This window comes from Pseudomonas sp. GL-B-26 (assembly GCF_019947405.1).
Classification (GTDB): domain Bacteria; phylum Pseudomonadota; class Gammaproteobacteria; order Pseudomonadales; family Pseudomonadaceae; genus Aquipseudomonas.
This window is the reverse complement of the sequence record NZ_JAGYGJ010000038.1, coordinates 1-57,553: the sequence shown is the minus strand read 5'-3', so window position 1 is coordinate 57,553 and position 57,553 is coordinate 1. Positions and strand designations below refer to the sequence as shown.

General features: G+C 59.5%; 49 protein-coding genes and 1 pseudogene (1 of these 50 cut by a window edge). 30 read left to right on the top strand and 20 right to left on the bottom strand.

Annotated features, from left to right (window positions below; translation table 11 throughout):
* The 22 genes from KGB23_RS22160 to KGB23_RS22055 all read left to right on the top strand — a co-directional run.
* Positions 1-192: the final stretch of an NUDIX hydrolase gene (locus tag KGB23_RS22160; RefSeq protein ID WP_223432593.1), read on the top strand. It extends 255 nt beyond the left edge of the window; the window shows 192 of its 447 coding nt (coding positions 256-447); its start codon lies off the left edge, out of view; its stop codon occupies positions 190-192.
* Positions 193-251: 59 nt separating this feature from the next.
* A complete protein-coding gene (mnmA, locus tag KGB23_RS22155) occupies positions 252-1,397 on the top strand; it encodes a tRNA 2-thiouridine(34) synthase MnmA (protein ID WP_223432592.1) in 1,146 nt (381 codons plus the stop codon).
* Complete coding sequence (gene hflD / locus KGB23_RS22150; protein ID WP_033057057.1) at positions 1,394-2,017, top strand: high frequency lysogenization protein HflD; 624 nt, start codon at positions 1,394-1,396, stop codon at positions 2,015-2,017. The genes mnmA and hflD overlap by 4 nt, the downstream gene beginning before the upstream one ends.
* A gap of 126 nt (positions 2,018-2,143) precedes the next feature.
* The gene (purB, locus tag KGB23_RS22145; protein ID WP_027925117.1) at positions 2,144-3,514 is read left to right on the top strand and encodes an adenylosuccinate lyase; all 1,371 of its coding nucleotides are present in this window, start codon (positions 2,144-2,146) and stop codon (positions 3,512-3,514) included.
* 86 nt (positions 3,515-3,600) lie between these two features.
* Complete coding sequence (locus KGB23_RS22140) at positions 3,601-4,770, top strand: cupin domain-containing protein (RefSeq protein WP_223432591.1); 1,170 nt, start codon at positions 3,601-3,603, stop codon at positions 4,768-4,770.
* Positions 4,763-5,188 carry a GNAT family N-acetyltransferase gene (locus tag KGB23_RS22135; protein ID WP_017339601.1) on the top strand — a complete coding sequence of 142 codons (426 nt, stop codon included), beginning with the start codon at positions 4,763-4,765 and terminating at the stop codon, positions 5,186-5,188. Before KGB23_RS22140 ends, KGB23_RS22135 begins: the two co-directional genes overlap by 8 nt.
* Positions 5,189-5,404: 216 nt before the next feature.
* A complete protein-coding gene (locus KGB23_RS22130; protein ID WP_223432590.1) occupies positions 5,405-6,166 on the top strand; it encodes a secretin N-terminal domain-containing protein in 762 nt (253 codons plus the stop codon).
* Between the two features lie 500 nt (positions 6,167-6,666).
* The gene (gene aceA / locus KGB23_RS22125; RefSeq protein ID WP_033057066.1) at positions 6,667-7,992 is read left to right on the top strand and encodes an isocitrate lyase; all 1,326 of its coding nucleotides are present in this window, start codon (positions 6,667-6,669) and stop codon (positions 7,990-7,992) included.
* A gap of 539 nt (positions 7,993-8,531) precedes the next feature.
* Positions 8,532-8,945, top strand: a complete 414-nt coding sequence (locus KGB23_RS22120; RefSeq protein ID WP_008146033.1) for an NADH-quinone oxidoreductase subunit A — start codon at positions 8,532-8,534, stop codon at positions 8,943-8,945.
* 10 nt (positions 8,946-8,955) lie between these two features.
* On the top strand, positions 8,956-9,630 hold the full coding sequence (locus tag KGB23_RS22115; RefSeq protein ID WP_008146035.1) for a NuoB/complex I 20 kDa subunit family protein: 675 nt from the start codon (positions 8,956-8,958) through the stop codon (positions 9,628-9,630).
* A 72-nt stretch (positions 9,631-9,702) separates the two neighbouring features.
* Complete coding sequence (gene nuoC, locus KGB23_RS22110) at positions 9,703-11,487, top strand: NADH-quinone oxidoreductase subunit C/D (protein WP_223432589.1); 1,785 nt, start codon at positions 9,703-9,705, stop codon at positions 11,485-11,487.
* A gap of 2 nt (positions 11,488-11,489) precedes the next feature.
* Positions 11,490-11,987, top strand: coding sequence for an NADH-quinone oxidoreductase subunit NuoE (gene nuoE, locus KGB23_RS22105; protein ID WP_008146039.1), 498 nt, complete (start codon positions 11,490-11,492; stop codon positions 11,985-11,987).
* Positions 11,984-13,339 (top strand): NADH-quinone oxidoreductase subunit NuoF, encoded by a 1,356-nt coding sequence (gene nuoF / locus KGB23_RS22100; protein WP_008146041.1) that lies wholly within the window; start codon positions 11,984-11,986, stop codon positions 13,337-13,339. Before nuoE ends, nuoF begins: the two co-directional genes overlap by 4 nt.
* 136 nt (positions 13,340-13,475) lie before the next feature.
* Positions 13,476-16,190, top strand: coding sequence for an NADH-quinone oxidoreductase subunit NuoG (nuoG, locus tag KGB23_RS22095; RefSeq protein WP_223432588.1), 2,715 nt, complete (start codon positions 13,476-13,478; stop codon positions 16,188-16,190).
* Positions 16,187-17,194, top strand: a complete 1,008-nt coding sequence (gene nuoH / locus KGB23_RS22090) for an NADH-quinone oxidoreductase subunit NuoH (protein ID WP_008146046.1) — start codon at positions 16,187-16,189, stop codon at positions 17,192-17,194. The genes nuoG and nuoH overlap by 4 nt, the downstream gene beginning before the upstream one ends.
* Positions 17,195-17,206: 12 nt before the next feature.
* On the top strand, positions 17,207-17,752 hold the full coding sequence (nuoI, locus tag KGB23_RS22085) for an NADH-quinone oxidoreductase subunit NuoI (RefSeq protein ID WP_197679435.1): 546 nt from the start codon (positions 17,207-17,209) through the stop codon (positions 17,750-17,752).
* 9 nt (positions 17,753-17,761) lie between these two features.
* Positions 17,762-18,265 carry an NADH-quinone oxidoreductase subunit J gene (gene nuoJ / locus KGB23_RS22080; protein WP_033057072.1) on the top strand — a complete coding sequence of 168 codons (504 nt, stop codon included), beginning with the start codon at positions 17,762-17,764 and terminating at the stop codon, positions 18,263-18,265.
* Between the two features lie 2 nt (positions 18,266-18,267).
* Positions 18,268-18,576: an NADH-quinone oxidoreductase subunit NuoK gene (nuoK, locus tag KGB23_RS22075; protein ID WP_007946416.1), complete on the top strand. Its 309-nt coding sequence runs from the start codon at positions 18,268-18,270 to the stop codon at positions 18,574-18,576.
* The gene (gene nuoL, locus KGB23_RS22070; RefSeq protein ID WP_223432587.1) at positions 18,573-20,426 is read left to right on the top strand and encodes an NADH-quinone oxidoreductase subunit L; all 1,854 of its coding nucleotides are present in this window, start codon (positions 18,573-18,575) and stop codon (positions 20,424-20,426) included. Before nuoK ends, nuoL begins: the two co-directional genes overlap by 4 nt.
* 40 nt (positions 20,427-20,466) lie before the next feature.
* Entirely contained in the window at positions 20,467-21,999 is a 1,533-nt protein-coding gene (nuoM, locus tag KGB23_RS22065) for an NADH-quinone oxidoreductase subunit M (protein WP_223432586.1), read from the top strand.
* Positions 22,000-22,006: 7 nt separating this feature from the next.
* Positions 22,007-23,470, top strand: coding sequence for an NADH-quinone oxidoreductase subunit NuoN (gene nuoN / locus KGB23_RS22060; protein WP_223432585.1), 1,464 nt, complete (start codon positions 22,007-22,009; stop codon positions 23,468-23,470).
* A gap of 347 nt (positions 23,471-23,817) precedes the next feature.
* Positions 23,818-25,143 carry an OprD family porin gene (locus tag KGB23_RS22055; protein ID WP_223432584.1) on the top strand — a complete coding sequence of 442 codons (1,326 nt, stop codon included), beginning with the start codon at positions 23,818-23,820 and terminating at the stop codon, positions 25,141-25,143.
* 138 nt (positions 25,144-25,281) lie between these two features.
* Here KGB23_RS22055 and KGB23_RS22050 read toward each other — a convergent pair whose 3' ends face one another.
* The 3 genes and pseudogenes from KGB23_RS22050 to KGB23_RS22040 form a co-directional block, all read right to left on the bottom strand.
* Positions 25,282-25,614: a DUF2790 domain-containing protein gene (locus tag KGB23_RS22050; RefSeq protein WP_223432583.1), complete on the bottom strand. Its 333-nt coding sequence runs from the start codon at positions 25,612-25,614 to the stop codon at positions 25,282-25,284.
* A gap of 67 nt (positions 25,615-25,681) precedes the next feature.
* Complete coding sequence (locus KGB23_RS22045) at positions 25,682-25,882, bottom strand: co-regulatory protein PtrA N-terminal domain-containing protein (protein WP_223432582.1); 201 nt, start codon at positions 25,880-25,882, stop codon at positions 25,682-25,684.
* Positions 25,883-26,102: 220 nt separating this feature from the next.
* Positions 26,103-26,279 (bottom strand): annotated as a pseudogene (locus KGB23_RS22040) (efflux RND transporter permease subunit); the annotation flags it as partial.
* Positions 26,280-26,486: 207 nt separating this feature from the next.
* Between KGB23_RS22040 and KGB23_RS22035 the strand changes: the two are divergent.
* A complete protein-coding gene (locus tag KGB23_RS22035; RefSeq protein ID WP_223432597.1) occupies positions 26,487-26,837 on the top strand; it encodes a type II toxin-antitoxin system RelE/ParE family toxin in 351 nt (116 codons plus the stop codon).
* The gene (locus KGB23_RS22030) at positions 26,827-27,141 is read left to right on the top strand and encodes a helix-turn-helix domain-containing protein (RefSeq protein ID WP_223432581.1); all 315 of its coding nucleotides are present in this window, start codon (positions 26,827-26,829) and stop codon (positions 27,139-27,141) included. Before KGB23_RS22035 ends, KGB23_RS22030 begins: the two co-directional genes overlap by 11 nt.
* Before the next feature lie 191 nt (positions 27,142-27,332).
* Here KGB23_RS22030 and KGB23_RS22025 read toward each other — a convergent pair whose 3' ends face one another.
* The 6 genes from KGB23_RS22025 to KGB23_RS22000 are packed head-to-tail and all read right to left on the bottom strand — an operon-like array spanning position 27,333 to position 33,269.
* Entirely contained in the window at positions 27,333-29,075 is a 1,743-nt protein-coding gene (locus KGB23_RS22025; RefSeq protein WP_150656284.1) for an extracellular solute-binding protein, read from the bottom strand.
* A 47-nt stretch (positions 29,076-29,122) separates the two neighbouring features.
* A complete protein-coding gene (locus tag KGB23_RS22020; RefSeq protein ID WP_008146061.1) occupies positions 29,123-29,395 on the bottom strand; it encodes a DUF2160 domain-containing protein in 273 nt (90 codons plus the stop codon).
* Between the two features lie 10 nt (positions 29,396-29,405).
* Complete coding sequence (locus KGB23_RS22015) at positions 29,406-30,206, bottom strand: carbohydrate ABC transporter permease (protein WP_017339615.1); 801 nt, start codon at positions 30,204-30,206, stop codon at positions 29,406-29,408.
* Between the two features lie 8 nt (positions 30,207-30,214).
* The gene (locus tag KGB23_RS22010; RefSeq protein ID WP_030130907.1) at positions 30,215-31,081 is read right to left on the bottom strand and encodes a carbohydrate ABC transporter permease; all 867 of its coding nucleotides are present in this window, start codon (positions 31,079-31,081) and stop codon (positions 30,215-30,217) included.
* Positions 31,078-32,175: an ABC transporter ATP-binding protein gene (locus tag KGB23_RS22005; protein WP_223432580.1), complete on the bottom strand. Its 1,098-nt coding sequence runs from the start codon at positions 32,173-32,175 to the stop codon at positions 31,078-31,080. Before KGB23_RS22005 ends, KGB23_RS22010 begins: the two co-directional genes overlap by 4 nt.
* Positions 32,175-33,269: an ABC transporter ATP-binding protein gene (locus KGB23_RS22000; RefSeq protein ID WP_008146067.1), complete on the bottom strand. Its 1,095-nt coding sequence runs from the start codon at positions 33,267-33,269 to the stop codon at positions 32,175-32,177. Before KGB23_RS22000 ends, KGB23_RS22005 begins: the two co-directional genes overlap by 1 nt.
* Positions 33,270-33,695: 426 nt before the next feature.
* Here KGB23_RS22000 and KGB23_RS21995 point away from each other — a divergent pair, with 426 nt between their 5' ends.
* Complete coding sequence (locus KGB23_RS21995; RefSeq protein ID WP_223432579.1) at positions 33,696-35,531, top strand: sigma-54-dependent Fis family transcriptional regulator; 1,836 nt, start codon at positions 33,696-33,698, stop codon at positions 35,529-35,531.
* Positions 35,532-35,807: 276 nt separating this feature from the next.
* Here KGB23_RS21995 and cysS read toward each other — a convergent pair whose 3' ends face one another.
* Complete coding sequence (gene cysS / locus KGB23_RS21990) at positions 35,808-37,190, bottom strand: cysteine--tRNA ligase (protein ID WP_223432578.1); 1,383 nt, start codon at positions 37,188-37,190, stop codon at positions 35,808-35,810.
* 15 nt (positions 37,191-37,205) lie between these two features.
* On the bottom strand, positions 37,206-38,903 hold the full coding sequence (locus tag KGB23_RS21985) for a glutamine--tRNA ligase/YqeY domain fusion protein (RefSeq protein ID WP_095129097.1): 1,698 nt from the start codon (positions 38,901-38,903) through the stop codon (positions 37,206-37,208).
* 260 nt (positions 38,904-39,163) lie between these two features.
* Between KGB23_RS21985 and KGB23_RS21980 the strand changes: the two genes are divergently transcribed.
* Positions 39,164-39,667 (top strand): peptidylprolyl isomerase, encoded by a 504-nt coding sequence (locus tag KGB23_RS21980; RefSeq protein WP_033057103.1) that lies wholly within the window; start codon positions 39,164-39,166, stop codon positions 39,665-39,667.
* Entirely contained in the window at positions 39,664-40,416 is a 753-nt protein-coding gene (gene lpxH, locus KGB23_RS21975) for a UDP-2,3-diacylglucosamine diphosphatase (RefSeq protein ID WP_223432577.1), read from the top strand. The genes KGB23_RS21980 and lpxH overlap by 4 nt, the downstream gene beginning before the upstream one ends.
* 123 nt (positions 40,417-40,539) lie before the next feature.
* On the opposite strand, the gene KGB23_RS21970 is transcribed toward lpxH, so the two are convergent.
* The 7 genes from KGB23_RS21970 to KGB23_RS21940 all read right to left on the bottom strand — a co-directional run bounded on the left by KGB23_RS21970 (position 40,540) and on the right by KGB23_RS21940 (position 51,697).
* On the bottom strand, positions 40,540-42,069 hold the full coding sequence (locus tag KGB23_RS21970) for a DHA2 family efflux MFS transporter permease subunit (RefSeq protein ID WP_223432576.1): 1,530 nt from the start codon (positions 42,067-42,069) through the stop codon (positions 40,540-40,542).
* Between the two features lie 65 nt (positions 42,070-42,134).
* Positions 42,135-43,337, bottom strand: a complete 1,203-nt coding sequence (locus KGB23_RS21965) for an efflux RND transporter periplasmic adaptor subunit (RefSeq protein ID WP_223432575.1) — start codon at positions 43,335-43,337, stop codon at positions 42,135-42,137.
* Positions 43,338-43,352: 15 nt separating this feature from the next.
* Positions 43,353-44,822 (bottom strand): efflux transporter outer membrane subunit, encoded by a 1,470-nt coding sequence (locus KGB23_RS21960; protein ID WP_223432574.1) that lies wholly within the window; start codon positions 44,820-44,822, stop codon positions 43,353-43,355.
* Positions 44,819-45,292, bottom strand: coding sequence for a MarR family winged helix-turn-helix transcriptional regulator (locus tag KGB23_RS21955; protein ID WP_046047482.1), 474 nt, complete (start codon positions 45,290-45,292; stop codon positions 44,819-44,821). The genes KGB23_RS21960 and KGB23_RS21955 overlap by 4 nt, the downstream gene beginning before the upstream one ends.
* A 290-nt stretch (positions 45,293-45,582) precedes the next feature.
* Positions 45,583-49,257 carry a translocation/assembly module TamB domain-containing protein gene (locus KGB23_RS21950; RefSeq protein WP_223432573.1) on the bottom strand — a complete coding sequence of 1,225 codons (3,675 nt, stop codon included), beginning with the start codon at positions 49,255-49,257 and terminating at the stop codon, positions 45,583-45,585.
* Positions 49,254-50,981, bottom strand: coding sequence for an autotransporter assembly complex protein TamA (locus KGB23_RS21945; RefSeq protein ID WP_223432572.1), 1,728 nt, complete (start codon positions 50,979-50,981; stop codon positions 49,254-49,256). Before KGB23_RS21945 ends, KGB23_RS21950 begins: the two co-directional genes overlap by 4 nt.
* A gap of 65 nt (positions 50,982-51,046) precedes the next feature.
* Positions 51,047-51,697 carry a GNAT family N-acetyltransferase gene (locus tag KGB23_RS21940; RefSeq protein ID WP_223432571.1) on the bottom strand — a complete coding sequence of 217 codons (651 nt, stop codon included), beginning with the start codon at positions 51,695-51,697 and terminating at the stop codon, positions 51,047-51,049.
* Between the two features lie 176 nt (positions 51,698-51,873).
* On the opposite strand from KGB23_RS21940, the gene xthA reads away from it, so the two are divergent.
* Together xthA and KGB23_RS21930 are read left to right on the top strand one after the other, a co-directional pair.
* Positions 51,874-52,686, top strand: coding sequence for an exodeoxyribonuclease III (gene xthA, locus KGB23_RS21935; protein WP_095128964.1), 813 nt, complete (start codon positions 51,874-51,876; stop codon positions 52,684-52,686).
* Positions 52,687-52,816: 130 nt separating this feature from the next.
* Complete coding sequence (locus tag KGB23_RS21930; protein ID WP_223432570.1) at positions 52,817-54,157, top strand: substrate-binding domain-containing protein; 1,341 nt, start codon at positions 52,817-52,819, stop codon at positions 54,155-54,157.
* A gap of 163 nt (positions 54,158-54,320) precedes the next feature.
* Here the strand turns inward: KGB23_RS21930 and KGB23_RS21925 are convergent, their stop codons facing one another.
* Positions 54,321-54,839 (bottom strand): ankyrin repeat domain-containing protein, encoded by a 519-nt coding sequence (locus tag KGB23_RS21925; RefSeq protein ID WP_223432569.1) that lies wholly within the window; start codon positions 54,837-54,839, stop codon positions 54,321-54,323.
* A 111-nt stretch (positions 54,840-54,950) separates the two neighbouring features.
* Positions 54,951-56,789, bottom strand: a complete 1,839-nt coding sequence (locus KGB23_RS21920) for a long-chain-acyl-CoA synthetase (RefSeq protein ID WP_223432568.1) — start codon at positions 56,787-56,789, stop codon at positions 54,951-54,953.
* Positions 56,790-57,133: 344 nt separating this feature from the next.
* Here KGB23_RS21920 and KGB23_RS21915 point away from each other — a divergent pair, with 344 nt between their 5' ends.
* Positions 57,134-57,412, top strand: coding sequence for a DUF3509 domain-containing protein (locus KGB23_RS21915; protein WP_223432567.1), 279 nt, complete (start codon positions 57,134-57,136; stop codon positions 57,410-57,412).
* Positions 57,413-57,553 lie beyond the last annotated feature (141 nt).

Sequence of the window (57,553 nt, the reverse complement as noted above, 5' to 3'; positions counted from 1 at the left end):
TTCACCGCAAAACCGCTCAAGCATCACCCCGACTATCAACTGGACGACGGCATCGTTGGCGCAAAATGGCTGACGCGTGACGAACTGCTGGCACAGCGCGCAAACTGGCGCAGTGAGCTGATCATCCGCTGTATCGATGATTATCTGGACGGCAAACTCTTCGGCCTCGAACTGATCCGCCCTTCTCTTTAGCCTTGCGGGCTTCGGCCTGTTAGAATCGCGTCCTTTTTCAAGACACTCATTGAATCCCTATGCGTGATCCAGCCCCTTCTGACACACAAAAGAAGCGCGTCATTGTCGGCATGTCCGGCGGCGTGGACTCTTCCGTTTCCGCTCTCCTGCTGATCGAGCAGGGTTATGAGGTGGAAGGCCTGTTCATGAAGAACTGGGAAGAAGACGATGGAACGGAATACTGCACCGCCATGGATGACCTGGCGGACGCTCAGGCCGTGTGCGACAAGATTGGTATCAAACTGCACACCGCCAACTTCGCCGCCGAGTACTGGGACAACGTGTTCGAGCACTTCCTGGCCGAATACAAGGCCGGCCGCACGCCGAACCCGGACATCCTGTGCAACCGCGAGATCAAGTTCAAGGCGTTCCTCGACTACGCCATGATGCTCGGCGCCGACCTGATCGCCACCGGTCACTACGTGCGTCGCCGCGACATCGATGGTCGAACCGAGCTGCTCAAGGGCCTGGACCCGAACAAGGACCAGAGCTACTTCCTGCACGCCGTCGGCGGCGAACAGATCGCCAAGACCCTGTTCCCGGTCGGCGAGCTGGAAAAACCCGAAGTCCGCGCGATTGCCGAGAAACACGAACTCGCCACCGCGAAGAAAAAGGATTCCACCGGGATCTGCTTTATCGGCGAACGCCGCTTCAGCGACTTCCTCAAGCAATACCTGCCGGCTCAACCCGGCGAGATCAAGACCACCGAAGGTGAAGTCATCGGCCGTCACCACGGTTTGATGTATCACACCATCGGCCAGCGTCAGGGCCTGGGCATCGGCGGCTTGAAAGACGCTAGTGACGAGCCGTGGTACGTGCTGATCAAAGACCTGAAACACAACGAATTGATCGTTGGCCAGGGCAATGACCACCCGTATCTGTTCTCCCGCGCCCTGCTCGCTTCAGACATCTATTGGGTCAACCCGGTCGACCTGAGCGAACCACGCCGGCTGACCGCTAAAGTCCGCTATCGCCAAGGCGACCAGCCATGCACGCTGGAAAAAACCACCACTGGCTACCGCGCGACCTTCGATGACCCGCAACGCGCGGTCACCCCGGGCCAGTCCGTGGTGTTCTACGACGGTGAAATCTGCCTCGGCGGCGGCGTGATCGAAGTCGCGGAGCCGTGGACCAGCAAAGGCACGGCTCAAGGCGAGCAGCAATGAGCCCGACTCAGGAGCAACTGACGGCACTGGGCGGCGTGTTCCTCGCCGCCGTGCTGGTCGACAAGATCGCCAAGACCGGCCAGACCGCCGAAGCCGGCCTGACGTGCATGCTCGGCAGCCTGCTGATTCGCGACCCAAAGGACACCCTGGAAGTCTACGGCGGCGACGACATCAATCTGCGCGAAGGTTACCGCGCATTGATCGGCGCCCTGGAACGCGACCCAAGCACCCTTCAGCGCGAACCGCTGCGCTATGCGCTGGCGATGCTTGGTCTGGAGCGCCAGCTGGCCAAGCGCAACGACATGCTGGACGTAATCGGCAAGCGTCTGCCGCAGATTCAGTCCCAGGTCGAGCACTTCGGTCCGGCGCACGAAAACGTGATTGCCGCCTGCGGTGCGCTGTACCAGGACACCCTGAGCACCCTGCGCCAGCGAATTCAGGTGCATGGCGACATGCGTAACCTGCAACAACCGAGCAACGCTTCGAAGATCCGCGCCCTGTTGCTGGCCGGAATTCGTTCGGCACGCCTGTGGCGGCAGTTGGGCGGTCATCGCTGGCAGCTGGTGATCAGCCGTCGCAAGCTGCTAAAAGAGCTTTACCCGCTGATGCGCAGCAGCTGAACCGCACCCGCAAGACCTTGTGTAATTTGTAACGCGTAAGACGCTGGTCAGTTGGCAACGGACCGGCGGATTTTTTCATGTATGATACGCGCCCCATTTCGTTGCCCGACTGTCCGAGAACACCCCATGCAGCTTTCTTCGCTCACTGCGGTTTCCCCTGTTGACGGCCGCTACGCCGGCAAAACCCAGGCCCTGCGCCCGATTTTCAGCGAATACGGCCTGATCCGTGCTCGCGTTCTGGTTGAAGTGCGCTGGCTCCAGCGCCTGGCCGCTCACCCAGGCATCAGCGAAGTGCCGGCGTTCTCCGCCGAAGCCAACGCGGTGCTGAACACCCTGGCGGAAAACTTCGCTCTGGAGCACGCCGAGCGTGTCAAAGAGATCGAGCGCACCACCAACCACGACGTCAAAGCCATCGAATACCTGCTCAAAGAGCAAGCGGCCAAGCTGCCGGAACTGGCTGCTGTCAGCGAATTCATCCACTTTGCCTGCACCAGCGAGGACATCAACAACCTGTCCCACGCCCTGATGCTGCGCGAAGGCCGTGATGACGTGATGCTGCCGCTGATGCGCCAAACCGCTGAAGCCATCCGCGAACTGGCCATCCGTTTCGCTGACGTGCCAATGCTGTCGCGCACCCACGGTCAACCGGCCTCGCCGACCACCCTGGGCAAAGAACTGGCGAACGTGGTTTACCGTCTGGAGCGTCAAATCGCTCAAGTCGCGGCCGTTCCGTTGCTGGGCAAGATCAACGGCGCTGTCGGCAACTACAACGCTCACCTGTCGGCCTACCCTGAGATCGATTGGGAAGAGAACGCCCGCGCCTTCATCGAAGACGAGCTGGGCCTGGGTTTCAACCCGTACACCACGCAGATCGAACCGCACGACTACATCGCCGAACTGTTCGACGCGATCGCGCGCTTCAACACCATCCTGATCGACTTCGACCGCGACATCTGGGGCTACATCTCCCTGGGTTATTTCAAACAGCGCACCATCGCTGGCGAAATCGGTTCGTCGACCATGCCGCACAAGGTCAACCCGATCGACTTCGAAAACTCCGAAGGCAACTTGGGCATCGCCAACGCATTGTTCCAGCACCTGGCGAGCAAGTTGCCGATCTCCCGCTGGCAGCGCGACCTGACCGACTCCACCGTATTGCGCAACCTCGGTGTCGGCTTCGCCCACAGCGTGATCGCGTACGAAGCCAGCCTCAAAGGCATCAGCAAACTGGAGCTCAACGCCCAGAAGATTGCTGCCGACCTGGACGCATGCTGGGAAGTATTGGCCGAGCCAATCCAGACCGTGATGCGTCGCTACAACATTGAAAACCCGTACGAAAAACTGAAAGAGTTGACCCGTGGCAAGGGCATCAGCCCGGAAGCACTGCAAACTTTCATCGACGGTCTGGACATGCCAGCCGCCGCCAAGGCCGAGCTGAAACTGCTCACCCCGGCGAACTACATCGGTAACGCTGTAGAGCAAGCCAAACGCATCTGATCGACCGCTTGACCCTTTTGAGACGCCCGGCAGCGCCGGGCGTTTTTATTCCCGTCTGAAAAGTGCATTTTTTCAATAGGTTACACATGAATCCTGATATTCCTCTTCAACTTCTGGGCGGCATCACGGCGCGCGAATTCCTGCGCGACTACTGGCAGAAAAAACCCCTGCTGATCCGTCAGGCGATTCCTGAATTCGAAAGCCCGATCGACGCCGACGAACTGGCCGGCCTGGCGCTGGAAGAAGAAGTTGAATCGCGCCTGGTGATCGAACACGGCGAGCGTCCTTGGGAAATGCGTCGCGGCCCGTTTGCCGAAGACGAATTCAGCAAGCTGCCGGAAACCGAATGGACCCTGCTGGTGCAAGCGGTCGACCAATTCGTGCCAGAAGTCAGCGAGTTGCTGGAAAACTTTCGCTTCCTGCCGAGCTGGCGCGTCGACGACGTGATGATCAGCTTCGCCGCCCCGGGTGGCAGCGTCGGTCCGCATTTCGATAACTACGATGTGTTCCTGCTGCAAGGTCACGGCAAGCGCAACTGGAAGATCGGCCAGATGTGCGACTCCGAGAGCAAGCTGCTGCCACATGCGGACCTGCGCATCCTCGCCGACTTCGAAGCCACCGATGAGTGGGTTCTGGAGCCGGGCGACATGCTCTACCTGCCGCCGCGCCTGGCCCATTGCGGCGTTGCGGTGGATGACTGCATGACCTACTCGGTCGGCTTCCGCGCCCCGAGCGCCTCTGAAGTGCTGACTCACTTCACCGACTTCCTCAGCCAGTTCCTGACCGATGAAGAGCGCTACACCGATGCTGACGCCCTGCCGGCGGTCGATCCACACCAGATTCAGCACGACGCCCTTGATCGCCTGAAAGCTTTGCTGGCTGAGCACATGAGCGACGAACGCCTGCTGCTGACCTGGTTCGGCCAGTACATGACTGAGCCGCGCTACCCGGAACTGGTCGTCGGCCCGGAAGAAGTCGAAGAAGAAGACTTTCTCGCCAGCCTGGAACAAGGCGCTGTGCTGATCCGCAACCCGAGCGCGCGCATGGCCTGGTCCGAAGTCGATGACGACCTGCTGCTGTTCGCCAGCGGCCAGAGCCGTTACCTGCCGGGCAAACTGCGCGAGCTGCTGAAATTGATCTGCGCTGCCGACGCCCTGCACACCGATAACCTCGGTGACTGGCTGAACGACGAAGACGGCCGCGGCTTGCTGTGCGAGCTGGTCAAACAGGGAAGCCTGGGGTTTGCTGATGAATAAAATTCACGTACGTGTCGCAGACTGGCAAAAGGACAACGCCGAGATCCGGCGCATTCGTGAGACGGTGTTCATCGCCGAGCAATCCGTTCCGCCTGAGCTGGAATGGGATGCTGATGACGCGACGGCGGTGCATTTTCTGGCCTTCGAAGGCGACTTTCCGATTGGCACCGCCCGCCTGCTGCCCGATGGCCACGTCGGCCGGGTATCGGTGTTGAAAGACTGGCGCGGATTGAAAGTCGGCGATGCGCTGATGCAAGCGGTGATCGGTGAAGCCGAGAAGCGCGGGCTCAAGCAGCAGATGTTGAGCGCACAGGTACAGGCCACGGCGTTCTATGAGCGCCTGGGCTTCAGCCTGGTCAGCGAGGAATTCCTGGAAGCAGGCATTCCGCATGTGGACATGGTGCGGCATTCGGCTTAATACCGAGTCGCACCCTTCGCGAGCAAGCCCGCTCCCACAATTGGAATGCATTTCCCTGTGGGAGCGGGCTTGCTCGCGAAGAGGCCCGAAAGAACACCACAAAACGCCCCGCCATCTTCGGATGCCGGGGCGTTTTGCTGTCTACGATTCAACTTGCCCCACGCCGGGCCGACAAACTGGCAATATCAACACTTCAAGATGTCGGAGATAACGGATATGTCCCTACGCACCCTGCTCACCACGCTGCTGCTGACCTGCAGTTTTTCGGTCATGGCCGCCACCGAGATCGTGCCACTGAACTACCGCACCAGTGCCGACATGCTGCCGATGGCCCAGGATTTCATCGGCAAGGACGGCCAGGTCAGCGCCTACGGCAACCAACTGATCGTCAATGCCGATCAGCGCAAGATCGACGAACTTAAAGCCTTGATTACGCAACTCGATGTGGCCGCCAAACGCCTGCTGATCACTGTCGACACCAACGAAAACAACTTCCAGGGCGATCAGGGCTACTCGGTAAACGGCGCGAAACCGAGTCAGACCCGCATCATCAATCGCAGCACCGACAGCCGTGACGGCGGGATTCAGCAGATCCAGGCCAGCGAAGGGGCGCCGGCACTGATCCAGGTCGGCCAGAGCGTCCCGCTCACCAGCTCTCAGACCGATTCTTACGGCGACCTGCGCAGCCAGACCGAATACCGCAACGTCACCCAGGGTTTCTATGTCACCGCCAGCGTCACCGGCGACATCGTTCACCTGGCGATCAGCACCAATCGTGACCGCATGAGCCAGGAACGTCCCGATGTAGTGAATGTGCAAAGTACCGACACAACTGTCACGGGACGACTGGGTGAATGGATCACCCTGGCCGGCGTGAACCGCCAGACTCAGGCCGACAAACAGGGCCAGACCCGCAGCTACTCGACTCAGGGCCGCGATGACATGACGCTGCGGGTGAAAGTCGATACTTTGGACTAAACCACCGAAAACTGACTGATTAGTCGTATTAGACCAAAGATGTAGTGCTTGAAAAAAAGCACTACAAAACGTTTGACGATCGAAAAAAGCAAAGGCATGATGGCCTCGCTCCCGCTAATCAGGGGCCCTGGCAAGGGCCTTCGAGGCGCCGTTCGCACCTACCCCGCGAGCCGCTTCGTGTCTGTACCGCCCACAAGGTGTGTTTGACGAGGTTGCCGACTGGAACGAAGTTGTCCCGAGGGACGGAAGCGTAATTAGGTAACCCGGCTCCACACTGAAGTTCGCACCAAGGCCCACGACGCCCGAATGCGCTCGCCAGTTCGCCCTTACCTGCTCACTTCCCCTCGAGCCCATCGTTCATCCCGTCGCCATCCCCGCCGAATCCGACTTGACCACCTAAGCTTCTGGTCAGCGAGCAGCCTCGTACGCCTCTTGGAAATGCGTATTTGGCAGGAGCAAGGAATTTTCCACCCCAGACCTATGCGACGAGGTTTATCTCCATGGCACTGACACGCGAACAGCAAATTGCAGCCCTCGAAAAAGATTGGGCTGAAAACCCACGCTGGAAAGGCGTGACACGCGCTTACTCCGCTGCTGACGTCGTCCGCCTGCGTGGCTCGGTTCAACCTGAGCACACCTTTGCAAAATTGGGCGCCGAGAAGCTTTGGAACCTGGTAACCCAGGGCGCCAAGCCGTCCTTCCGTCCTGATAAAGATTTCGTCAACTGCATGGGCGCCCTGACCGGCGGCCAGGCTGTACAACAAGTTAAAGCCGGTATCCAGGCGATCTACCTGTCGGGCTGGCAAGTCGCTGCGGACAACAACTCCGCCGAATCGATGTACCCGGACCAGTCGCTGTACCCGGTGGATTCGGTTCCAACCGTGGTCAAGCGCATCAACAACTCGTTCCGTCGTGCTGACCAGATCCAGTGGAAAGCCGGCAAAGGCCCGGGCGACGAAGGCTACATCGACTACTTCGCGCCAATCGTGGCTGACGCTGAAGCCGGTTTCGGCGGCGTACTGAACGCTTACGAGCTGATGAAAAGCATGATCGAAGCAGGCGCCGCCGGCGTTCACTTCGAAGACCAACTGGCTTCCGTGAAAAAATGCGGCCACATGGGCGGCAAGGTACTGGTTCCTACCCAGGAAGCTGTACAGAAGCTGACCGCTGCTCGTCTGGCAGCTGACGTTGCCGGTACGCCGACCATCATCCTGGCGCGCACCGACGCTAACGCGGCTGACCTGCTGACTTCCGATTGCGACCCGTACGACCAGCCGTTCGTGACTGGCGAACGCACCCAGGAAGGCTTCTACAAAGTGCGCGCCGGCCTGGACCAGGCGATCGCTCGCGGCCTGGCTTACGCTCCGTACGCCGACCTGATCTGGTGCGAAACCGCCAAGCCGGATCTGGACGAAGCTCGTCGCTTCGCTGAAGCGATCAAAAAGGAATACCCGGACCAACTGCTGTCGTACAACTGCTCGCCTTCCTTCAACTGGAAGAAAAACCTGGACGACGCGACCATCGCCAAGTTCCAGCGCGAACTGTCCGCCATGGGTTACAAGCACCAGTTCATCACCCTGGCCGGCATTCACAATATGTGGCACAGCATGTTCAACCTGGCGCACGACTACGCCCGCAACGACATGACTGCCTACGTGAAGCTGCAAGAGCAAGAGTTCGCTGACGCTTCGAAGGGCTACACCTTCGTGGCTCACCAGCAGGAAGTGGGCACCGGCTACTTCGACGACATGACCACTGTGATTCAAGGTGGCTCGTCTTCGGTAACCGCACTGACCGGTTCGACTGAAGAAGAACAGTTCCACTGATCTGCTTCACCTGAGCAAACGGCCGTTGCGGACCGAATAGAAAGCTAACCGCAACGCCGCACATCTGACGCCCCGACTGGTTCGGGGCGTTTTTTTTGCCTGCGATTTCACACGATCGCTCTCACACAACGCGCTCAAAATCATTGATCCAGAGCAGTTTCTCGATCAGGAAAAGAAGGTAAAACGACCCCGCCAATTTCTTGCAGTAACGCGCATATAAGACAACTTTCCGGTTCTTATCCCATTAAACAGTTTAAAAACCGCCACAAACAATATTGATTATCATTTAGCCATAACTATGTTCGTTACATTCCCAACAAAACAATATTGATGAAATCCCGGCTAATGCCCGAGCCGCATGGGCTGCGGGGTTTTGGAGGTGCGCTATGTCCTTAATCCTATAAATAATTTCGCTATAGGAATTTTACTTGCACGGTGTTGTGCCATAAAATCAGCGGGATTGATTGCTGCGACATATCGTCACTGCTTTGTTTCTTTTCAAGCTCAGAGACCTTTGCTCTCTGTTAAGGATTACCAGCATGCCCGAAGCGACAGGACTCATGGCCCACAACTGGGGCTTTGCCATTTTCCTTCTGGGCGTCGTCGGCCTTTGTGCCTTCATGCTCGGCGTCTCCAGCCTCCTCGGGTCAAAAGCCTGGGGCCGCAGCAAAAACGAACCGTTCGAGTCCGGCATGCTACCTACAGGTGGCGCCCGTCTGCGGCTCTCTGCAAAATTCTATCTGGTCGCGATGCTCTTCGTGATCTTCGATATCGAAGCCCTTTTTCTCTTTGCCTGGTCTGTGTCCGTCCGCGAAAGCGGCTGGACCGGATTCGTCGAAGCTCTCGTTTTCATAGCAATTCTGTTGGCAGGCCTTGTCTACCTATTTCGAGTGGGCGCCCTTGACTGGGCTCCGGCAGCTCGTCTTAAGCGGCAAGCGAAGCTGAAACAATGAGGCTTTGGCAATGCAATACAATCTCACCAGGATCGACCCCGATGCTCCTAACGAGCAGTATCCGATTGGCGAACGGGAAACCGTTTCCGATCCGTTAGAAGATCAAGTCCACAAAAACATTTTCATGGGCAAGCTCGAAGACGTGCTTAACGGCACGATCAACTGGGGGCGCAAGAACTCCCTGTGGCCGTATAACTTCGGTCTTTCGTGCTGCTACGTGGAAATGACCACCGCCTTCACGGCGCCCCACGACATCGCGCGCTTTGGCGCCGAGGTTATCCGGGCATCGCCGCGTCAGGCGGATTTCATGGTTATCGCCGGTACCTGCTTCATCAAGATGGCGCCGATCATTCAGCGTCTCTACGAGCAAATGCTCGAACCTAAATGGGTTATCTCCATGGGTTCGTGCGCCAACTCCGGTGGCATGTACGACATCTACTCAGTCGTTCAAGGGGTGGACAAGTTCCTGCCCGTGGACGTCTACGTGCCTGGCTGCCCGCCCCGCCCTGAAGCTTTTCTGCAAGGCTTGATGCTTTTGCAAGAGTCGATTGGACAGGAGCGTCGCCCACTTTCCTGGGTCGTCGGCGATCAAGGCGTGTACCGCGCCGAGATGCCTTCGCAAAAGGAACAGCGCCGCGAACAGCGAATCGCAGTCACCAACCTGCGCAGCCCCGACGAAGTCTGATCCAGACCTGCTTCTTTTATAGAACGAGAACCTGGCTTCATTCTTTACGTTGACCGAAAGCGATAAATAACCATGACTACAGGCAGTGCTCTGTACATCCCGCCTTATAAGGCAGACGACCAGGATGTGGTCGTCGAACTGAACAACCGTTTCGGCCCCGAGGCGTTCACCGCCCAGCCTACCCGCACCGGCATGCCGGTGCTTTGGGTTGCCCGTGCCAAACTCGTCGAAGTCCTGACCTTCCTGCGCAACCTGCCCAAGCCGTACGTCATGCTCTATGACCTGCACGGCGTGGACGAGCGTCTGCGCACCAAGCGTCAAGGGCTGCCTAACGGCGCCGACTTCACTGTGTTCTATCACTTGATGTCGATCGAACGTAATAGTGACGTAATGATCAAGGTCGCCTTGTCCGAGAGCGACCTCAGCGTGCCGACCGTGACCGGCATCTGGCCGAACGCCAACTGGTACGAGCGTGAAGTGTGGGACATGTACGGCATCAACTTTGCCGGTCACCCGCACCTGACCCGCATCATGATGCCGCCGACCTGGGAAGGTCACCCGCTGCGCAAGGACTTCCCGGCCCGTGCCACCGAGTTCGACCCGTTCAGCCTGACACTGGCCAAGCAACAGCTTGAGGAAGAAGCCGCGCGCTTCAAGCCTGAAGACTGGGGCATGAAGCGTTCCGGTGCGAACGAGGACTACATGTTCCTCAACCTCGGTCCTAACCACCCTTCCGCGCACGGTGCGTTCCGCATCATTCTGCAGCTGGACGGTGAAGAGATCGTCGACTGCGTACCGGACGTCGGTTACCACCACCGTGGTGCCGAGAAGATGGCCGAGCGTCAGTCCTGGCACAGCTTCATTCCGTACACCGACCGTATCGACTACCTCGGCGGTGTGATGAACAACCTGCCGTACGTGCTCTCGGTCGAGAAGCTGGCCGGTATCAAGGTACCTGAGAAGGTCGACGTCATCCGCATCATGATGGCCGAGTTCTTCCGGATCACCAGCCACCTGTTGTTCCTGGGGACTTACATCCAGGACGTGGGCGCCATGACCCCGGTGTTCTTCACGTTCACCGATCGTCAGAAGGCGTACACGGTGATCGAAGCCATCACCGGTTTCCGTCTGCACCCGGCCTGGTACCGCATCGGTGGCGTCGCTCACGACTTGCCGCGCGGCTGGGAAAAACTGGTCAAGGATTTCGTCGAGTGGATGCCAAAGCGTCTGGACGAGTACCAGAAAGCTGCACTGGACAACAGCATCCTGCGTGGCCGGACCATCGGCGTCGCCGCCTACAACACCAAAGAAGCCCTGGAATGGGGCGTCACCGGTTCCGGCCTGCGTTCGACCGGTTGCGATTTCGACCTGCGTAAAGCTCGCCCGTACTCCGGTTACGAGAACTTCGAATTCGAAGTGCCGCTGGCGGCCAATGGCGATGCCTACGACCGTTGCATCGTGCGTGTCGAAGAAATGCGCCAGAGCCTGAAGATCATCGAGCAGTGCATGCGCAACATGCCGGAAGGCCCGTACAAGGCGGATCACCCGCTGACCACGCCGCCGCCGAAAGAGCGCACCCTGCAACACATCGAGACCTTGATCACGCACTTCCTGCAAGTTTCGTGGGGCCCGGTCATGCCGGCCAACGAATCCTTCCAGATGATCGAAGCGACCAAGGGCATCAACAGTTATTACCTGACGAGCGACGGCGGCACCATGAGCTACCGCACCCGGATTCGCACTCCAAGCTTCCCGCACCTGCAGCAGATCCCTTCGGTGATCAAAGGCAGCATGGTCGCGGACTTGATCGCGTACCTGGGTAGTATCGATTTCGTTATGGCCGACGTGGACCGCTAAGCATGAACAGCACGCTTATCCAGACAGACCGTTTCGCCCTGAGCGAAACCGAGCGCTCGGCCATCGAGCACGAGCTGCATCACTACGAAGACCCGCGCGCGGCGTCGATCGAAGCCCTGAAGATCGTCCAGAAGGAACGTGGCTGGGTGCCTGATGGCGCGCTCTACGCCATCGGCGAAATCCTCGGCATCCCGGCCAGCGACGTTGAAGGGGTGGCGACGTTCTATAGCCAGATCTTCCGTCAGCCGGTCGGCCGTCACATCATTCGCGTCTGCGACAGCATGGTCTGCTACATCGGCGGCCATGAATCGGTCGTCAGCGAAATCCAGAGCAATCTGGGCATCGGCCTGGGTCAGACCACCGCCGACGGTCGTTTCACCCTGCTGCCGGTCTGCTGCCTCGGCAACTGCGACAAGGCGCCGGCGTTGATGATCGACGACGACACTTTCGGTGATGTGCAGCCTGCCGGCGTTGCCAAATTGCTCGAGGGCTACGTATGACCCTGACTTCCTTCGGTCCAGCCAACCGCATCAAGCGTTCGGCCGAGACTCACCCGCTGACCTGGCGTCTGCGTGACGACGGCGAAGCCGTATGGCTCGACGAGTACCAGGCCAAGAACGGTTACGCGGCTGCGCGCAAGGCTTTCGCCGACATGGCTCAGGACGACATCGTCCAGACCGTGAAAGACTCGGGCCTTAAAGGTCGCGGCGGTGCAGGCTTCCCCACGGGTGTTAAGTGGGGCCTGATGCCCAAAGACGAATCCATCAACATCCGCTACCTGCTGTGCAACGCGGACGAAATGGAACCGAACACCTGGAAAGACCGCATGCTGATGGAGCAACTGCCCCATCTGCTGATCGAAGGCATGCTGATCAGTGCTCGCGCGCTGAAAACCTACCGTGGCTACATCTTCCTGCGTGGCGAATACACCACCGCCGCCAAGCACCTGAACCGTGCCGTGGAAGAAGCCAAGGCAGCGGGCCTTTTGGGTAAAAACATCCTGGGCAGCGGCTTCGATTTCGAGCTGTTCGTCCACACCGGCGCCGGGCGTTACATCTGCGGTGAAGAAACCGCACTGATCAACTCCCTCGAAGGCCGCCGCGCCAACCCGCGCTCCAAGCCGCCCTTCCCTGCCGCCGTTGGCGTGTGGGGCAAGCCGACTTGCGTGAACAACGTTGAAACCCTGTGCAACGTGCCGGCGATCATTGCCGACGGCGTGGACTGGTACAAATCGTTGGCCCGCGAAGGCAGTGAAGACATGGGCACCAAGCTCATGGGCTTCTCCGGCAAGGTCAAGAACCCGGGCCTGTGGGAACTGCCGTTTGGCGTCACCGGTCGCGAGTTGTTCGAAGACTACGCCGGCGGCATGCGCGACGGTTACAAGCTCAAGTGCTGGCAGCCAGGCGGCGCCGGTACCGGTTTCCTGTTGCCGGAACACCTGGACGCACAAATGTACGCCGGCGGCATCGCCAAAGTGGGCACCCGTATGGGTACCGGCCTGGCCATGGCGGTGGACGACAGCGTCAACATGGTTTCCCTGCTGCGCAACATGGAAGAGTTCTTCTCCCGCGAATCCTGCGGTTTCTGCACCCCGTGCCGTGACGGTCTGCCGTGGAGCGTCAAGCTTCTGCGCGCGATCGAGAACGGTGAAGGACAAGCCGGCGATATCGAGACCCTGCTGGGTCTGGTCGGCTTCCTCGGCCCAGGCAAGACCTTCTGTGCTCACGCACCGGGTGCCGTGGAGCCGTTGGGCAGCGCAATCAAATACTTCCGCCATGAGTTCGAAGCCGGCATCGCGCCTACCAGCGCCGTCGTCCCGCCTCTGGCAAGGCCGATCGTAGTCGGCGCGTAAACGCTTAAAAAAGCGAAGGGTCCGTGCCCGCAGCTTTTCGTGTGATGACGCCGCAAGCGGCTGTGTTGATTCACGCGAATAACAAGATTCCATTAGCCACGCCCGCTGACACCGGGCCAACGAAGAACTTTGAACCATGGCCACTATCCACGTAGACGGCAAAGAGCTCGAAGTCGATGGGGCAGACAACCTGTTACAGGCATGTCTGTCGCTAGGCCTCGATATCCCTTATTTCTGCTGGCACCCAGCCCTAGGCAGCGTTGGCGCTTGCCGCCAGTGCGCGGTCAAGCAATACACCGACGAAAACGACAAGCGTGGTCGGATCGTCATGTCGTGCATGACGCCAGCTACCGACGGCAGCTGGATCTCCATCGACGACGAAGAAGCGAAAGTGTTTCGCGCCAGCGTCGTTGAATGGCTGATGACCAACCACCCTCACGACTGCCCGGTCTGTGAGGAAGGCGGTCACTGCCACCTGCAAGACATGACGGTGATGACCGGCCACAACGAGCGCCGTTATCGCTTCACCAAGCGTACTCACCAGAACCAGCAACTGGGCCCGTTCATTTCCCACGAAATGAACCGCTGCATCGCTTGCTACCGTTGCGTGCGCTTCTATAAGGACTACGCCGGCGGCACCGACCTCGGTGTGTTCGGCGCCCACGACAACGTGTACTTCGGTCGCGTTGAAGACGGCACCCTGGAAAGCGAGTTCTCCGGCAACCTCACCGAGGTCTGCCCGACCGGTGTGTTCACCGACAAGACTCACTCCGAGCGCTACAACCGCAAGTGGGACATGCAGTTCTCGCCGAGCATCTGCCATGGCTGCTCCAGCGGTTGCAACATCTCCCCGGGCGAGCGTTACGGTGAACTGCGTCGTATCGAAAACCGTTTCAACGGTTCGGTAAACCAGTACTTCCTGTGCGACCGTGGCCGTTTCGGCTATGGCTACGTCAACCGCAAGGACCGCCCGCGTCAGGCATTGCTGGCCAACGGCGCCAAGCTGACCCTCGACGAAGCGCTGGATAAAGCTGCCGACCTGCTGCGCGGTCGCAACATCGTCGGTATCGGTTCGCCGCGCGCCAGCCTCGAAAGCAACTACGCGTTGCGCGAACTGGTCGGCGCCGAGCACTTCTACTCCGGCATCGAAGCCGCTGAGCTGGAACGCATTCGTCTGGTGATGCAGGTGCTGAAAGACAGCCCGCTGCCGATCCCGAACATGCGCGACATCGAAGACCACGATGCGATCTTCGTCCTCGGCGAAGACCTGACCCAGACCGCTGCGCGCATGGCCCTGTCCCTGCGTCAATCGGTCAAAGGCAAAGCCGAAGACATGGCCGACGCGATGCGCGTTCAGCCTTGGCTCGACGCCGCCGTGAAGAACATCGGTCAGAACGCGCTGAACCCGCTGTTCATCGCCAGCCTGGCTGAAACCAAGCTCGACGACATCGCTGAAGAATGCGTTCACGCTGCGCCAGACGACCTGGCCCGCATCGGTTTCGCCGTGGCTCACGCCCTCGACGCCAGCGCACCTGCCGTTGAAGGTCTGGACGCTGAAGCTCTTGAGCTGGCCAAGCGCATTGCCGACGCCCTGCTCGCCGCCAAGCGTCCGCTGATCATTGCCGGTACCTCGCTGGGTTCCAAGGCGCTGATCGAAGCCGCGGCAAACATCGCCAAAGCCCTGAAGCTGCGCGAGAAGAACGGATCCATCAGCCTGATCGTGCCTGAGGCCAACAGCCTCGGCCTGGCCATGCTCGGTGGTGAATCGGTCGACGCAGCCCTGCAAGCGGTGATCGACGGCAAGGCCGACGCCATCGTCGTGCTGGAAAACGATCTGTACACCCGTACCGACAAAGCCCGTGTCGATGCAGCCCTGAACGCCGCGAAAGTGCTGATCGTGGCGGACCATCAGAAGACCGCCACCAGCGATCGCGCGCACCTGGTTCTGCCAGCCGCCAGCTTCGCTGAAGGCGACGGTACGCTGGTCAGTCAGGAAGGCCGCGCCCAGCGCTTCTTCCAGGTCTTCGACCCGACTTACCTCGACGCCAGCATCATGGTTCACGAAGGCTGGCGCTGGCTGCATGCCCTGCGCGCTACCCTGTTGAACCAGCCGATCGACTGGACCCAACTGGACCACGTCACCGCTGCCTGTGCCGCCAGCACTCCGCAACTGGCCGGCATCGTCAGCGCCGCACCGTCTGCCGCGTTCCGCATCAAAGGCCTGAAACTGGCTCGCGAACCGCTGCGTTACAGCGGCCGGACCGCCATGCGCGCCGACATCAGCGTGCACGAACCGCGTACTTCCCAGGACAACGACACCGCGTTCTCGTTCTCCATGGAAGGTTACTCGGGCTCGGTCGAACCGCGTCAGCAAGTGCCATTCGCCTGGTCTCCGGGCTGGAACTCGCCACAAGCCTGGAACAAGTTCCAGGACGAAGTCGGTGGTCACATCCGCGCTGGCGACCCGGGCACCCGCCTGATCGAAAGCACCGGTGACTCGCTGAACTGGTTCGCCAGTGTTCCTCGTGCGTTCAACCCGGCTCCAGGCACCTGGCAGGTTGTGCCGTTCTTCCACCTGTTCGGCAGCGAAGAGAACTCTTCCAAAGCCGCGCCGGTTCAGGAACGCATCCCGGCCGCTTACGTGTCGCTGGCCAAATCCGAAGCCGACCGTCTGGGTGTCAATGACGGCGCCCTGCTGAGCTTGAGCGTTGCTGGCCAGACCCTGCGTCTGCCGCTGCGCATCAACGAAGAGCTGGGTGCCGGTCTGGTCGCATTGCCGGCCGGTATTGCCGGCATTCCGCCAGCGATCTTTGGCAAATCCGTTGACGGTCTGCAGGAGGCAGCTCAATGACCTGGTTCACGCCTGAAGTGATTGACGTGATCATCGCGGTCCTCAAGGCCATCGTGATTCTGCTCGCCGTCGTGGTGTGCGGCGCGTTGCTGAGCTGGGTCGAGCGCCGTTTGCTCGCCCTCTGGCAGGACCGTTACGGTCCGAACCGCGTCGGCCCGTTCGGCGCGTTCCAGATTGCGGCCGACATGATCAAGATGTTCTTCAAGGAAGACTGGACCCCGCCGTTCGCCGACAAAGTGATCTTCACCTTGGCGCCGGTCGTGGCCATGAGCGCCTTGCTGATTGCCTTCGCGATCATCCCGATCACCCCGACCTGGGGTGTGGCGGACATCAACATCGGCATCCTGTTCTTCTTCGCCATGGCCGGTCTGTCGGTCTACGCGGTGCTGTTCGCTGGCTGGTCGAGTAACAACAAGTTCGCCCTGTTGGGCAGCTTGCGGGCCTCGGCACAAACCGTGTCGTACGAAGTGTTCATGGGCCTGTCGCTGATGGGCATCGTGATCCAGGTTGGCTCGTTCAACATGCGCGACATCGTTGAATACCAGGCGCAGAACCTGTGGTTCGTGATCCCGCAGATCTTCGGTTTCCTGACCTTCTTCATTGCCGGCGTCGCCGTGACTCACCGTCACCCGTTCGACCAGCCGGAAGCGGAGCAGGAACTGGCCGACGGTTACCACATTGAATACGCCGGCATGAAATGGGGCATGTTCTTCGTCGGCGAGTACATCGGCATCGTGTTGATTTCGGCGCTGCTGGTAACCTTGTTCTTCGGTGGCTGGCACGGTCCGTTCGGCATTCTGCCGCAGATCCCGTTCATCTGGTTCGCACTGAAAACCGCGTTCTTCATCATGTTCTTCATCCTGCTGCGCGCCTCGATTCCGCGCCCACGGTATGACCAAGTGATGGATTTCAGCTGGAAGTTCTGCCTGCCGCTGACCCTCGTCAACATGCTGGTGACCGCTGCGATCGTGTTGCTCAACACGCCCGCCGTCGCGGCTCAGTGAGGATAGAGAATCATGAAGTACATATTTGACATCGTGCATGGCTTCTTCACCCAGCTTCGCAGCCTGGTGATGATTTTTGGCCACGCCTTCCGCAAGCGCGACACGCTGCAATACCCGGAAGAGGCGGTGTACCTGCCGCCGCGCTTCCGTGGCCGTATCGTGCTGACCCGCGACCCCGACGGCGAAGAGCGTTGCGTAGCCTGCAACCTGTGCGCCGTGGCGTGCCCGGTCGGTTGCATCTCGCTGCAGAAAGCTGAAACCGATGACGGTCGCTGGTACCCGGAGTTTTTCCGTATCAACTTCTCGCGCTGCATTTTCTGCGGCCTCTGCGAGGAAGCCTGCCCGACTACCGCGATCCAGCTGACACCGGATTTCGAGATGGCCGAGTTCAAACGTCAGGACCTGGTGTACGAGAAAGAAGATCTGTTGATCTCCGGCCCCGGCAAAAACCCTGATTACAACTTCTATCGTGTTGCAGGTATGGCGATTGCCGGTAAGCCGAAAGGCGCCGCGCAGAATGAAGCCCAGCCGATCAACGTGAAGAGCTTGCTGCCTTAAGGAAGAAAGATGGAATTCGCTTTCTATTTCGCATCGGGTATCGCTGTTGTGTCCACGCTTCGCGTGATCACCAACACCAACCCCGTGCACGCCCTGCTCTACCTGATCATTTCGCTGATTGCCGTGGCGATGACGTTTTTCGCCCTCGGCGCACCGTTTGCCGGTGTGCTGGAAGTGATCGCCTACGCTGGCGCCATCATGGTGCTGTTCGTGTTCGTGGTGATGATGCTGAACCTGGGGCCTGCCTCGGTTCAGCAGGAGCGCGTCTGGCTCAAACCCGGCATCTGGCTCGGCCCGGTCGCGCTCGGCGCCCTGCTGCTGGTTGAACTGCTGTACGTGCTGTTCAGCCACTCCAGCGGTCAGGCCGTCGGCCACACCACCGTAGACGCCAAGGCCGTGGGCATCAGCCTGTTCGGTCCTTATCTGCTGGTGGTCGAACTCGCCTCGATGTTGCTGCTCGCCGCAGCCGTCACGGCGTTCCACTTGGGCCGCAACGAAGCCAAGGAGCAATGACGATGCCTGCTATCCCTATGGAGCATGGTCTTGCCGTCGCCGGCATCCTGTTCTGCCTCGGTCTGGTCGGCCTGATGGTCCGCCGCAACATTCTCTTCGTGCTGATGAGCCTGGAGGTCATGATGAATGCCTCCGCATTGGCGTTCATCGTTGCCGGTAGCCGCTGGGCGCAGCCGGATGGACAGATCATGTTCATCCTGGTGATCAGCCTGGCAGCCGCCGAGGCCAGTATTGGCCTGGCGATTCTGTTGCAGCTGTATCGCCGCTTCCACACTCTCGATATCGACGCTGCCAGCGAGATGCGCGGATGAATCTTCTCTATCTGACTTTCGTATTCCCTCTCATAGGTTTCCTGCTGCTGGCGTTTTCACGCGGTCGCTTCTCGGAAAACCTGTCGGCGCTGATTGGCGTCGGTTCCATCGGCTTGTCTGCCATCGTCACGGCTTATGTGATCTGGCAATTCAACGTCGCGCCACCTGAAGGTGGTCACTACACCATGGTGTTGTGGCAGTGGATGGCGGTGGAAGGCTTTACGCCTAACTTCGCGCTGTACCTGGATGGTCTGTCCCTGACCATGCTCGGTGTGGTGGTCGGCGTCGGCTTCCTGATCCACCTGTTCGCGTCCTGGTACATGCGCGGTGAAGCCGGTTACTCGCGCTTCTTCGCCTACACCAACCTGTTTATCGCCAGCATGCTGTTCCTGGTCCTGGGCGATAACCTGTTGTTCCTGTACTTCGGTTGGGAAGGCGTGGGCCTGTGCTCGTACCTGTTGATCGGTTTCTACTACAGCAACCGCAACAACGGTAACGCGGCACTCAAAGCCTTCATCGTCACCCGTATCGGCGACGTGTTCATGGCCATCGGCCTGTTCATCCTGTTCGCGCAACTGGGCACGCTGAACATCCAGGAACTGCTGGTGCTGGCGCCACAAAAATTCCAGGCTGGCGACTTCTGGATGGTCATGGCGACCCTGATGCTGCTGGGCGGCGCTGTCGGTAAATCCGCGCAACTGCCGCTGCAAACCTGGCTGGCGGACGCGATGGCCGGTCCTACTCCGGTTTCGGCACTGATCCACGCCGCAACCATGGTGACCGCCGGTGTCTACCTGATCGCCCGTACCCACGGCCTGTTTTCCCTGGCGCCGGATATCCTGCACCTGGTTGGCGTCGTCGGCGGTGTGACCCTGGTACTCGCCGGTTTTGCCGCACTGGTTCAGACCGACATCAAACGTATCCTTGCCTACTCGACCATGAGCCAGATCGGCTACATGTTCCTGGCCCTGGGCGTTGGTGCGTGGGATGGCGCGATCTTCCACCTGATGACCCACGCCTTCTTCAAGGCGCTGCTGTTCCTTGCATCCGGTTCGGTGATCGTTGCCTGCCACCACGAGCAGAACATCTTCAAGATGGGCGGCCTGTGGAAGAAACTGCCGCTGGCCTACGCCAGCTTCATCGTCGGTGGTGCCGCTCTGGCAGCCCTGCCACTGGTGACCGCAGGCTTCTACTCCAAGGACGAAATCCTCTGGGAAGCGTTCGCCAGCGGCAACCACGGTCTGCTGTACGCAGGTCTGGTCGGTGCGTTCATGACTTCGCTGTACACCTTCCGCCTGATCTTCATCGCGTTCCACGGTGAAGTGAAAACCGAAGCGCACGCCGGTCACGGCATCGCTCACTGGCTGCCACTGTCGGTGCTGATCGTATTGTCTACCGCCATTGGCGCGATGATCGTTCCACCGCTGCACGGCGTACTGCCGGAAAGCGTCGGCCATGCCGGCGGCGAAGCCAAGCACAGTCTGGAAATCGCGTCGGGCGCCATCGCCCTGTCCGGTATCCTGCTGGCCGCGCTGCTGTTCCTCGGCAAGCGTCGTTTCGTCACTGCAATCGCCAACAGCGGCATCGGCCGCTTCCTTTCGGCCTGGTGGTTCGCTGCCTGGGGCTTCGACTGGATCTACGACAAACTGTTCGTCAAGCCATACCTTGCGATCAGCCACGTACTGCGCAGAGACCCGCTCGACCAGACCATCGGTCTGATCCCGCGTATGGCCAAAGGCGGTCACACCGCCCTGAGCCGTACCGAAACCGGTCAACTGCGTTGGTACGCGGCATCGATGGCAGCCGGCTCCGTGCTGGTCATCGGCGCCATCGTGCTGGTAGCGGTCTGAATATGAACCTTGCGAACTTGCGAAAGGAATTGAGCCCGTCATGATTCTGCCTTGGCTAATCCTGATCCCCTTCATCGGCGGCCTGCTGTGCTGGATGGGTGAGCGCTTCGGCGCTACCCTCCCCCGCTGGATTGCGCTGATCACCATGTCCCTGTTGCTCTCCCTCGGCCTCTGGCTGTGGGCCAACGGTGACTATTCACTTGCCCCGGCGCCTGGCGCCGACCCGACCTGGGTGCTTGAGTTCAAGCATGTCTGGATCCAGCGTTTCGGCATCAGCGTGCACCTGGCCCTCGACGGCCTGTCGCTGCTGATGATCATGCTGACCGGTCTGCTGGGTGTTCTCTCGGTACTGTGTTCGTGGAAAGAGATTCAACGTCATGTTGGCTTCTTCCACCTGAACCTGATGTGGATCCTGGGCGGTGTCGTCGGCGTGTTCCTCGCCCTCGACCTGTTCATGTTCTTCTTCTTCTGGGAAATGATGCTGGTGCCGATGTACTTCCTCATCGCGCTCTGGGGTCACAGTTCTTCGGATGGCAAGAAAACCCGGATCTACGCGGCGACCAAGTTCTTCATCTTCACTCAGGCGTCCGGCCTGATCATGTTGGTGGCGATCCTGGGTCTGGTACTGGTCAACTTCAACGACACCGGCGTGATTACCTTCAACTACGCCGACCTGTTGAAAACCAAGATGTCGCTGACCACCGAGTACATCCTGATGCTCGGCTTCTTCATCGCCTTCGCGGTGAAGCTGCCAGTGGTGCCGTTCCACTCCTGGTTGCCTGACGCTCACGCCCAGGCGCCAACAGCGGGTTCGGTCGACCTGGCCGGTATCTTGTTGAAAACGGCTGCTTACGGTCTGCTGCGTTTCGCCCTGCCGCTGTTCCCGAATGCCTCGGCCGAGTTCGCGCCGTTCGCCATGACCCTCGGTCTGATCGGGATCTTCTACGGTGCGTTCCTGGCGTTCGCGCAAACTGACATCAAGCGTCTGGTCGCGTACTCCAGCGTTTCGCACATGGGCTTCGTGCTGATCGGCATCTACTCCGGCAGCCAACTGGCGCTGCAGGGCGCGGTGATGCAGATGCTCGCGCACGGCCTGTCGGCCGCGGCACTCTTTATCCTGTGTGGCCAGCTCTACGAGCGCACTCACACTCGCGACATGCGTGAAATGGGTGGCCTGTGGTCGAAAATCGCCTACCTGCCAGGCGTCAGCCTGTTCTTCGCGGCGGCCTCCCTGGGCTTGCCGGCGACCGGTAACTTCGTCGGCGAATTTCTGATCCTGATCGGCACGTTCCCTGCCGCCCCATGGATCACTATCATCGCGACGTCCGGTCTGGTGTTCGGTTCGGTCTACTCGCTGATCATGATCCACCGTGCCTACTTCGGCGCGTCCAAATCGGACGCGGTGCTGCATGGCATGGACGGTCGCGAACTGGTCATGGTGGTCGGTCTGGCGGCACTGCTGATTTACATCGGCGTGTACCCGCAGCCGTTCCTCGACACCTCTGCCGCGACGATGCATGGCGTGCAGCAGTGGCTCGGTACCGCCTTCACTCAACTCGCTTCGGCCCGGTAAGAGCGCTATGGAATTCACGACTCAACACTTTATCGCGCTTGCGCCGTTGTTGATCACCAGCGCCACGATCATCGTGGTGATGCTGGCGATCGCCTGGCGCCGCAACCACTCGCAGACCTTCCTGATTTCCGTGGCGGGTCTGAACCTGGCGTTGCTGTCGATCCTGCCAGCCTTGAAAGTCGCGCCATTGGCCGTGACCCCACTGCTGCAAATCGATAGCTTCGCTTGCTTGTACATGGCGCTGATCCTGGTCGCCACCCTCGCTTGTGTGACCCTCGCCCACGCCTACCTCGGCGATGGCGGTTCGGGTTACCCGGGCAACCGTGAAGAACTTTACCTGCTGATCCTGATGGCCGCCGCCGGTGGCCTGGTGCTGGTCAGCGCGCAGCACCTGGCCGGCTTGTTCGTCGGTCTGGAACTGCTCTCGGTACCGGTCTACGGTCTGGTGGCTTATGCCTTCTTCAACAAGCGTTCGCTGGAAGCCGGTATCAAGTACATGGTGCTGTCTGCCGCCGGTTCCGCGTTCCTGTTGTTCGGTATGGCCCTGCTGTACGCCGACTCCGGCTCCCTGAGCTTCGTCGGTATCGGCCAGGCCCTGGCGGCTACTGGTCTGCCAAGCTCGCTGGCGCAACTGGGCCTGGGCATGATGCTGATCGGTCTGGCGTTCAAGCTGTCGCTGGTACCGTTCCACCTCTGGACCCCGGACGTTTACGAAGGTGCTCCGGCGCCGGTTGCAGCGTTCCTGGCAACCGCTTCCAAAGTCGCTGTGTTCGCGGTGATGGTGCGTCTGTTCCAGATCTCGCCGGCGGCGAGCAGCGGCGTGCTGAGCGACGTGCTGACCATCATCGCCATCGCGTCGATCCTGTTCGGCAACCTGCTGGCACTGACCCAGAGCAACCTCAAGCGTCTGCTGGGTTACTCGTCCATCGCTCACTTCGGTTATCTGCTGATCGCCCTGGTGGCGAGCAAGGGTCTGGCCGTGGAAGCCATCGGCGTGTACCTGGTCACCTACGTGATCACCAGCCTCGGCGCGTTCGGCGTGATCACGCTGATGTCCTCGCCGTACAACGGCCGTGATGCGGATGCCCTGTACGAATACCGCGGCCTGTTCTGGCGCCGTCCGTACCTGACCGCCGTGCTGACCGTGATGATGCTGTCCCTGGCCGGTATCCCGCTGACCGCGGGCTTCATCGGCAAGTTCTACATCATCGCTACCGGCGTCGAGTCGCACCAATGGTGGCTGGTCGGTTCCCTGGTACTGGGCAGCGCCATCGGCGTCTTCTACTACCTGCGTGTGATGGTCACCCTGTTCCTGATCGAACCGAACCTGCGTCGCCACGATGCGCAACTGCACTGGGAACAACGTGCAGGCGGCGTGATGCTGCTGGCGATAGCTGCACTGGCGTTCTTCCTTGGTCTGTATCCGCAGCCGTTGCTGATTCTGGTTCAGCAGGCGGGGTTGGCTGGTTGATTGTTTAGCGGTACTTGGTAGAAAACAGAACGGCACCTTCGGGTGCCGTTTTTGCATCTGGGATTTCAAGATCAAAAGATCGCAGCCTTCGGCAGCTCCTACGCGCCTTTGGGCGCCGCCGAAGGCTGCGATCTTTTGCTTTTCAGCGCCCTCCTCTCTTTTAGGAAGTTACCTGCAAGGCCAATCACTGCACGCACATGACGAAATTGTAATTCCCCCATCACCTTGGCGTTATCCGCAGCTTGCAACGATGTCACCCGGCGACCATGCCGGCGGGCCCTTGCCCGCCGAACAATAAAACCCACGCCGAAGCACGTTCCCGTTCTGCCGAACCCAAGGAGTGATTGATGGTTAACAATACAAAAATGTCGATAGCCGCTTTAGCTGTGGTTGTCGGCTCCGGGCCGTCCATGGTGTCGGCGGAAGATAAAGCCGAGGGGTTTATCGAGGGCAGCAGCCTGACGGTGCTCAACCGCAACTTCTACTTCAATCGTGAGAACCGTGACGGCCAGTCCAGCCCCACCGGCAATGGTTATTCCGAGGCCTGGGCCCATGCGGTCATCAGCAAGTTCGAATCAGGGTTTACACAGGGCACCGTCGGGGTCGGTGTCGATGCGTTTGCGATGATCGGTTTGAAGCTTGATACCGGTGACGGGCGCAACGGTGGCCGTAGTTCGTTTGATGTGCTGCCAGTCGACAGTAATGGCCAAGCACGGGACGAATACACCAAGGTCGGTGGCGCCGCCAAAGTGCGCGCCTTCGATACGGTGGTGAAGGTCGGCGATGTGTTCCCTGCCAACCCGGTGGTTGCGGCGGGTGACTCCCGACTGTTGCCGGAAAGCTTTCGGGGTGTCACGGCCACCAACACCAGTATCGAAGGTCTGTCGGTACAGGGCGGTCGCCTGCATGCGATGAGCCAACCGGTGTCCAGCGACATGCGCGAGAACTTCGCGACCTTCTACGCAGGCCCGGTCAACTCGCCGTGGGTCGGCTATTTCGGTGGCGACTACACGCTGAACAAAAACCTCAGTTTCAGCCTGTATACCAGTCGCCTCAAGGATGCCTGGAATCAGTACTACGCCGGCACCGCGTGGACTTACCCACTGTCGGATGACCTGTCGCTGTTCGGTGACCTGAACTATTACAAGGCGGTCGACGAAGGCAAACAACTGCTCGGCAAGTTCGACAACAACATCTGGAGCGGCCGGGTCGGGGTGAAACTCGGCGCCCACTCCGTTGCGTTATCGCACCAGCGCAACAACGGCAACGACGACTTCGACTACCTGCGCCAGTCCGACTCGATCTTCCTCGACAACTCCATCCAGTACAGCGACTTCAACTCGCCCAAGGAACGTTCGTGGATGGTGCGTTACGACCTCGACATGAGTAGCTATGGCGTGCCGGGTTTGTCGTTCATGACCCGTTACGCCCGCGGCACCGACGCCGACTATTCCAGTGCCAACGCCGTGTACATGCGCCGCGATGCCGACGGCAATCCGCTGACCGATCAGAAGCGCTGGGAGCGCGACATCGAAGTCAAATACGTGGTGCAGAGTGGCTCGCTGAAGGACATGTCGTTGCGCCTGCGCCAGGCCACAACCCGAGCCACGGCATTTGAGTCGGATCTGGATGAGGTACGGGTGATTATCGAGTATCCACTGGCGATTCTCTGACTTTACGGTTGATGCAAATTCACCTTTAGAAGCTCCTTGCTCCTTTGGTAGGAGGTGAATCTTTTGGCGTCCTTCGGGGCGCCTTTTTTATGCCCGTAGATTGAGAATCTGTAGGCGTTGCCGAAGGGGGATCCAATGTCAGCCGCCGCGATTGAGGCAATCGCCTGCCACGGTGTATTTGATGGTGTTGAGTTGGCCCTTCGAGTCTTCGTAGGTCATTGCGGTGGGAACTACAGCGCAGGCAACTTGCGGACGCACAACACTCACCACTTTCACCACGTCCAGCTTCATCCCGTATTCATAATCCTTGACCACCGGCGCCGGTTTGCCCTGGCTGGCCGCGTATTGCTCCATGGCTTTGGTGTTGGCACTGAGCGCTCTCTCGAACGTCCGGTCGCCACCCCCTTCAGCCAGCACATTCAGGGACATCGCCATCACACCGGCGAACGTCATCAACTTGATAAGTTTCATGCTCAATACCTTCATAAAAAAGCCCGGCATCGGGACTCGACGACGGGCTTGTTCAAGTGCGACACGCTTACAAGTCTTTGGTGTTGTCGTCCTTCTTTTCATTGACGACGACTGGGTCGCGGGCCTGTTCCTTGGCTACGAACAGCTCTACGGAGCGGTCATTGGCGGTCATCATTCTTTCGAAAGCTCGGTCGCCACCGCCTTCGGCCAATGCCATGGAAGACATCACCAACGCCACCGCAAACGCACTCAGTTGTGCAAGTTTCATGTTTGATTCCTCGTTTAATTAACTGACGGGATCAAGGTAACAATCCGAACCTTTCGTGACGGTGGCGTGGAGATTACATATCCGTTATGTGGCCGCAGCTCTGATACAAGACACAAAACCTGTGGGAGCGAGCTTGCTCGCGATGGCGGTGGATCAGTCAGCATCATCGCCGACTGACAGATCGCTATCGCGAGCAAGCTCGCTCCCACAGGGAGATCATCTACTTAGTTGAAGCTGCGTCTTCGTCGTGTCGGTGCGCCAACTGATACAACGCAGGCAATATCAGCAGCGTCAGAATGGTCGAAGACAGAATCCCGCCAATCACCACCGTTGCCAGCGGAAGCTGCACTTCCGCACCTGTGCCGGTTGCCAGGGCCATCGGAATGAAGCCCAGGGCGAGCAAGCGCAAGTTTCGGGTCTTAAGGCTGGCTCGCTTCTTCCTCCTCCCCGATATCCAGAATCGCCTCGCGGGTGAATAAGCCGCGTCCTACATCCCGATCCTGCCTTCGACTTTAACGTAATGACTTGACCGAATTTGGCAGGAACAGAAGCCTTGACCTATTCGATTCTTGTGATAGAAATATACGCAGGTGACGTACAGAACATGGACGCTCTTTTTATCGAATTACCCGCATTTCAAAAGCACAGAAATGACTACCTGGACGACGAACTGTTTCGCAGCTTTCAACTGGAGCTGCTCAAAAACCCGGAAGCGGGCGATCTCCTGGAAGGTACGGGCGGTTTGCGCAAAGTCCGCTTCTCCGACCAGCGACGAGGCAAAGGCAAGCGCAGCGGATTACGGGTGATTTATTACTGGTGGTCAGGTTTCGATCAATTCTGGCTGTTCACGGTGTACAGCAAAAACGAGCAAGACGACCTGACGCCTGCCCAGAAAAAACTTTTCAGACAAACGCTGGATAGAGAAATCAATACGAGAACCCACTATGAAACGTGACATTTTTTCCGAACTGATGGAGGGCCTCGAAGCCTTGGCCGACGAGCGCCAAGGTAAGGTCACGCTGCGGAGCCACAAGGTAAAACTGCCAAAACTGCTACCAATCACTGCCGAGGAAGTGGTAGCCATACGCCAACAGCTCAACCTTTCCCGTTCGGTATTCGCGATGTATTTACGTACGAATACCCGGACGCTGGAGAACTGGGAACAAGGACGGGCGAAACCTAATGCTCAGGCGACAACATTGATCCGGCTGGTTGAGCGCTTTCCGGAGACGGTTCAACAACTGGCGGCGCTGACCTGAAGTGCCCGCTGCGTTTTCAATGACGCCATCGCGAGCAGGCTCGCTCCCACAGGGGACCACGTTTTGTCAGAAAGAATGCAGTTCAATGTGGGAGCGAGCCTGCTCCGGGCGGCGATCCGACGATGGCGGCGGAACAGGCACAAACAAAAACGGCACCTTTCGGTGCCGTTTGCGTTTCACATTACAGACGCTTATTTACGAGCCGCCTCCCACGATTTCAGCAGTTCGGCATAGCTCACGGTTTCACCTTTAGGCTTCTCATTCGCCAGTTTAGGCTTCGGCGCCCCCGGTTGGTCCAACCAGTACTGCGCGTCGCGCTCGGGGTTCATTTTCGGTGCGCAGGTGGCTTGCGCCTTCGAGCGTTCCAGACGGGTCATGATCGCGTCCTGATCCTTGGCCAAACCATCCAGCGCCTGTTGCGGGGTTTTCTCGCCGCTGGCCGCTTCGGCGATGTGGCTCCACCACAATTGCGCCAAACGCGGATAGTCCGGCACGTTGGTCCCGGTCGGGGTCCATTGCACACGGGCCGGGCTGCGATAGAACTCGACCAGACCGCCGAGTTTCGGTGCCAGGTCGGTCATGGCTTGCGAGTTGATGTCCGACTCGCGGATCGGCGTCAGGCCAACGATGGTTTTCTTCAGGGATATGGTTTTCGAGGTCACGAACTGCGCGTACAACCAGGCCGCGAGTTTTTGCTTCTCAGGCGTGGATTTGAGGAAGGTCCAGGAACCGGCGTCCTGATAACCGAGTTTCATGCCCTCTTCCCAATACGGACCTTTCGGCGACGGTGCCATGCGCCATTTCGGCGTGCCGTCGGCGTTCATCACCGGCAAGCCCGGTTTGGTCATGTCGGCGGTAAACGCGGTGTACCAGAAGATCTGCTGCGCGATGTTGCCCTGGGACGGCACCGGACCGGATTCGGAGAAGGTCATGCCCGCCGCTTCCGGTGGCGCATATTTCTTCAGCCAGTCGACGTATTTGGTCGTTGCATAGACCGCCGCCGGGCCGTTGGTGTCGCCGCCGCGGGTCACGCTGGAGCCGACCGGATGGCAGTCCTCGACGCGGATGCCCCACTCGTCCACCGGCAAGCCGTTGGGAATGCCTTTGTCGCCAGCACCCGCCATGGAGAACCAGGCATCGGTGAAGCGCCAGCCCAGGGACGGATCTTTCTTGCCGTAGTCCATGTGACCGTAGACGCGCTTGCCGTCGATTTCCTTGATGTCTTCACTGAAGAATTTGGCGATGTCTTCATAGGCCGACCAGTTCACCGGCACGCCCAGTTCATAACCGTATTTTTCTTTGAATTTTGCTTTCAGATCCGCCCGCTCGAACCAGTCAGCGCGGAACCAGTAGAGGTTGGCGAACTGCTGGTCGGGCAGTTGATAGATCTTGCCGTCCGGCGCGGTGGTGAACGAGATGCCGATGAAGTCTTTGATGTCCAGGGTCGGCGAGGTGTAGGCCTTGCCTTCGTTCGCCATCAGGTCGGTGATCGATTCGGTTTTGCCGTAGCGAAAGTGCGTGCCGATCAGGTCCGAGTCATTGACCCAGCCGTCATAGATGTTCTTGTCCGACTGCATCTGGGTCTGCAGCTTTTCCACCACGTCGCCTTCTTGCAGCAAGTCGTGGGTCAGCTTGATCCCGGTGATCTCGGTAAAGGCTTTGGCCAGCACTTTGGATTCATATTCGTGGGTCGCGATGGTTTCCGAGACCACCTTGATGCTCATCCCGCGAAACGGCTCGGACGCCTTGATGAACCACTTCAGCTCTTCGAGCTGCTGGGCTTCGGTCAGGGTGGACGGTTTGAATTCGCTGCCAATCCATTTCTTGGCGGCGTCTTCATAGGCATCGGCCCAGGCTGCAGCGCTCAACCCGCTGAGTGCCAGCATGGCTGCCAATGAAACGCTATGTCGCAGCTTATTGTTTTTGTCGAACATAGAGACCTCCTTTTAGGGTTTCGGAGCAACTTTGCCGAGCGATTCGACTAGCCCCAACGCATCACAGCCAACAGCCACACCAGGGACAACGCGAACGCCACCCAGATGCTCCAGTCGGTGACGCCGATTACCAGCAAATGCAGGTAGGCGCTGCCGAGAAGACCGATAAACAACCGATCGCCACGGGTGGTGGCAATCGGCAACAAACCACGCCGAAGAATGCTCGGCGAACGCAGTTCCCAGGTCGTCATGCCCACCAGGATCAAGGCAATGACGCTGAAGAACGCCGCCGTAGGGCCGGTCCAACTCATCCATTCCATCATCAGCTCCTCAGACCCGGCCCAGGGCAAAGCCCTTGGCCACGTGGTTGCGAACAAACCAGATCACCAGCATGCCTGGCAGGATAGTCAACACCCCCGCCGCCGCCAGCACGCCCCAGTCGATACCGGACGCCGAGACTGTGCGCGTCATCACCGCCGCAATCGGTTTGGCGTTGACCGACGTCAGCGTTCGCGCCAGCAGCAGCTCGACCCAGGAAAACATGAAGCAGAAAAACGCCGTCACACCGATCCCGGAGCCAATCAGCGGAACGAAAATCTTCACGAAGAACTTGGGGAAACTGTAGCCGTCGATGTAGGCCGTTTCGTCGATCTCCTTCGGAACGCCGGACATGAAGCCCTCAAGGATCCACACCGCCAGCGGCACGTTAAACAGGCAATGAGCCAACGCGACGGCGATGTGCGTATCGAACAAACCGATCGAGGAATACAGCTGGAAGAACGGCAGCAAAAACACTGCCGGTGGTGCCATGCGGTTGGTCAGGAGCCAGAAGAACAGGTGCTTGTCACCGAGGAACCGATAGCGCGAGAACGCATACGCCGCCGGCAATGCCACGCTCAGCGAGATCACCGTGTTCAGGCTCACGTAGTACAGCGAGTTGAGGTAACCGGTGTACCAGGCCGGATCGGTGAAGATCACCTTGTAATTGGCGAAGGTGAAATCCTGCGGAAACAACGTCAGGCCGCTGAGGATTTCGGTGTTGCTCTTGAAGGACATGTTCAGCAACCAGTAGATCGGCACCAGCAGGAACAGGATATAAATCAGCAACGGAATCAGCTTTCTCTTGCTCATGGCAGACCTCAGCGGTTGGCGTCAGAGTGAGTCATGGCGGTGTAGAACAGCCAGGACACCAACAGGATGATCAGGAAGTACACCAGCGAGAAAGCCGCCGCCGGGCCGAGGTCGAACTGCCCGATCGCCATTTGCGTCAGGGTCTGACTCAGAAAGGTCGTGGCATTCCCCGGACCGCCACCGGTCAGCACAAACGGCTCGGTGTAGATCATGAAACTGTCCATGAACCGCAGCATCACCGCGATCAGCAATACGCTCTTGAGCTTGGGCAACTGGATGTGTCGGAAAACCGCCCAGGCCGAGGCCCGATCAATCCGCGCCGCCTGGTAGTACACGTCCGGAATCGCCCGCAGCCCCGAGAAACACAACAGCGCCACCAACGACGTCCAGTGCCAGACGTCCATCACCAACACCGTGACCCAGGCGTCCATGGTGTTGGCCGCGTAGTTGTAGTTCAGGCCCATGGCCTTGAGGCTGGCGCCCAGCAGACCAATGTCTGCCCGACCGAAGATCTGCCAGATCGTCCCCACCACGTTCCACGGAATCAGCAATGGAATCGCCAGGATGATCAGCACCAGCGACGACCAACGGCCCTTGATCGGCATGGTCAGGGCGATGGCGATGCCCAGCGGGATTTCGATCAGCAGCACACAGCCGGAGTAGATGAACTGGCGCAGCAACGAGTCATGCAGGCGCGGATCGAGCAGCACTTGCTTGTACCAGTCGGCGCCAACGAAGTAGCGGCTGGACTGGTCGAAGATGTCCTGCACCGAGTAGTTGACCACCGTCATCATCGGGATCACCGCACTGAACGCAACCAGCAAAAACACCGGCAACACCAGCCACCAGGCCTTGTTGTTCTGCACCTTGTTCATGGCTGCGTCTCCAAGAGGTATTCGTCGGCATACACCATCAACCATTGCGCCGGAAAGCTGATGTAGGCGGTTCCCTCGGGCACTGGCTTGTCTTCGGCCAGGCGCACTTTCAAAGGGGCACCGTCGAGGTTCAGGGTCATGATCTTGTAGGTGCCAAGGTCTTCGACGTGTACGACCTGTGCCTGCATCGCCTCATCAAAAGGTTCGTCCCACACATGCACGAACTCCGGACGGATGCCTACCTTCAGGGTTTTCCACTCGGACTCGGCGATGCGTTTCTGTTGAGCCTCGGAAAGCGGCAGATGAGTCGAGGCGAACCCGACGCCACCCGGTTGCGGCTGCACCTCGATCAGGTTCATCCCCGGACTGCCGATGAAATAGCCGACAAAGGTGTGGCTCGGCCGCTCGAACAGTTCTCGCGGCGTGCCGAATTGCACAATCTGCCCGCCGTACATCACCGCAATCTTGTCGGCAAAGGTCGAGGCTTCGAGCTGATCGTGGGTGACGTAGACCATGGTGATGTTGAACTGCTCGTGGATCTGCTTGAGCTTGCGCCGCAGCTTCCACTTCAGGTGCGGGTCGATCACGGTCAGCGGTTCATCGAACAGGATCGCTGACACGTCATCGCGCACCAGCCCACGGCCCATGGAGACTTTCTGCTTTTCATCGGCGGTGAGGTTGCGCGCCTTCTTGTACAACAACGCCTGAAGGTCGAGAACTTCGGCGATTTCCTGCACCTTGCTGTGAATTTTCGCCTCGGCCATGCCCTGATTACGCAACGGGAAGGCCAGGTTGTCGAACACTGTCATGGTGTCGTAGACCACCGGAAACTGGAAAACCTGAGCGATGTTGCGCTTCTCCGGAGTCAGGTCGTTGACCACGTTGCTGTCGAACAGCACCTGGCCCTGGGACGGACTGAGCAATCCGGAAATGATGTTGAGCAAGGTCGACTTGCCGCAGCCCGAAGGCCCGAGCAAGGCATAGGCACCGCCCTGCTCCCAGACGTGGTCCATCTCGCGGATCGCATAATCCTCGGGGCCGACCGGCGTGCGGGTGTAACTGTGGGCGAGGTGCTGCAAACGGATTTCGGCCATCAGGCAACCCTCGCGATACGGCGACCGGGCGCCTGGACCAGCCGCCCCTGTGTGTCGAAGACAAACAGTTTATGGGTCGGGATATAGATACGAATCGGCGCATCGACGTCGTATTCGTGGACGCCGGGCAAGTGCAGCACCAGCAGGAAATGTTCGTTTCGCACGTGCAGAAACGTTTCCGACCCGCTGATCTCGGCCACCTCGACGGTTACCGCCAGTTCCAGATCATCGTCGTTGCTCGGCACCAATGAGATGTGGCTCGGTCGCACGCCGAAACGAAACTCGCCCTCGCCTACCGGCCGCAGATCGACGTTGAGCGGGAAGTGCACGAAATTGGCGAAGCTGACTTCGTTGCCGGCGATACGCCCCGGCATCAGGTTGATCGGCGGCTCGGAGAACAGCTCTGCCGCCAGCACGGTTTGCGGCTGGTGATACACCTCGGAAGACTTGCCGCTCTGGATCACCCGGCCTTCGTGAAGAATGGTGGTGGTGCCGCCCAGCGCCAGGGCTTCGTTGGGTTCGGTGGTGGCGTAGATGGCGATGGTGTGGTGAGCCTTGAACAGCTCGCGCATTTCCTGACGCAGTTCTTCGCGCAGTTTGTAGTCGAGGTTCACCAGCGGCTCGTCGAACAAGATCAGCTCGGCATCCTTGACCAGCGCCCGGGCCATCGCCGTGCGTTGTTGCTGACCGCCGGAGAGTTCAAGCGGATGGCGCTGGAGGAATTTCTCGATGCGCAGCATCTTCGCGGTTTCCAGCACTTTGCTCTGGATCAGCTCATTGGACACACCGCCCTGGCGCAAGGGCGAGGCGATGTTCTCGAACACCGTCATGGTCGGGTAATTGATGAATTGCTGATAGACCATCGACACGTTGCGCAAACGCACCGGGCGTTGGGTGACGTCGACGCCGTTCATCAGGATGCGGCCGCTGTCGGGCTTGTCCAGACCGGCCATCAAGCGCATGAGACTGGTTTTGCCGGACAGCGTGCGCCCGAGCAAAACGTTGAAGGATCCGGCTTCGAAACTAAGGCACGCATCGTCGATCCAGGTCTGGCCCTCGACGGTGCGGCTGACGTGCTCCAGGGTTAATGACATGGCTCGGCCTTTTTATTATTGGAGTCAAGCGACCGGAGCTACAGAGCGACATTCGTGCCAGAAAATGCAAGCCGTTGATCCGGCTTGAGAATCCTTCAAGTGAAAGAAAAACAGCGTTCGTTGCTGAACAGAAATGAACAACCGCGACTGAACAATTGAACAATCCGGTGGTTGACAATGAACAATAGTGAACAACACTCTACGGATGTTTTTACTGCGGGAAATTCTGAATCGCGCACGCCCTTGTAGCAGCTGGCGAAGCCTGCGTTCGGCGACGCAGTCGTCGTGATATCAGGTGTCGCGGTGTATCAGGAAGACCGCGTATACAGGTTTTACGACGACTGCGTCGCCGAACGCAGGCTTCGCCAGCTGCTACAGGATCGCGTTACTCATAACAAAAATAATAATGCTCAGAGATCGACTGCCATGGCCGCACCCGCCTTGCCGCTCTCCCACGACGCCATCATCCAGGACTCCTGGTCCCGTTGCCGCGCGTTCGGCCTCAATCATCAGAGCACCCCGGCGTTCGATCAGTTGCCGGCCGAGGGCATTGCGCACTTGCTGGAGAGCCAGCACTCACTGGTGCAAACCACTCACCAGGAAGTCTTGCCGTATTACGAGAACATCCTCAGCAACTCCAACTGCCTGATCATGCTCGCCGACAATCAGGGCCAGGTGCTGACGTCCTGGGGCACCCAGCGTTTTATCGAGCCGAACCTGACCCGCGGTTTCAGCGCCGGCGCCAGCTGGATGGAACGCTGCAGCGGCACCAACGCGATCGGCACCGCGCTGGCCTGCGAGCAGGCGGTGCACATCGAACACGATGAACATTTCCTCAAGGCCAATCGATTCATGACCGGTTCTGCCGCACCGATTTTCGATGCCGAACGCAAGGTCATCGCGGTGCTGGATGTGTCCAGCGACAGTTACCTGCCGCCGTCCCACACGCTTGGCATGGTCAAGATGATGAGTCAGACCGTGGAAAACCGGCTGATCCTCAACCTGTTCCATGGCCAGCATTTCCAGCTGACTTTCAACACCGGACTGAACAACCTCGACAGCCAATGGGCCGGGCTGCTGATCTTTGATGAAACCGGTCAGGTGCTGTCCGCCAACCGCCGGGCCGACAATCTGCTGGGCATCAGCCTGTCGCGGGGCAGCGTCGAAAGCCTGTTCAAAGTCTCACTGCTGGAGTTGCTGAACCAACCGGATGGCCTGCCCTTCGCCTTGCAAACCTCGGGGCGCAACCGTTTTCAATGCCTGTTAAAACGGCCGAAACAAGTGCCCATTCAGCCGCGCGTCTTTGCCGAGCCGGTGGTGGCAGCGTCCGAAGCGATCAGCCTCAATACCCTGCATTTCGGTGACAGCCGCGTGGAAAAAGCCGTGCGCCAGGCCGAGCGCTTGCTGGAAAAAGACATTCCGTTGTTGATCCACGGCGAAACCGGGGTCGGCAAGGAAGTCTTCGTCAAAGCCCTGCATCAAGCCAGTTCCCGGAGCAAAAAGCCCTTCATTGCCGTCAACTGTGCAGCGATCCCCGCCGAACTGGTGGAGTCTGAGCTGTTTGGCTACGAGAAAGGCGCGTTCACCGGTGCCAACCAGAAAGGCAGCATCGGGCTGATCCGCAAGGCCGACAAAGGCACCCTGTTCCTCGATGAAATCGGCGATATGCCGTTGCCGACTCAGGCTCGACTGCTGCGAGTGTTGCAGGAGCGTTGCGTGCAACCGGTGGGCAGCAGCGAGTTGTTCCCTGTGGATATACGGATTATTTCCGCGACCAACCGCTCATTGCGCGAACAGGTGCAGTTGGGGCGGTTTCGTGAGGATTTGTATTACCGGATTGGTGGTTTGACCCTGGAACTGCCGCCGTTAAGAGAACGCAGTGATAAAGAGGCCTTGTTCAAACGTCTGTGGGAACAGCACCGCGAACCGAGCCAGTGGGCCGGACTGAGCAGAGAGGTGCTGGAGTTGTTCAGCCGTCATCCGTGGCCGGGGAATCTAAGACAGGTCAGCAGCGTGATGCAGGTAGCCCTGGCCATGGCCGAGGAGCAGCCGGTGCGGCCGGAGCATTTGCCGGATGATTTTTTTGTTGATCTGGAGATGGAGCCGGTGGATTTACCGGAGCCGTTGGCGGTGGATTTGAATGATGCCGAGGATTTGAATCGGCAGTTGCAGGCGGCCGGGGGGAATATCTCCCATTTGGCCCGCAGGCTCGGGGTTAGCCGAAATACCCTTTATAAACGGTTGCGACAACTTGGAGATTGAGTGAGCCAGACTACCCTCACCCCAGCCCTCTCCCAGGGGGAGAGGGAGCCGACCGAGGTGCCTGGCGTCATACATCGACCTGAAAAACCGAGTCGATTATGGATTCACTACAAGACTTTCAGGTCGCAAAATATGCCGAACATCCCCCAATCAGTCCCCTCTCCTGGGGGAGAGGGTAGGGTGAGGGGGGGAATCTCAGGATGCCGCTGCACTCGCGGACAAACCATAAACAAAAACCCGCACAAGGCGGGTTTTGTTTTATAGCAATTTCAGCAATCAGTCAGCCAGACGCCAGGTCGTCCCACCCTTCCCGTCTTCCAGCACCACGCCCATGGCGGTGAGCTGGTCGCGGATACGGTCGGATTCGGCCCAGTCTTTACCGGCACGAGCCGCCAGACGCGCGGCAATCAGCGCATCAACCTCAGCCGCATCAACCCGCCCTTCGGCACCGGCCTGCAGGAAGTCATCAGCTTCGAGCTGCAACACACCCAGCACGCTGGCCAATTCCTTCAAGCGCGCCGCCAGACCCGCCGCCGCATCGAGATCGCTCTCGCGCAGACGGTTGATCTCGCGAACCATCTCGAACAGCACCGCGCAGGCTTCCGGCGTGCCGAAGTCGTCGTTCATCACCTGAGTGAAACGCTCGACAAAAGCTTCGCCGCCAGCAGGTGCCACGCTCGGCAGGCCTTTCAACGCATGGTAGAAACGCTCGAGTGCGCCTTTGGCGTCCTTGAGGTTGTCTTCCGAATAGTTGATTGCGCTGCGGTAGTGGCTCGACACCAGCAGGTAACGCACGACTTCCGGGTGGTACTTTTCCAGCACGTCGCGAATGGTGAAGAAGTTGTTCAAGGACTTGGACATCTTCTCGCCATTGATGCGAATCATGCCGCAATGCATCCACGCGTTGGCGTAGGTCTTGCCGGTGGCCGCTTCACTCTGGGCGATTTCGTTTTCGTGGTGCGGGAACTCGAGGTCGCTGCCGCCGCCATGAATGTCGAAGGTCTCGCCGAGGCAGCAGGTGGACATCACCGAGCACTCGATGTGCCAGCCCGGCCGACCGTCGCCCCAAGGCGAAGGCCAGCTCGGTTCGCCCGGCTTGGCGCCTTTCCACAGCACGAAGTCCAGCGGGTCCTGCTTGGACTCGTCGACTTCGATCCGCGCACCGATGCGCAGGTCTTCGATTTTCTTGCGCGACAGCTTGCCGTAGCCCATGAACTTGGCGACGCGGTAGTACACGTCGCCATTGCCCGGGGCGTAGGCGTAGCCCTTGTCGATCAAGGTCTGGATCATGGTCTGCATGCCATCGATGTGATCGGTGGCCCGCGGTTCCATGTCCGGCTTGAGGATATTGAGGCGCGCCTCGTCCTCGTGCATCGCGGTGATCATGCGCTCGGTCAGCACGTCGAACGGCTCGCCGTTCTCCTTGGCCCGATTGATGATCTTGTCTTCAATGTCGGTGATATTGCGCACATAAGTCAGGTTGTAACCGCTGAACCGCAACCAGCGGGTCACCAGGTCGAACGCGACCATGCTGCGGCCATGGCCAATGTGGCAGTAGTCGTACACGGTCATCCCGCAGACGTACATGCGCACATTGTTGCCATCCAGCGGCTTGAAGACTTCTTTGCTCTTGGTGAGCGTGTTGTAGATCGTAAGCACTTTAGTTTCCTTGAATCACTGGCCCCACGAATCACGCAAGGTCACGGTACGGTTGAACACCGGATGACCGGGTTTCGAGTCCTTGATATCCGCGCAGAAGTAACCTTCGCGCTCGAACTGGAAACGGTCTTCCGGCTGTGCATTGCCAAGCGAAGGCTCGGCACGACAACCGGTGAGGACTTGCAGCGAGTCAGGGTTGATGTTGTCCAGGAAACTGGCGCTGTCTTCGGCCTTCTCAGGGTTGGCCGAGCGGAACAGGCGATCGTACAGACGTACTTCGCACTCGACGCTGGCCGCGGCCGGCACCCAGTGCACCACGCCTTTGACCTTGCGGCCTTCAGGGTTCTTGCCCAGGGTTTCCGGGTCGTACGAGCAACGCAGTTCGACGATGTTGCCATCGGCGTCCTTGATCGCTTCGTCGGCGCGAATCACGTAGCTGCCGCGCAGACGCACTTCGCCAGCAGGTTCCAGGCGTTTGTAGCCTTTTGGCGGCTCTTCCATGAAGTCTTCACGGTCGATGTAGATCTCACGGGCGAACGGCAGAACGCGCACGCCCATGTCTTCTTTCGGGTGGCACGCCAATTCGAGGTTTTCGACCTGACCTTCCGGGTAGTTGGTGATCACGACTTTCAGCGGACGCAGCACGCACATGGCGCGCGGGGCGCTGTGGTCGAGGTCGTCACGGATGCTGAATTCGAGCATGCCGAAGTCGACCACGCCGTCGGAGCGGTTGGTGCCGATCATTTCGCAGAAGTTGCGGATCGATTTCGGCGTGTAGCCACGGCGGCGGAAGCCGGACAGCGTGGACATGCGCGGATCGTCCCAGCCATGAACGTGCTTTTCATCTACCAGTTGCTTGAGCTTGCGCTTGCTGGTGATCGTGTAGTTCAGGTTCAGACGGCTGAATTCGTACTGACGCGGTTGCGCCGGCACGGGCAGGTTCTCGAGAAACCACTCGTACAGCGGACGATGGCTTTCGAACTCCAGGGTGCAGATCGAGTGGGTGATGCCTTCGATGGCGTCCGACTGACCGTGGGTGAAGTCGTAGTTCGGGTAGATGCACCACTTGTCACCGGTCTGGTGGTGGTGAGCGTGACGGATGCGATACATGATCGGGTCGCGCAGGTTCATGTTCGGCGAGGCCATGTCGATCTTGGCCCGCAACACGCGTGCGCCGTCCTTGAATTCACCGGCCTTCATGCGGGCGAACCAGTCCAGGTTCTCTTCCACGGAACGATCGCGGAACGGGCTGTTCTTGCCCGGCTCGGTCAGGCTGCCACGGTATTCCTTGGCCTGTTCAGGGCTCAGGTCATCGACGTAGGCTTTGCCGGCCTTGATCAGCTCGACGGCCCAATCGTGCAACTGGTCGAAATACTGCGAGGCATAGCGCACTTCACCGGACCATTCGAAGCCCAGCCATTTGACGTCGCTTTCGATCGCGTCGATGTATTCCTGGTCTTCCTTGGCCGGGTTGGTGTCGTCGAAACGCAGGTGCGTGACGCCGCCAAATTCCTGGGCCAGGCCGAAGTTCACGCAAATCGACTTGGCGTGACCGATGTGCAGGTAGCCGTTGGGCTCAGGCGGGAAACGGGTGACGATCTGCGTGTGCTTACCCGAGTCCAGGTCCGCCTGGATGATCGGGCGCAGGAAATTGACCGGCACGGCAGGGCCGGTCTTGGAATTCGAGGTAGGGTCGACAGTGGGCTTGCTCATAGGATCCTTGAACGTACAAGTGCGCGGCCAGTTGGCCAAATCAAAGCGGCGGTTAAAACAAAGGGGCTTATCATAGCCGATGCCGTCAAGTCGCTGACAGAGCAGGCCCGAAAACGGCTGCATTTAATCGGATGCAAATGAAAAACAGCCTCGAAATTCGCGCCCGGCACGCTAAACTGCGCACCTTGGCCAAAATTGGCCGGACCGGTTGAGGGCTGCAAAGCCCCGAAACCCACGAATTCATTGAAAGAGTACCGATCATGACCCAAGTCAAACTGACAACCAACCATGGCGACATCGTCCTGGAACTGAACGCTGAAAAAGCCCCGATCACCGTGGCCAACTTCATCGAGTACGTCAAAGCCGGTCACTACGAAAACACTGTTTTCCACCGCGTCATCGGTAACTTCATGATCCAGGGCGGCGGTTTCGAGCCAGGCATGAAAGAAAAGAAAGACAAGCGCCCAAGCATCCAGAACGAAGCCGACAACGGCCTGCCGAACGAGAAGTACACCGTCGCCATGGCCCGCACCATGGAGCCGCATTCGGCTTCCGCCCAGTTCTTCATCAACGTGGCTGACAACAGCTTCCTGAACCACAGCGCCAAGACCACTCAGGGCTGGGGCTACGCGGTATTCGCCAAAGTCGTTGCAGGCACCGACGTGGTCGACAAGATCAAAGGTGTTTCCACCACCATGAAGTCCGGCCACCAGGACGTACCAGCAGAAGACGTGATCATCGAGAAAGCCGAGATCATTGAGTGATACTGCTGATTTCAGACTTGCATCTGGAAGAGGAGCGCCCGGACATCAGCCGGGCGTTTCTGGATTTGCTCGCCGGACGCGCCCGCTCGGCGAGTGCGTTGTACATCCTGGGCGACTTTTTCGAGGCGTGGATTGGCGACGATGCCATGACGCCCTTTCAGCGTTCCATCTGCCAGGCCCTGCGCGAACTCAGCGACAGCGGCACGGCCATTTTTCTGATGCACGGCAATCGCGACTTCATGCTCGGCCAGGCCTTCTGCAAACAGGCCGGCTGCACATTGCTGAAAGACCCGAGTGTCGTGCAGTTTTACGGCGAGCCGGTGCTGTTGATGCACGGCGACAGCCTCTGCACCCGCGACGAAGCCTATATGAAGCTGCGTCGCTATCTGCGTAATCCGATCACCCTGTTCATCCTGCGGCACTTGCCTTTGCGGACTCGCCATAAACTGGCGCGCAAGCTGCGCAGTGAAAGCCGCGCGCAAACGCGGATGAAGGCCAATGACATTGTTGATGTCACGCCGGAAGAAGTGCCGCGGATCATGCAGGCCTATGGCGTGAAGACCTTGATCCATGGGCATACCCATCGTCCGGCCATTCACAAGTTGCAGATTGGCGAGCAGGCGGCCAAGCGGATTGTGTTGGGGGATTGGGATCGTCAGGGGTGGGCGTTGCAGGTAGATGAAAGCGGGTTTGCGCTTGCCCCGTTCGACTTCACCCCGCCGCCACAGCTTGCAGCACCCGCCATCTAATGCAGAACACAAAACCCCTGTGGGAGCGGGCTTGCTCGCGAAAGCGGTGTATCAGACACATCAATGCTGAATGACACTCCGCATTCGCGAGCAAGCCCGCTCCCACATTGATCGCATTTCTGATCAGTGACCGCTGGCGGCAGGGCCGGCTTTAGCGGCAAACGGCGGTTTCGCCAGCCATACCAGCACAATCAAGCCCATGAATGCCCACCCCAGCAATGTGAAGTAATCCACGGTGGAGAGCATGTACGCCTGACTGGTCAGCACATGATCCAGTTGCGCATACGCCGGATTGCTCGCCCCGCCCAGGCTGTTCAGCGCCTCACGGGTAGCCGGCTCATAGGTGCTGATGCTTTCGCTCATATAGGCGTGGTGCTGATCTGCCCGGCGGATCCAGATCCAGGTCGTCAGCGAGGCCGCAAAGCTACCGCCCAACGTGCGCAGGAACGTCGCCAGGCCCGCGCCGTCGGCGATCTGGCTCGGTGGCAGGTCCGACATCAGAATGCTCAAGGTCGGCATGAAAAACAGCGCCACGCCAATCCCCATGAACAACTGCACCAGGGCGATGTGCTGGAAGTCCACTTCGTTGGTAAACCCGGCACGCATGAAGCAGCTCAGGCCAATTGCCAGGAACGCCAGACCTGCCAGCAGCCGCAGGTCGAATTTATGTGCGTATTTGCCGACAAACGGCGACATCAGCACTGGCAGAATCCCGATCGGCGCCACCGCCAGCCCCGCCCAGGTCGCCGTGTAACCCATCTGGGTTTGCAGCCATTGCGGCAGGATCAGGTTGATCCCGAAGAACCCGGCGTACCCCAACACCAGCACAATCGTGCCGATGCGGAAGTTGCGGTAAGCGAACAGCCGCAGATTGACCACCGGGTGTTTGTCGGTCATTTCCCAGATCACGAACACCGCCAGCGCTACCACTGAAATGGCCGCGCCGATGAGGATGAAGTTCGACTCGAACCAGTCCAGATCATTGCCCTTGTCGAGAATCACCTGCAAGGCGCCGACGCCAATGATCAGCGTGATCAAACCGACGTAATCCATCGGCTGATAGCTGGTTTCCACCGGCCGCGCCTTGAGTTGCTGGCGCACCACCATCACCGCGAAAACACCGATCGGCACGTTGATAAAGAAGATCCACGGCCAGCTATAGCTGTCGGTAATCCAGCCGCCGAGGATGGGACCGGCAATCGGCGCCACCACCGTGACCATCGCCAGCAACGCCAGGGCCATGCCGCGCCTGGCGGGCGGATAGACGGCAATCAGCAGCGTTTGAGTCATCGGGTACAACGGGCCTGCCACCAGACCTTGAAGCACCCGAAAGCCAATCAGCTCCGGCATCGAGGTCGAGATACCGCACAGAAACGAAGCCAGCACGAACAGAATCGTCGCCCAGAGAAACAGCTTCACCTCGCCAAAGCGCCGGCTGAGCCAACCGGTCAGCGGCAGCGCGATGGCGTTGCTCACGGCGAACGAGGTAATCACCCAAGTGCCCTGCTCCGAACTCACGCCCAGGTTGCCGGAAATCGTCGGCAGCGCCACGTTGGCGATGGTGGTGTCGAGCACCTGCATGAAGGTCGCCAGCGACAGGCCGATGGTGCTGAGCAACAGGCTGGGCGGCGTAAAAGAGGCGTTATTGCTCATCGCGAATCCTTTGGAACTCGGCTGGCGCGGCGCCTTTCAATGGGCGCCGCTGAGGGATTGGCGAATCAGCGTTGAACGGTTTTGCTGACCGCAGCGCTGTTGTCGTGGATCAACTGAGTGATCATCGCGTCGGCCTCGGCCAACTGACGGTCATACACATTGGTGCTGAACGAGGCCTTTTGCGGCGGCTGTTGTGCCAGCACCGGGCCGCTTTGGTCACGCAGGTTCACATCGACCTGGGTCGACAGGCCGACCCGCAATGGGTGCTTGGCCAGTTCTTCGGCGTTGATGTGAATCCGCACCGGCACCCGCTGGACGATCTTGATCCAGTTGCCAGTGGCGTTCTGCGCCGGCAGCAGGGCAAACGCGCTGCCGGTGCCAGCGCCGAGGCTGTCGATGGTGCCGCTGAACTTCACGTCGCTGCCATAGAGGTCGGCTTCAATGTCTACCGGCTGACCGATGCGCATGTCACGCAGTTGGGTTTCCTTGAAGTTGGCGTCGATCCACAGCTGATCCAGCGGAATGACCGCCATCAGCGCCGTGCCCGGCTGGACGCGTTGGCCCAGTTGCACGGAACGCTTGGCGACATAACCGGTGACCGGTGCGATCAAGGTGCTGCGGGAGTTGTTCAAGTAAGCCTGACGCAATTGCGCGGCAGCGGACATCACGTCCGGGTGCGACGACACCACGGTGTCATCGACCAGCGCGCTGGTGGTTTTCAGTTGCTGTTTGGCGTTGGCCAAGGCGTTTTGCGCCGAGGTCAGGTCGTCGCGAGCGTGGGACAGTTCTTCCTGGGAAATCGCGCCGCCAGCGGCGAGGTTTTTCCGGCGATTGAAGTTGTCCTGAGCCTTTTGCACTTCAGCCTGTTGGGCGTTGACCTGGGCTTTCATGCCGTCGACGTTGCTGTACAAACCGCGAACCTGACGCACGGTGCGAGCCAGATTGGCCTGGGCACTTTGCAGACCGACTTCGGCGTCGTTCGGGTCGAAGTTGATCAGCACTTGGCCTTCGTGAACCAGGTCGCCATCGTCGGCGCCAATGCTGACCACGGTACCAGTGACCAACGGAGTGATTTCCACCACGTTGCCGTTCACATAGGCGTCGTCGGTGCTTTCGTTCCAGCGCCCGTAGAATTCGTGATACCCCCAGACGCCGACACCGGCGAGGATCACCACGATCGCGAGCACTACCAGCATGACTTTGCGTTTGCGTGAATTGCTGGTGTCTTGAGTGTTGTCAGGGGATTGGGCTTTATCGGCAGTGGCCATGACGAATACCTTGAATTAGTTGTGCTGCGTGGCTGGGGTTGCGTTGGCTGCGGTCAGGGTCTCGCCTTGGAAGCCTCCGCCCAGCGCCTGCATCAGTTGAATCGACAGGTCGATCTGCTCGGCATTCAGGTTGGCCAGCTGACGCTGGGCCTGGAGCAATTGCTGCTCGATGCTGAGCACGTCCAGGTAATTCCCGATGCCGGAACCGTACCGCTGGACCACGGTGTTGTAAGAATCCTGGGCAATGTCGGTGGCGTGCTGCTGTGCACCGATCTGCCGGCCGATATCGCGCAACTGGTTGAGGGTGTCGCTGACATCACCCAGGGCTTTCACCAGGCTTTTGTTGTACTGCGCCACCGCGAGGTCGTAATCGGCGTCGCGGGAATCGAGGTCGGCGCGCAGGCGGCCGCCGTCGAAAATCGGCACAGAAATGGTCGGCGCAATGTTGAAGAAACGACTGGCCGAACCGAACATCGCATCGCCCAGCAACGACTCGGCCCCGGCTGCGGCGCTCAGGTTGAGGTTGGGGTAAAACCGGGTTTTGCCGGCGTCGATGTTCTTGCTCGCCGCCTCGACCCGCCAACGGGCGGCCACCAGATCTGGACGCCGACCGAGTAACTCGGCCGGCAGCACCGATGGCAACGCTACAGCGCTGGCCTGAAGGATCTTCGGCCGGGCGATTTCATTGCCGCGATCCGGGCCTTTACCGAGCAAGACGCCCAAGGCGATTTTCGCGCTTTGCAGGCGTTTTTCGGCGTCGATCAGGCTGGCTTCGGAGGTAGCTTCCAGACTTTCGGTTTGCTGGAACTGGTACTGACTGTCGATCCCCGAGCTCAGGCGACGCTGGCTCAGGTCGAGCATTTGCCTGGTGCGCTTGAGGTCTTCACTGGCCAGGTCATAGACGATGTGTGCCTGACCCAGATCGCTGTAGGCGCGAGCGACGTCGGCGGACAAGGTCAACTGAGCGGCCTGTTGATCGACTTCGGCAGCACGGGCCTGGCCCAGTGCGGCTTCCCAGGCATCACGCTGACCGCCCCAGAGGTCGAAGTTGTAATTGAAACTGGCGCCAAGGTTACGAACGGTGGAGTAAGTCCCGCCCTGCCCGCTCGGGTCCTGATCCCGGGCCAGACGCGAACGGCTGACGCCAGCGCTGGCATCGAGGGTCGGCATGCGTGCGGCATCCGCTGCATAAGCGGCGGCGTTGGCCTGGTGAGCGCGGGCGTCGGCGATTTGCATGTCGGGGCTGTCGTGCAGGGCTTCGCGGATCAGGCCATCGAGCTGTGGGTCGCCGAGGCTTTTCCACCAGTCGCTTTTCGGCCAGGCCGCGGGCGACAGGGTCACGCCGCTGAGGGATTGCCCGGCCTTGAGGTTTTTCGCCTCCAGGCTTTTGCCTTCGGTGGTCAGGCCGCTGTAGCTGGCACAACCGGCCAGGGTCATGGCCGCCAGCACCAGGCTCAGGCCGGCACGCAAGGTTTTACTGCTCATTTGTCACCTACCCGCAGCAGGGTGATCGAGTCACCGGCTGCCACCAGAATTTTCTTCAGGATCTGTTCGAGGGTCTGCAACTCCTCGGGGGTGATCGCGCCGGCCAGTTCATTCATGGCGTCGGCGCCGATCTCCGGCAGGCGGTCAGTCAACTGCTGGCCTTGTTCGGTCAGCACCAACTGAACCTGACGGCGATCCGCTTCGGAGCGTTGGCGGGCGAGGAAGCCTTTCTGTTCCAGACGATCGAGCATGCGGGTCATCGATCCGCTATCCAGCGACAGGTGACGGCACAGCTCGGCCGGCGTATCGACGCCGAACTGGGCCATGATGATCAGCACTTTGAACTGCGCGGCGGTGATGCCGTGGGGTTCCATATGCGTGTCGATGATCCGGTCCTTGAGCAGCGCAGCGCGCCCGAGCAGGAGGCCGAGATGGCAAGTGTGGAATGCGTCTGGGGTGAAATGTTTCATCTGTCCACCAATTAGCTGCCTAGGCAGAGAATGTATGTCGAGATGTTACTGCCTAGGCAGCGAATGTCAACGTAATAGTTAGGTTGCTTTGTATTTGAGCGATAAATGGCGTTTCACAAATCCCCTGTGGCGAGGGGGTTTATCGGAACGCCGCACCGCCCCGTTCGGCTGCGCAGCAGTCGTCGCTTTTAGATTCGCAGGGTTTCAGAAGGAATGAAGTTGCAGGTTTTGGGGCCGCTGCGCGGCCCAACGGGGGTAAACCCCCTCGCCACAGGGGACCGCGCGGGAGTTTAGAAATCCCGCTTGTAGAAGATGTCCAGCGAACTGGCCACACCGCCCGCCGCTTCGAGGTAGACCTTCTTGCTCAGTTTGTAACGCAAGGCGATGGTGTTGGCCGGCTCGAACACGCCAACGCCATAACGCAGGCTGAGCTTCTCGGAGATATTGCCGCTGGCCACCACGCTGGTGGCGTTGCCGCTGCCCTGGGTGTCGAGCTGGAAGTCCTGAATCCCCAGGTTCTTGGCCAAGCCGCTGGTCACCCCCGAACTGCCCATCAAGCCCAACCCAAGGGCCGCTTGGGCGAGCATGTTGTTGTCCTCACCGCTGCTGCTCAACGGACGTCCCAGCACCAGATAGGACAACGCCTGCTCCTGGCTCATCGCCGGCTCGGAAAAGATCTGTGTGGTCGGCTGCTCGGCGCTGCCGCTCAGGCGAATGCCGGCGATCACGTCGTCGGTCTGGCGGATTGCTTCGATGTCCAGATACGGCTGGTCGATCGGGCCGGCAAACAGCAAACGCGCCCGGCGCACGGTCAATCGCTGACCGTAGGCACGGTATCGCCCATCGTTGAGCCAGAGCTCGCCGCGGGTGTCCATGTTGTCGCCGATGTGCACATGACCTTGCAGGTTGGCGGTCAGGCCAAACCCGGCGAAGCTGAGTTTGTCCTGTCCGACCACCACATCGATGTCCATCGCCATGGCCATCGGTGGTTTGCCCTCTTCAGTCTGCTGGCCGACGATCACCGTGTCATCGGACACCTTGACCGTCGATGGCGGCAACTCGCGCACGGTGATCTCGCCTTTCGGCACCAGCACTTTGCCGGTGATCGCCAGTTTGTCGTCCTTCACCGAAATCTTCAGGTCCGGCGCCACTTCCAGCTTGGCGTACGGCTCGACGGTGACGGGCAATTGCATGCCTTTGAGCGCCAGATCAACCACCAACGCCTGACCCCAAGCGATGTTGCCGCTCAAGGTGCCCTGCCCGGTCTTGCCGCTTTTCCAGCCGCCGTTCAATTGCACGGTTTCGCCAGCGATCACGGCTTGAAGTTGCAGCGCTTCAAGGTCCATCGGCAGTTCAGGCCCGGAAATCTCGCCGTCGCTGAGCAACAGATTGCCGTTGACCTGCGGCGCCAGCAGCGTGCCTGCGAGCGTGCCGCTGCCATTCAAGCGCCCGGTCAGTTTCTCGACCATCGGCACAAACGGCCGCGCGACCGACAGGTCCAGTCCATTCAAACGGAAGGAGCCGGTCAGCGGTTTGTCCTTCGGTAACGGATTGATCTGCGCCTGGAGCATCAGCTCACCGAGCTTGCCGCCGACGAAGTTGAGATCAGTGTCGATGCGCTTGGGCGTGAGTTTGCTGTTGAGTTTCAGGGTCTGGTACGGGAAGTCCAGCCACTGGTCCTTCTCCTTGATGCGCAACGTGCCGCCGCTGGCATCGACGCTGATCAGGCCGTTCGGGCCGCTGGCCGGCAGGTCCAGTTGCAGGTCGGCGTTGAGCCGGCCCTTCCAGGCGAAATCCTTGGGCAACCACTGCGCCAGGCTGTCGATCGGGAACTGTTTGAGGTGATAACGCAGCTTCGGCTCAGGCATCAGGCGCTGATCCTCACCGCACAGGCTGGCTGGGCCGGACGCCCAGCAGTGGGCGCCAAAATTGATTTTGCCGTCCGCCAGCCGCTCCAACTTCGCCGGACCTTGCAGTTTCCAGTCCTGCCCTCCGGCCTGGATATCGCCGCTGGCCAGGCGCCCACGCCAATTGCCTTGGTCCAGATTGCCGTCGAGGCCGAGCGCGAGCTTCAGCTTCGGTCCTTGCAGGTCGAGGGTGAGTTTCTGGTTTTTGATATCGCCCTGGCCACTGGCGGTCAGCGTGCCCAGTGACGTCTCACCGGCCTGGATGCCGCTGCCCTTGAGGTCGATCTTCGCGCGTTGCGCGCTGTCGAGGGTCGCGTCCAGATTCAGGCTTTGCAGGCGATTGTCTTCGAAGGCCAGTTGCGTGCCTTGCAGCCCGAGCTTGCCTTGCGGGGCCTTGAGCGTCCCGGCGACATCGACGCGACCATTGAGCTGACCGCGCAGTTGCGGCCACAACTGAGCCAGGCGCGGCAGCTTGATGTCGATTTGGCCGGCAAGCTTCGGTTGCAGGTTGCCCTTGCCGTTGATGCTGTTGTCGCCCAGGCGAATTTGCAGCGCGCTGAGGTTCCATTGCTCGCCGCCGCCATCGGCTTTGGCCTGGATCACTGCCGGTTGGCCGCGCAGTTTGCCTTTCAGATCGAGGTCGGCGGTCAGGCTGAGTTTTTCATTCTTCATCTCGCCTTTACTGCGTAACGGTCCGGCCAGGGTGCCCGGCAACTCCGCGACCCAGTACGCCGGGTTGATCGCCGACAGGTCCAGCGCCGTGTCCCAGGCAATGCCATCGGCAAATTGCAGGTTCAGGTGCCCTTCGGCCTTGCCCTGCCCGGCTTCGAGTTGAATTTGTTGCAGGTAGATTTTCGTCAGGTCGCCGCTGAACGGGCTGGTCAGGCTGAACGCACCGGCCGGGCCGTCGAGTGCGGCTTTGAAGCTGCCGAGGTATTTACCGTCGGTGTAGGAGACTTCACCGTTGAAGCTGCGCAACGCCACTTCTGGCTCGTCGATCAGCGGATAAAGGCTGTGCCACGGGAAATCCAGCCAGTCGATTTTGGCATCGGCGCTCAGGCCTTTGCTCCAGTCGAGGTTGCCGGTGAGTTTCAGGCTTTGCTTGTCGTTGGCCGTGAGGTCCAACCCGGCGATCTGAGCGCCGTTGGCGTCGACCTTGCCTTGCAGCAACAACGCGACGGGTCCTTTTTCGCCAGGCAACGTGGCTTTGCCAAGCAACCGGTAACCGTTTTTCAGGTCGCCGTCGCCGGTGAGTTCCAGTTGGTTGAGTTGCAAGGTGTCCGGCAGATCAGCGCCAGGCTTGAAGCCGTCGGCGGTGATTCGCACCTTGGCCGGCAGGTTTTCCGCCAGCGGCTGCAGTTCACCGGTCAATTGCCCGTTGAGGTAACCGCTGCTGTCGGCTTTCAGGTTCAGGGTTTTCAGCAGATCGCCGTCGACCTTCAGCGCCAGCGTCCAAGGCCCGGTGCCGGGGGCTGGCAGGGTCAGTTTGCCTTCGGCCTGGAGCGGCCAGTTACCGCTGGGTTGCAGCAGGCCTGAAAGATTCAGGCTCAGGTCATCCCTTTGCAAATGAACAGAATCGATCTGCAAACCGTTGGCCGTCCAGTGCGCCGCCAGTTGCAGCCCCTTGAGCTCTTCACTGCCGTTGAACAGCAGGCTGCCGACCTGGACGTCGCCGAGTTCGATGGCTAGCGGCAAATCCAGGTCCGGAAGTTCGATTGAACCGCTGCTGTCTTCATCCGTGCCTGGCGGAAATTGCAGGCTGACCTGATCGGCCTTCAATTGCTCGATGCACAGGGTCATGCGCGTCAGGCACAGCGGCGACCAGGCGAAAATCACCTTGTTCAGCTCGACTCGACTGCTGTCCTGCTGCCACAGCACATGGTCGGCACTCCACTGGCCACCCAAACGGCCCTGGAAATTCTCGACGGTCAAACCCGGCACAAACCCCTGCGCCCAACGGCTGCCCGTAGCCGTGCCCAGCACTGTGGCAACGGTCAGGACGACCAGCATCAGCAGCGCCAGAATCGCCAGCAGCGTTATTTTCAAACCACGCTTCACAGCTCAGGCCCCATGGAAAAGTGCAATCGAATGCCGCCGTCGTCGTCCATCGCATGGGCCAGGTCGAGGCGTATCGGCCCTACCGGAGAAACCCAGCGTACGCCGATACCGACACCGGTCTTGAGGTCCGGCAGTTCGAGGGTATTGAAGGAGTTGCCCTGATCGATGAAGGTCGCGACCCGCCATTTTTCGGCGATGGAGTACTGATACTCGACGCTGCCGGCAACCATGTAGCGGCCACCGATGCGGTCGCCCTCGGAGTTCTCCGGGGACAGGCTCTGGTAGTCGTAGCCGCGCACGCTCTGATCGCCACCGGCGAAGAAGCGCAGCGATGGCGGTACCGATTTGTAGCCATTGGTGGCGCTGCCGCCGACCTGCACCCGACCGAGGAAGCGGTGTTTGTCGAAGACCGTGGTCAAGCCTTTCACCAACGCGGTGCCGTAAATCAGGTTGGTGTCAGAGCCCAAACCTTCCTTGGCCACTTTGGTCTCGAATCCCAGGCGATAGCCGTTGTGCGGGTCGATGCGGTTGTCACTTTTAAGGTAGGAATAGCTGACACCAGGCATCAGCAATGTGCTGAGCCCCGAGTCGTCGCCGAGCCTGTATTCCTCGCGCTGCCACTTGAGCGATACCACTCGCTGCCAACCACTGGGCAACTTGCTGTGCCACTCGGGGCCGATGGTCAGCAGTTTGCTCAGGGAGTCCTTGTCGGCAATTTCTTCGTTCTGATAGCCGCCAGCGAACCGCAGTTTGTCGGTCAGCGGCGGGGCCAGGGGAATGTCGTAGAACACACCGACGTTCTGCCGAGGCGCGGAAACTTCGGTCTCCCAGCCATAGCTGTGCCCTTGAGGGTTGACCCAGTGCCGGGTCCAGTTGGCCTTGATCCGTGGGCCGACGTCGGTGGAATAACCCAGCCCCAGGCCCATGGTCCGTGGTTTGCGCGTTTCGAGTTTGACGTCCACCGGAATCACGTCGTTCTTGGACGCCGTTGGTGCCGCATCCACTCGCACGCTTTCGAAATAGCCGCTCGATTGCATGGCTTGATTGAGTTCGGCAATCAGTTCGGAGTCATAAGGCGCACCCTCCTTGAAGGGCACCATGCGCCGCAGCAGGTCTTCGTCGAACGGCGTGTCACCTTCGAAACTGACCTTGCCCAATGAATAACGCGGGCCGCTGTTGTAGATCAGTTCGATGTCGGCAACGCCGGCCCGCGGGTCGACCCACAATTTCTGGCTGCTGAAATAACCACTGAAAAAGCCATAGCGCGAAGCCTGATTCTGAATCAAGCGCTTGGCGTCTTCGTAATGGCCATGGTTGAGCACGGCACCGGTTTTCAGCGCATTGCTTTTGGGTACACGGAAGGATTTGAGGGAGGCGGCCGGGCCGTCGATGCGAATAGTGACGTTGCGCAAATGCACCGGCTCGCCGGGATCGATGTTCAGCACCAGACGAGGCGTCTTGCCGCCCTTCACATCCGAGTCGATCTGCGGCTGGTAATAACCCAAGGCCTGGGCGGCCTTGCGTGCCTGTTCTTCGGCGCCACGACTGAAGCGCAGCAAGGCTTCTTCGTCACGATCGCCGAGGCTGCCGATATAGCCCTCTATATTGGCTTTCAGTTCATCGTTGGACGGTTTGATCCGCACATCCAATTCACTTTGCGCCAGCGCCGCGCAGCTGGTAATCAGCATCAGCACGCCGCTGGTCATTCTTCCTGGAAAATTCATAGGCGCGGATGCTATCACGAGCTTGGGAGCGTGATAGAGCCTGGCGTGGCGTGAAAGTTCTACCTTTATGCCGTTGCTGTTTGTAACACCTGCGGATTGGCGTGGAAAAACACGTGTTCGCGAATTGGTCCTACGGCGACCTCACCGATTTCCTCATAACCCTGGCGCTTATAGAACTCCAGATAACGAGGATTCCCGGTATCGAGGATTACGCCCTCGGAGTGTTCATCCACCGCGCACCAGTTGTGCACCGCTTGCAGCAATTGTTCGCCAAAGTGTTGGCCCTGAAATTGCGGATGAACCCCCAGCAACGGCAGCAGGTGCACCGAATCGGACGGCACGCAAGCCATCACGGCATCGTGATACTCGAGATAGCGTCGGGTGCAGCGAAACCCGGTGCTGAGCACCATGCGCAGGCGCCAGGCCCAACTCTCAGTGATGCCAAGGCGACGTTGCGGCGGCGCGATCAGCGCGATGCCGATCAACCGGTCGTTGACCAGCAGGCCGATGGCCGGCAAGTCCTGAAGAAAATGTTGTTTGACCAGCTCGCGCACGGTGGCGCGAACCCGCTGTTCATAACCGGGACGCTCCGCTTCGAACAGGTAGCCGAACGTCGGCTCATGCCGGTAAGCCTGGTACAACAGCGAACGTGCTTCGCGGGAATAGCCGTTGTCGAGCATGTGAATATCGGCGATGACGGTCGAGGTTTCGGGCATGACGGTAGATCTCCCCTGGGCGAGGCTCAAAAAGGCCTCGTTCTTATTGGTACGAGCCTTGCGCAGTCGCGATCGTTCCCACGCCCCCAGACATTAGCAGCGCATTTGGACTACTGCCACGCTAGCCCCGATCCTACATGTCAGCTAGCATCGCCCTTTTGCCAGGACTGCCGACCATGAAGATCGTCTCCTTCAACATCAACGGGCTGCGCGCTCGCCCCCATCAGCTGGCGGCGCTGATCGAAAAGCATCAGCCAGACGTGATCGGACTGCAGGAAACCAAGGTACACGACGACCAATTCCCGCTGGCCGAGGTTCAGGCGCTGGGCTATCACGTGTATTTCCACGGTCAAAAAGGTCACTACGGCGTCGCCCTGCTCTCGCGTCAGGAACCTATCGCGCTGCACAAAGGTTTCGCCACCGATGAAGAAGACGCTCAGCGCCGCTTCATCTGGGGCACGTTCGCCGATGCCAATGGCGTGCCGGTGACCATCATGAACGGCTATTTCCCACAGGGCGAAAGCCGCGATCACCCGACCAAGTTCCCGGCCAAGGAACGCTTCTACAGCGATCTGCAGCAATTACTGGAAAGCCAGTTCAGCAACGATCAGCCGGTGGTGGTGATGGGCGACGTGAATATTTCCCCGGAAGACTGCGACATCGGTATCGGCCCGGACAACATGAAACGCTGGCTGAAAACCGGTAAATGCAGCTTTTTGCCGGAAGAACGCGAGTGGATGGCCCGCTTGAAGAACTGGGGCCTGGTGGACAGCTTCCGTCACTTGAACCCGGAGGTGGCCGACCGTTTCAGCTGGTTCGATTACCGTAGCCGCGGTTTTGAGGATGAGCCCAAGCGTGGGCTGCGGATTGACTTGATCATGGCGTCCCACGGGTTGTTGCCACGTGTGAAGGATGCGGGGGTGGATTACGAACTGCGCGGGATGGAAAAGCCGTCGGATCACGCGCCGATCTGGCTTGAACTGAGCTGATCTCTGCCTGTCGACACAGATCAACAGTGGGAGCGAGCAGGCTCGCTCCCACAATGTCGATAACTGTCATCTTTCAGAAACCTTACTGACTTATTCTCCCGGCACTTCCTTTGGCTTATAAGGTGCCGGCATGACGCTGCGCGTGTTGTTCCTGTTGATGCTGTGCGCCTGGCTGCCGCTGACGGCTTCGGCTGGCGCGTTGCCGATGCCCGAGTCTGGACCGGTGCTGCGCATCCAGGGCTCCAACACCATTGGCGCGGCATTGGGCCCGGCGTTGGTTGAGGGGTTGATGCGCGAACAGGGCTTGCTGAAGATTCACAGCGAGACCCCGGACAAAGCCAACGAACTGCGCGTGATCGGCGAAACCGTTCAAGGCCGCCGAGTCGCGGTGGACATTGCGGCCCACGGTTCCAGCACCGGTTTCACCGCCCTGAAAACCTCCACCGCCGACCTCGCCGCCTCTTCGCGCCCGATCAAGGACAGCGAACGGACAGACCTTGCACGCCTGGGCGACTTTAAAAGCCCCGGCGCCGAGCAGGTCATTGCCATCGATGGCCTGGCGATCATTCTTCATCCGCAAAATCCGTTGAGTGAACTGAACACCGAACAACTGGCGCGAATCTTCAGCGGCGAGGCAAAAACCTGGGAAGAACTCGGCGGCACCGGTGGGACGATTCATCTCTATGCGCGGGATGACCAATCGGGCACCTATGACACGTTCAAGGAACTGGTCCTCAGCCGTCGTGGGAAAACGCTGAGCAGCGCGGCGAAACGGTTCGAATCCAGCGAGCAATTGTCCGACGCGGTCAGCCTCGACCCGCAAGGTATCGGCTTCATCGGCCTGCCTTACGTGCGTCAGGCCAAAGCCGTGGCGATTGCTGACGGCCAATCCCAAGCCATGTTGCCGCTCAACAGTCTGATTGCCACGGAAGACTATCCGCTGTCGCGCCGGCTGTTCTTTTACCTACCGCCCAATGGGAAAAATCCCTGGGCCGAAGCTCTGGTGGCGTTCGCCCAAAGCAGCAAGGGTCAGGCGATTGTCGCGGCCAATGGCTTTATAGCTCAGACCATCCAGGCCATGACCGTCACACCGAATGCACTGATGCCGGAGGGTTATCAGGCGCTCAGCCGTCACGCCCAGCGACTAACGGTGAATTTCCGTTTCGAAGAAGGCAGTGCGACGCTGGACAACAAGGCCCGGCAGGACCTTTGGCGGGTGCTCGACTATATAAAGCAGCGTGACAAGACCAATCGGCAGGTGACGCTGGTGGGGTTTGGCGACGCCAAAAGTGATCCGGCGCGCGCCGATCTGCTGTCGAAACTGCGCGCGATGGCGGTGCGGCGGGAGCTGGTGAAAAGCGGCGTGGTGTTTCGCGAGATTCGTGGTTTTGGCGCCGAGATGCCAGTGGCGGCCAATAGCGCGGATGAGGGGCGAATCAAGAATCGGCGGGTTGAGGTTTGGGTGTATTGACGGTGTGTGTAGCAGCTGTCGAGCTTGCGAGGCTGCGTTCGGCTGCGCAGCAGTCGTGAAATCAGGCGATGCGGTGTTTCAGGGAGACCGCACATACAGGTTTTACGACTGCTGCGCAGCCGAACGCAGCCTCGCAGGCTCGACAGCTGCTACACGGAGGAGATCAGCCCAGCAATTTCTCAAGCTGCGCCGTGGTGTCCACCGCGCCCATGGTCTTGGCGGCATCCAGCGCAGAGACGCCATTGGCATCCTTGGCTTTCGGGTCGGCGCCTTTGCTGATCAGGTAGTCGACGATTTCGACGCGATTGAACATCGCCGCCATCATCAGCGCAGTGCGACCGTCGAAGGACGAACCCTCCACTTGCGCGCCGCCTTCAACCAGTGCCTTGACCACCGCCAGGTCACCTTTGAACGCCGCGCCGGCAATCGGGCTCTGGCCGTTGTCGTTGCGGATTTCCGGATCGGCCTTGTGCTCGAGCAGCACTTTTACGGTATCCACATGGCCGTGGTAAGCGGCCAGCATCAGCAAGGTGTCGCCCTTGTGGTTACGCAGGTTCGGCGGCAGGCCCTTGGTCAACAGCGCAGCCATCATGGCCGCATCGCCCTCGCGCGCTTTGTTGAATACCTGTTCGGCAAATTCAGCGGCTTCTTCGGGGGACATCTGGCGGCTTTGGTCTGACATTGGGCACTCCACGTTCGATTATTCGCAAAGCCGACAGTTTCCCGAGCAGCCCCGAGGCTGTCACTTCTTTTTTCTCATGGACGGCCATAGCCACATTCAATAACGCTGCATTCAATAACGAAAAGCGCCGCCGTGAATATCCGCCAGCAACTGCGGAGTGACCTGCACGTAAGTCTGGGTCCCCGGCAGCCAGGCGTAGATCGGATCATCGCCGGTTTTGCCGGGGTCGAAGGCTTCGTCCTTGAGGCGAGTCTTCTGGTACTTGAAGGTGCCGGTGGTCTCCATTTTCACCTTCACCCGCAGGAATAACGGCACCGCATAGGCGGGCATTTGCTCTCGGGCAAAAGCCAGCAGCTCACTGAAATCCAGGGTCGCCAGGGACTCGGCTGGCGTAATCGCCGCCATCCCCGCACGCCCGTTGGTGTTGCGGATTTCCACGCCGTAGGCCACGGCTTCGGAAATATTCGGGTGTTGCAAAAGGATGTTTTCGACCTCGGTGGTCGAGACGTTTTCGCCCTTCCAGCGGAATGTATCTCCCAGGCGGTCAACAAACTGTGCATGACCGAAACCGATGTTGCGCAGCAGGTCACCGGTATTGAAATAACGGTCGCCCTTCTCGAACACGTCGTGCAGCACAACCTTTTCGGTCTTCTGCGGATCGGTGTAGCCGTCGAGCGGCGCCTTGTCGTCGATCTTCGCCAGCAACAGTCCCTGCTCGCCTTTGGCGACTTTGCGCATGAAGCCCTGGGCATCCCGAATCGGCGCGCCGCTGTCGTGGTCGTACGCCGCCAACTCCCATGACATCAGGGAAAAACCGACGGTGTTATCAAAGTTGAGGATGTTGGTGAAACCGATGTTGCCGTCGCTGGCGGCGTACAGCTCACAGATGTGGTTCACCCCGAATCGCGTCTTGAACTCGCCCCACGCGCCGGGGCGCAGGCCATTGCCGATCATCTTCGTCACACGGTGCTTGCTGTCGTCGGCGCTGGGCGGTTGATCCACGAGGTAGCGGCACAATTCGCCGACATAACCGAGGGTGGTCGCGCGGTACCTGCGCACGTCGTTCCAGAGTTGACTGGCGCTGAACTTGCGGCGAATGGCAAAGCCCGAGGCGCCACTGATCGCCGAGCCCCAGCACACGCACAGCCCGGTGGCGTGATAGAGCGGCAAAGTGCAATAGACGACATCCTCCGGGCGCATATCCAAGGCGATCTGCCCGAAGCTTGCGGAGCTGCGCATCCAGCGGCCGTGTTTGAACACCCCCGCCTTGGGCAAGCCGGTGGTGCCCGAGGTGTAGATATAAAAACAAGGGTCGTCGAAAAAAACCTGCTGACTGCTGGCGGGGTTGGCGCTGGAGCTGTCGGCACTGGTGGTCATCAGGTTGATGAACCCGTCGGGCGCAATGCCCGGATGGCTGAAGGTGTCTTGATCAGCGACGAACCAGGTGCGCGCCGCCTCGATCGACACCCGTTCGCGGACCGCCGAAAACGCCGGCATCAGCTCTTCTCCGACAATGATTGCCGCGGGTGCCACCAGGTTCAGGCTGTGAGCCAGTGTATCGCGGGTCTGCGACGTATTGAGCAAGGCACTGATCGCGCCGACCTTGGCCACCGCCAGAATCGTCACCAGCAGTTCCGGGCGATTCTCGATAAAGACCGCCACCACATCGCCCTTGCGAATGCCTTGGGCAATCAGATGATGGGCAATGCGATTCGCCCACTGGTTGACCTGAAAATACGTCAGCGCTACCTCGCCCTGCAGCAATGCCTGGCCGTCGGGATTGCGCAACGTCGCTTGCTCGAAGCTCCAGCCCAGGCCACACGGTTGGGTCGGGTCCTTGACGTTGGCGGCTTTCATACCTTTCACCACTCTGGGAATGGCTTTGGCAATGGAAGGCAGCTTGCGGAGCATCATGCCCCAGGTAATCGTGTCGTTCGGCGTGCGGCTCATGGTTGCTCCCGGTCGATCTTTTTATTGTTCGGGCGGCGTTGATTGAGGCCGAAAATACGTCAGCGGTTCCTGAGCTGTACACGCGGTTTTTGAAATGATTTGTATCCACGTCTGCGGCATTCGAAATCGTGAGCTTGCGCCGGGCAAATGGTTCCATCGAATCGACGTCGACCACGCAAAATGCAGGATGCACGATGGCCATTCATGCAGATTGCACGAAAGTGCAAAAGCACTTAAAAACTAACTAATTGATATGTAAGGACTTTTAAAAAATCAGGTGCTGGCACAATCACTGCAACTACCTCTGCATGCTTGCCATTCAAGAGCTAACGGAGCTGATAGACATGAACCTGATCCAAGAAAAATTTTCGTCCCTGTTCTCCAACTTCGAAGTGACCACCCAGCCACGTCCGGACGGCGGCATTCTGCTGACCTTGAGCAGCACCGACGGCAAAGTCTTCAAACGCTCGATTTCCTACCAGCAAATGCATGCTGGCGATCAGCTGTCCTGGGTGATCAGTGCCATTCGCCGTGACATCGCCGAACAGGCCAGCGAACTGCCGCAGATTTCCATGCTGCAAAGCCAGCAGCGGTTTGCCCTGCCGACGTATCACTCGGTGTAAACCGTTCCAGAGCTGTAAACAAACAGGCCGTGAAAGCTTTCGCTTCACGGCCTGAGTTGTTTCTGGAATCACGCAGTTCCCTGTGGGAGCGGGCTTGCTCGCGAAAGCGGTGTGCCATTCAACATTGACGCTGTCTGACAC

What these genes read in the sequence shown, in the direction of transcription:
- mnmA (WP_223432592.1), top strand. Translation starts at nt 252, where the DNA reads ATGCGTGATCCAGCCCCTTCTGACACACAAAAGAAGCGCGTCATTGTC.
- hflD (WP_033057057.1), top strand. Translation starts at nt 1,394, where the DNA reads ATGAGCCCGACTCAGGAGCAACTGACGGCACTGGGCGGCGTGTTCCTC.
- purB (WP_027925117.1), top strand. Translation starts at nt 2,144, where the DNA reads ATGCAGCTTTCTTCGCTCACTGCGGTTTCCCCTGTTGACGGCCGCTAC.
- KGB23_RS22140 (WP_223432591.1), top strand. Translation starts at nt 3,601, where the DNA reads ATGAATCCTGATATTCCTCTTCAACTTCTGGGCGGCATCACGGCGCGC.
- KGB23_RS22135 (WP_017339601.1), top strand. Translation starts at nt 4,763, where the DNA reads ATGAATAAAATTCACGTACGTGTCGCAGACTGGCAAAAGGACAACGCC.
- KGB23_RS22130 (WP_223432590.1), top strand. Translation starts at nt 5,405, where the DNA reads ATGTCCCTACGCACCCTGCTCACCACGCTGCTGCTGACCTGCAGTTTT.
- aceA (WP_033057066.1), top strand. Translation starts at nt 6,667, where the DNA reads ATGGCACTGACACGCGAACAGCAAATTGCAGCCCTCGAAAAAGATTGG.
- KGB23_RS22120 (WP_008146033.1), top strand. Translation starts at nt 8,532, where the DNA reads ATGCCCGAAGCGACAGGACTCATGGCCCACAACTGGGGCTTTGCCATT.
- KGB23_RS22115 (WP_008146035.1), top strand. Translation starts at nt 8,956, where the DNA reads ATGCAATACAATCTCACCAGGATCGACCCCGATGCTCCTAACGAGCAG.
- nuoC (WP_223432589.1), top strand. Translation starts at nt 9,703, where the DNA reads ATGACTACAGGCAGTGCTCTGTACATCCCGCCTTATAAGGCAGACGAC.
- nuoE (WP_008146039.1), top strand. Translation starts at nt 11,490, where the DNA reads ATGAACAGCACGCTTATCCAGACAGACCGTTTCGCCCTGAGCGAAACC.
- nuoF (WP_008146041.1), top strand. Translation starts at nt 11,984, where the DNA reads ATGACCCTGACTTCCTTCGGTCCAGCCAACCGCATCAAGCGTTCGGCC.
- nuoG (WP_223432588.1), top strand. Translation starts at nt 13,476, where the DNA reads ATGGCCACTATCCACGTAGACGGCAAAGAGCTCGAAGTCGATGGGGCA.
- nuoH (WP_008146046.1), top strand. Translation starts at nt 16,187, where the DNA reads ATGACCTGGTTCACGCCTGAAGTGATTGACGTGATCATCGCGGTCCTC.
- nuoI (WP_197679435.1), top strand. Translation starts at nt 17,207, where the DNA reads ATGAAGTACATATTTGACATCGTGCATGGCTTCTTCACCCAGCTTCGC.
- nuoJ (WP_033057072.1), top strand. Translation starts at nt 17,762, where the DNA reads ATGGAATTCGCTTTCTATTTCGCATCGGGTATCGCTGTTGTGTCCACG.
- nuoK (WP_007946416.1), top strand. Translation starts at nt 18,268, where the DNA reads ATGCCTGCTATCCCTATGGAGCATGGTCTTGCCGTCGCCGGCATCCTG.
- nuoL (WP_223432587.1), top strand. Translation starts at nt 18,573, where the DNA reads ATGAATCTTCTCTATCTGACTTTCGTATTCCCTCTCATAGGTTTCCTG.
- nuoM (WP_223432586.1), top strand. Translation starts at nt 20,467, where the DNA reads ATGATTCTGCCTTGGCTAATCCTGATCCCCTTCATCGGCGGCCTGCTG.
- nuoN (WP_223432585.1), top strand. Translation starts at nt 22,007, where the DNA reads ATGGAATTCACGACTCAACACTTTATCGCGCTTGCGCCGTTGTTGATC.
- KGB23_RS22055 (WP_223432584.1), top strand. Translation starts at nt 23,818, where the DNA reads ATGGTTAACAATACAAAAATGTCGATAGCCGCTTTAGCTGTGGTTGTC.
- KGB23_RS22050 (WP_223432583.1), bottom strand. Translation starts at nt 25,614, where the DNA reads ATGAAACTTATCAAGTTGATGACGTTCGCCGGTGTGATGGCGATGTCC.
- KGB23_RS22045 (WP_223432582.1), bottom strand. Translation starts at nt 25,882, where the DNA reads ATGAAACTTGCACAACTGAGTGCGTTTGCGGTGGCGTTGGTGATGTCT.
- KGB23_RS22035 (WP_223432597.1), top strand. Translation starts at nt 26,487, where the DNA reads ATGGACGCTCTTTTTATCGAATTACCCGCATTTCAAAAGCACAGAAAT.
- KGB23_RS22030 (WP_223432581.1), top strand. Translation starts at nt 26,827, where the DNA reads ATGAAACGTGACATTTTTTCCGAACTGATGGAGGGCCTCGAAGCCTTG.
- KGB23_RS22025 (WP_150656284.1), bottom strand. Translation starts at nt 29,075, where the DNA reads ATGTTCGACAAAAACAATAAGCTGCGACATAGCGTTTCATTGGCAGCC.
- KGB23_RS22020 (WP_008146061.1), bottom strand. Translation starts at nt 29,395, where the DNA reads ATGGAATGGATGAGTTGGACCGGCCCTACGGCGGCGTTCTTCAGCGTC.
- KGB23_RS22015 (WP_017339615.1), bottom strand. Translation starts at nt 30,206, where the DNA reads ATGAGCAAGAGAAAGCTGATTCCGTTGCTGATTTATATCCTGTTCCTG.
- KGB23_RS22010 (WP_030130907.1), bottom strand. Translation starts at nt 31,081, where the DNA reads ATGAACAAGGTGCAGAACAACAAGGCCTGGTGGCTGGTGTTGCCGGTG.
- KGB23_RS22005 (WP_223432580.1), bottom strand. Translation starts at nt 32,175, where the DNA reads ATGGCCGAAATCCGTTTGCAGCACCTCGCCCACAGTTACACCCGCACG.
- KGB23_RS22000 (WP_008146067.1), bottom strand. Translation starts at nt 33,269, where the DNA reads ATGTCATTAACCCTGGAGCACGTCAGCCGCACCGTCGAGGGCCAGACC.
- KGB23_RS21995 (WP_223432579.1), top strand. Translation starts at nt 33,696, where the DNA reads ATGGCCGCACCCGCCTTGCCGCTCTCCCACGACGCCATCATCCAGGAC.
- KGB23_RS21985 (WP_095129097.1), bottom strand. Translation starts at nt 38,903, where the DNA reads ATGAGCAAGCCCACTGTCGACCCTACCTCGAATTCCAAGACCGGCCCT.
- KGB23_RS21980 (WP_033057103.1), top strand. Translation starts at nt 39,164, where the DNA reads ATGACCCAAGTCAAACTGACAACCAACCATGGCGACATCGTCCTGGAA.
- KGB23_RS21970 (WP_223432576.1), bottom strand. Translation starts at nt 42,069, where the DNA reads ATGAGCAATAACGCCTCTTTTACGCCGCCCAGCCTGTTGCTCAGCACC.
- KGB23_RS21965 (WP_223432575.1), bottom strand. Translation starts at nt 43,337, where the DNA reads ATGGCCACTGCCGATAAAGCCCAATCCCCTGACAACACTCAAGACACC.
- KGB23_RS21960 (WP_223432574.1), bottom strand. Translation starts at nt 44,822, where the DNA reads ATGAGCAGTAAAACCTTGCGTGCCGGCCTGAGCCTGGTGCTGGCGGCC.
- KGB23_RS21955 (WP_046047482.1), bottom strand. Translation starts at nt 45,292, where the DNA reads ATGAAACATTTCACCCCAGACGCATTCCACACTTGCCATCTCGGCCTC.
- KGB23_RS21945 (WP_223432572.1), bottom strand. Translation starts at nt 50,981, where the DNA reads ATGAATTTTCCAGGAAGAATGACCAGCGGCGTGCTGATGCTGATTACC.
- KGB23_RS21940 (WP_223432571.1), bottom strand. Translation starts at nt 51,697, where the DNA reads ATGCCCGAAACCTCGACCGTCATCGCCGATATTCACATGCTCGACAAC.
- xthA (WP_095128964.1), top strand. Translation starts at nt 51,874, where the DNA reads ATGAAGATCGTCTCCTTCAACATCAACGGGCTGCGCGCTCGCCCCCAT.
- KGB23_RS21930 (WP_223432570.1), top strand. Translation starts at nt 52,817, where the DNA reads ATGACGCTGCGCGTGTTGTTCCTGTTGATGCTGTGCGCCTGGCTGCCG.
- KGB23_RS21925 (WP_223432569.1), bottom strand. Translation starts at nt 54,839, where the DNA reads ATGTCAGACCAAAGCCGCCAGATGTCCCCCGAAGAAGCCGCTGAATTT.
- KGB23_RS21920 (WP_223432568.1), bottom strand. Translation starts at nt 56,789, where the DNA reads ATGAGCCGCACGCCGAACGACACGATTACCTGGGGCATGATGCTCCGC.
- KGB23_RS21915 (WP_223432567.1), top strand. Translation starts at nt 57,134, where the DNA reads ATGAACCTGATCCAAGAAAAATTTTCGTCCCTGTTCTCCAACTTCGAA.